Origin of the sequence: Ligilactobacillus sp. MP3, assembly GCF_024436335.1 — a bacterium.
Lineage (GTDB): Bacteria > Bacillota > Bacilli > Lactobacillales > Lactobacillaceae > Ligilactobacillus > Ligilactobacillus salivarius.
The window spans coordinates 1-57,671 of the sequence record NZ_JANFQI010000008.1 but is presented as its reverse complement, the minus strand read 5'-3'; the positions used below and the strand labels follow the sequence as shown (position 1 = coordinate 57,671).

55 protein-coding genes and 1 pseudogene (1 of these 56 running past the window's edge) are annotated in these 57,671 nt (G+C 32.7%); 13 read left to right on the top strand and 43 right to left on the bottom strand.

Features of this window, described 5'->3' with window-relative positions; all coding sequences use genetic code 11:
- Window positions 1-345, bottom strand: partial view of a sugar-phosphatase gene (gene yidA, locus NOU10_RS07115; RefSeq protein WP_305119816.1) — the start only. Its footprint begins 471 nt before the window's first position; 345 of the gene's 816 nt are visible here — the first part of the coding sequence; it begins with the start codon at window positions 343-345; its stop codon lies off the left edge, out of view.
- 131 nt (window positions 346-476) lie between these two features.
- Between yidA and NOU10_RS07110 the strand changes: the two genes are divergently transcribed.
- Entirely contained in the window at window positions 477-1,106 is a 630-nt protein-coding gene (locus NOU10_RS07110; RefSeq protein ID WP_255819949.1) for a zinc ribbon domain-containing protein, read from the top strand.
- Window positions 1,107-1,212: 106 nt separating this feature from the next.
- Here NOU10_RS07110 and NOU10_RS07105 read toward each other — a convergent pair whose 3' ends face one another.
- From NOU10_RS07105 to NOU10_RS07085, 5 genes are all read right to left on the bottom strand, one after another.
- Window positions 1,213-2,997, bottom strand: a complete 1,785-nt coding sequence (locus NOU10_RS07105; protein ID WP_255906428.1) for a helicase HerA domain-containing protein — start codon at window positions 2,995-2,997, stop codon at window positions 1,213-1,215.
- Window positions 2,998-3,013: 16 nt separating this feature from the next.
- Window positions 3,014-3,745 carry a hypothetical protein gene (locus NOU10_RS07100; RefSeq protein WP_255819947.1) on the bottom strand — a complete coding sequence of 244 codons (732 nt, stop codon included), beginning with the start codon at window positions 3,743-3,745 and terminating at the stop codon, window positions 3,014-3,016.
- Window positions 3,746-3,861: 116 nt separating this feature from the next.
- Entirely contained in the window at window positions 3,862-5,643 is a 1,782-nt protein-coding gene (locus NOU10_RS07095) for an ABC transporter ATP-binding protein (protein WP_255906427.1), read from the bottom strand.
- Window positions 5,636-7,369 (bottom strand): ABC transporter ATP-binding protein, encoded by a 1,734-nt coding sequence (locus tag NOU10_RS07090; protein WP_255906426.1) that lies wholly within the window; start codon window positions 7,367-7,369, stop codon window positions 5,636-5,638. The genes NOU10_RS07095 and NOU10_RS07090 overlap by 8 nt, the downstream gene beginning before the upstream one ends.
- 11 nt (window positions 7,370-7,380) lie before the next feature.
- Window positions 7,381-7,830, bottom strand: a complete 450-nt coding sequence (locus tag NOU10_RS07085; protein ID WP_003705682.1) for a MarR family winged helix-turn-helix transcriptional regulator — start codon at window positions 7,828-7,830, stop codon at window positions 7,381-7,383.
- A gap of 196 nt (window positions 7,831-8,026) precedes the next feature.
- Here NOU10_RS07085 and NOU10_RS09500 point away from each other — a divergent pair, with 196 nt between their 5' ends.
- A complete protein-coding gene (locus tag NOU10_RS09500; protein WP_255906425.1) occupies window positions 8,027-9,418 on the top strand; it encodes a L,D-transpeptidase family protein in 1,392 nt (463 codons plus the stop codon).
- A 68-nt stretch (window positions 9,419-9,486) separates the two neighbouring features.
- On the opposite strand, the gene msrB is transcribed toward NOU10_RS09500, so the two are convergent.
- From msrB to NOU10_RS07050, 6 genes are all read right to left on the bottom strand, one after another.
- Window positions 9,487-9,921, bottom strand: coding sequence for a peptide-methionine (R)-S-oxide reductase MsrB (gene msrB, locus NOU10_RS07075; protein WP_255906424.1), 435 nt, complete (start codon window positions 9,919-9,921; stop codon window positions 9,487-9,489).
- Between the two features lie 110 nt (window positions 9,922-10,031).
- Window positions 10,032-10,970, bottom strand: coding sequence for a hexose kinase (locus NOU10_RS07070; protein WP_255906423.1), 939 nt, complete (start codon window positions 10,968-10,970; stop codon window positions 10,032-10,034).
- A 61-nt stretch (window positions 10,971-11,031) separates the two neighbouring features.
- On the bottom strand, window positions 11,032-12,000 hold the full coding sequence (lacD, locus tag NOU10_RS07065; protein ID WP_255906422.1) for a tagatose-bisphosphate aldolase: 969 nt from the start codon (window positions 11,998-12,000) through the stop codon (window positions 11,032-11,034).
- Between the two features lie 15 nt (window positions 12,001-12,015).
- Entirely contained in the window at window positions 12,016-12,822 is an 807-nt protein-coding gene (locus tag NOU10_RS07060; protein ID WP_255906443.1) for an SDR family oxidoreductase, read from the bottom strand.
- Between the two features lie 15 nt (window positions 12,823-12,837).
- A complete protein-coding gene (locus NOU10_RS07055; RefSeq protein ID WP_255906421.1) occupies window positions 12,838-14,166 on the bottom strand; it encodes a PTS galactitol transporter subunit IIC in 1,329 nt (442 codons plus the stop codon).
- 2 nt (window positions 14,167-14,168) lie between these two features.
- Window positions 14,169-14,936 (bottom strand): DeoR/GlpR family DNA-binding transcription regulator, encoded by a 768-nt coding sequence (locus NOU10_RS07050; RefSeq protein WP_191980973.1) that lies wholly within the window; start codon window positions 14,934-14,936, stop codon window positions 14,169-14,171.
- A 190-nt stretch (window positions 14,937-15,126) separates the two neighbouring features.
- On the opposite strand from NOU10_RS07050, the gene NOU10_RS07045 reads away from it, so the two are divergent.
- Window positions 15,127-15,591 carry a PTS sugar transporter subunit IIA gene (locus NOU10_RS07045; protein WP_255906420.1) on the top strand — a complete coding sequence of 155 codons (465 nt, stop codon included), beginning with the start codon at window positions 15,127-15,129 and terminating at the stop codon, window positions 15,589-15,591.
- Window positions 15,592-15,620: 29 nt separating this feature from the next.
- Window positions 15,621-15,908: a PTS sugar transporter subunit IIB gene (locus tag NOU10_RS07040; RefSeq protein ID WP_081561177.1), complete on the top strand. Its 288-nt coding sequence runs from the start codon at window positions 15,621-15,623 to the stop codon at window positions 15,906-15,908.
- Between the two features lie 99 nt (window positions 15,909-16,007).
- Here the strand turns inward: NOU10_RS07040 and NOU10_RS07035 are convergent, their stop codons facing one another.
- Both NOU10_RS07035 and NOU10_RS07030 read right to left on the bottom strand, forming a co-directional pair.
- Complete coding sequence (locus NOU10_RS07035) at window positions 16,008-17,096, bottom strand: iron-containing alcohol dehydrogenase family protein (protein WP_255906419.1); 1,089 nt, start codon at window positions 17,094-17,096, stop codon at window positions 16,008-16,010.
- Between the two features lie 135 nt (window positions 17,097-17,231).
- Window positions 17,232-17,686: pseudogene (locus NOU10_RS07030) on the bottom strand (PLP-dependent transferase); the annotation flags it as partial.
- A gap of 420 nt (window positions 17,687-18,106) precedes the next feature.
- Here NOU10_RS07030 and pepF point away from each other — a divergent pair.
- Window positions 18,107-19,909 (top strand): oligoendopeptidase F, encoded by a 1,803-nt coding sequence (gene pepF, locus NOU10_RS07025; RefSeq protein WP_255906418.1) that lies wholly within the window; start codon window positions 18,107-18,109, stop codon window positions 19,907-19,909.
- A gap of 168 nt (window positions 19,910-20,077) precedes the next feature.
- Here pepF and NOU10_RS07020 read toward each other — a convergent pair whose 3' ends face one another.
- The 6 genes from NOU10_RS07020 to NOU10_RS06995 all read right to left on the bottom strand — a co-directional run bounded on the left by NOU10_RS07020 (window position 20,078) and on the right by NOU10_RS06995 (window position 24,839).
- On the bottom strand, window positions 20,078-20,992 hold the full coding sequence (locus NOU10_RS07020) for a DMT family transporter (RefSeq protein ID WP_003702035.1): 915 nt from the start codon (window positions 20,990-20,992) through the stop codon (window positions 20,078-20,080).
- A 198-nt stretch (window positions 20,993-21,190) separates the two neighbouring features.
- Window positions 21,191-21,751, bottom strand: a complete 561-nt coding sequence (locus NOU10_RS07015) for a GNAT family N-acetyltransferase (RefSeq protein ID WP_003707363.1) — start codon at window positions 21,749-21,751, stop codon at window positions 21,191-21,193.
- 14 nt (window positions 21,752-21,765) lie between these two features.
- Complete coding sequence (locus tag NOU10_RS07010) at window positions 21,766-23,112, bottom strand: threonine/serine exporter ThrE family protein (protein WP_253006131.1); 1,347 nt, start codon at window positions 23,110-23,112, stop codon at window positions 21,766-21,768.
- A gap of 176 nt (window positions 23,113-23,288) precedes the next feature.
- Window positions 23,289-24,155 (bottom strand): GRP family sugar transporter, encoded by an 867-nt coding sequence (locus NOU10_RS07005; protein ID WP_003707369.1) that lies wholly within the window; start codon window positions 24,153-24,155, stop codon window positions 23,289-23,291.
- A gap of 119 nt (window positions 24,156-24,274) precedes the next feature.
- Window positions 24,275-24,706, bottom strand: a complete 432-nt coding sequence (locus NOU10_RS07000) for a TetR/AcrR family transcriptional regulator (RefSeq protein ID WP_255906415.1) — start codon at window positions 24,704-24,706, stop codon at window positions 24,275-24,277.
- On the bottom strand, window positions 24,684-24,839 hold the full coding sequence (locus NOU10_RS06995; RefSeq protein ID WP_255906414.1) for a hypothetical protein: 156 nt from the start codon (window positions 24,837-24,839) through the stop codon (window positions 24,684-24,686). The genes NOU10_RS07000 and NOU10_RS06995 overlap by 23 nt, the downstream gene beginning before the upstream one ends.
- Window positions 24,840-24,973: 134 nt before the next feature.
- Here NOU10_RS06995 and NOU10_RS06990 point away from each other — a divergent pair, with 134 nt between their 5' ends.
- Window positions 24,974-26,197: an MFS transporter gene (locus NOU10_RS06990; RefSeq protein WP_255906413.1), complete on the top strand. Its 1,224-nt coding sequence runs from the start codon at window positions 24,974-24,976 to the stop codon at window positions 26,195-26,197.
- Between the two features lie 35 nt (window positions 26,198-26,232).
- Here the strand turns inward: NOU10_RS06990 and NOU10_RS06985 are convergent, their stop codons facing one another.
- The 4 genes from NOU10_RS06985 to NOU10_RS06970 all read right to left on the bottom strand — a co-directional run bounded on the left by NOU10_RS06985 (window position 26,233) and on the right by NOU10_RS06970 (window position 30,208).
- Complete coding sequence (locus NOU10_RS06985; RefSeq protein WP_003702044.1) at window positions 26,233-26,946, bottom strand: aspartate/glutamate racemase family protein; 714 nt, start codon at window positions 26,944-26,946, stop codon at window positions 26,233-26,235.
- A gap of 9 nt (window positions 26,947-26,955) precedes the next feature.
- Window positions 26,956-28,206 carry a carboxylate--amine ligase gene (locus NOU10_RS06980; protein ID WP_069468834.1) on the bottom strand — a complete coding sequence of 417 codons (1,251 nt, stop codon included), beginning with the start codon at window positions 28,204-28,206 and terminating at the stop codon, window positions 26,956-26,958.
- Window positions 28,206-29,738, bottom strand: a complete 1,533-nt coding sequence (locus NOU10_RS06975) for a UDP-N-acetylmuramoyl-L-alanyl-D-glutamate--2,6-diaminopimelate ligase (protein ID WP_255906412.1) — start codon at window positions 29,736-29,738, stop codon at window positions 28,206-28,208. Before NOU10_RS06975 ends, NOU10_RS06980 begins: the two co-directional genes overlap by 1 nt.
- Before the next feature lie 143 nt (window positions 29,739-29,881).
- Window positions 29,882-30,208: a hypothetical protein gene (locus NOU10_RS06970; protein WP_255906411.1), complete on the bottom strand. Its 327-nt coding sequence runs from the start codon at window positions 30,206-30,208 to the stop codon at window positions 29,882-29,884.
- Between the two features lie 524 nt (window positions 30,209-30,732).
- Between NOU10_RS06970 and spxB the strand changes: the two genes are divergently transcribed.
- A complete protein-coding gene (gene spxB / locus NOU10_RS06965) occupies window positions 30,733-32,619 on the top strand; it encodes a pyruvate oxidase (protein WP_255906410.1) in 1,887 nt (628 codons plus the stop codon).
- Between the two features lie 59 nt (window positions 32,620-32,678).
- On the opposite strand, the gene mscL is transcribed toward spxB, so the two are convergent.
- The 6 genes from mscL to NOU10_RS06935 all read right to left on the bottom strand — a co-directional run bounded on the left by mscL (window position 32,679) and on the right by NOU10_RS06935 (window position 38,092).
- The gene (mscL, locus tag NOU10_RS06960; protein WP_003701438.1) at window positions 32,679-33,056 is read right to left on the bottom strand and encodes a large-conductance mechanosensitive channel protein MscL; all 378 of its coding nucleotides are present in this window, start codon (window positions 33,054-33,056) and stop codon (window positions 32,679-32,681) included.
- 175 nt (window positions 33,057-33,231) lie between these two features.
- The gene (locus tag NOU10_RS06955; protein ID WP_255906409.1) at window positions 33,232-33,468 is read right to left on the bottom strand and encodes a hypothetical protein; all 237 of its coding nucleotides are present in this window, start codon (window positions 33,466-33,468) and stop codon (window positions 33,232-33,234) included.
- A 37-nt stretch (window positions 33,469-33,505) separates the two neighbouring features.
- Window positions 33,506-33,808, bottom strand: a complete 303-nt coding sequence (locus NOU10_RS06950) for a TMEM175 family protein (protein ID WP_253006136.1) — start codon at window positions 33,806-33,808, stop codon at window positions 33,506-33,508.
- Window positions 33,809-33,907: 99 nt separating this feature from the next.
- Complete coding sequence (gene asnB / locus NOU10_RS06945) at window positions 33,908-35,830, bottom strand: asparagine synthase (glutamine-hydrolyzing) (RefSeq protein ID WP_253006137.1); 1,923 nt, start codon at window positions 35,828-35,830, stop codon at window positions 33,908-33,910.
- A 238-nt stretch (window positions 35,831-36,068) separates the two neighbouring features.
- Window positions 36,069-36,851 (bottom strand): M23 family metallopeptidase, encoded by a 783-nt coding sequence (locus NOU10_RS06940; protein ID WP_087251059.1) that lies wholly within the window; start codon window positions 36,849-36,851, stop codon window positions 36,069-36,071.
- Window positions 36,852-37,078: 227 nt separating this feature from the next.
- The gene (locus tag NOU10_RS06935; RefSeq protein WP_160995179.1) at window positions 37,079-38,092 is read right to left on the bottom strand and encodes a glycosyltransferase; all 1,014 of its coding nucleotides are present in this window, start codon (window positions 38,090-38,092) and stop codon (window positions 37,079-37,081) included.
- 147 nt (window positions 38,093-38,239) lie between these two features.
- Between NOU10_RS06935 and NOU10_RS06930 the strand changes: the two genes are divergently transcribed.
- Window positions 38,240-39,103 (top strand): NAD(P)-dependent oxidoreductase, encoded by an 864-nt coding sequence (locus tag NOU10_RS06930; RefSeq protein WP_255906408.1) that lies wholly within the window; start codon window positions 38,240-38,242, stop codon window positions 39,101-39,103.
- A 50-nt stretch (window positions 39,104-39,153) separates the two neighbouring features.
- Here NOU10_RS06930 and rpsR read toward each other — a convergent pair whose 3' ends face one another.
- From rpsR to dnaA, 9 genes are all read right to left on the bottom strand, one after another.
- Window positions 39,154-39,390, bottom strand: a complete 237-nt coding sequence (rpsR, locus tag NOU10_RS06925; protein WP_003701427.1) for a 30S ribosomal protein S18 — start codon at window positions 39,388-39,390, stop codon at window positions 39,154-39,156.
- 21 nt (window positions 39,391-39,411) lie between these two features.
- Window positions 39,412-39,963 carry a single-stranded DNA-binding protein gene (gene ssb / locus NOU10_RS06920; protein WP_003703384.1) on the bottom strand — a complete coding sequence of 184 codons (552 nt, stop codon included), beginning with the start codon at window positions 39,961-39,963 and terminating at the stop codon, window positions 39,412-39,414.
- A 40-nt stretch (window positions 39,964-40,003) separates the two neighbouring features.
- A complete protein-coding gene (gene rpsF / locus NOU10_RS06915; protein ID WP_269148675.1) occupies window positions 40,004-40,300 on the bottom strand; it encodes a 30S ribosomal protein S6 in 297 nt (98 codons plus the stop codon).
- A gap of 219 nt (window positions 40,301-40,519) precedes the next feature.
- Window positions 40,520-43,072 (bottom strand): DNA gyrase subunit A, encoded by a 2,553-nt coding sequence (gene gyrA / locus NOU10_RS06910; protein WP_255906407.1) that lies wholly within the window; start codon window positions 43,070-43,072, stop codon window positions 40,520-40,522.
- Between the two features lie 36 nt (window positions 43,073-43,108).
- Window positions 43,109-45,067, bottom strand: a complete 1,959-nt coding sequence (gene gyrB, locus NOU10_RS06905) for a DNA topoisomerase (ATP-hydrolyzing) subunit B (RefSeq protein ID WP_255906406.1) — start codon at window positions 45,065-45,067, stop codon at window positions 43,109-43,111.
- A gap of 2 nt (window positions 45,068-45,069) precedes the next feature.
- On the bottom strand, window positions 45,070-46,209 hold the full coding sequence (gene recF, locus NOU10_RS06900; protein ID WP_255906405.1) for a DNA replication/repair protein RecF: 1,140 nt from the start codon (window positions 46,207-46,209) through the stop codon (window positions 45,070-45,072).
- A complete protein-coding gene (gene yaaA / locus NOU10_RS06895) occupies window positions 46,209-46,430 on the bottom strand; it encodes a S4 domain-containing protein YaaA (protein WP_003701414.1) in 222 nt (73 codons plus the stop codon). The genes recF and yaaA overlap by 1 nt, the downstream gene beginning before the upstream one ends.
- A gap of 413 nt (window positions 46,431-46,843) precedes the next feature.
- Window positions 46,844-47,983, bottom strand: coding sequence for a DNA polymerase III subunit beta (dnaN, locus tag NOU10_RS06890; RefSeq protein ID WP_003701413.1), 1,140 nt, complete (start codon window positions 47,981-47,983; stop codon window positions 46,844-46,846).
- Between the two features lie 166 nt (window positions 47,984-48,149).
- Window positions 48,150-49,514 carry a chromosomal replication initiator protein DnaA gene (gene dnaA, locus NOU10_RS06885; RefSeq protein ID WP_161022843.1) on the bottom strand — a complete coding sequence of 455 codons (1,365 nt, stop codon included), beginning with the start codon at window positions 49,512-49,514 and terminating at the stop codon, window positions 48,150-48,152.
- A 507-nt stretch (window positions 49,515-50,021) separates the two neighbouring features.
- Here dnaA and rpmH point away from each other — a divergent pair.
- From rpmH to NOU10_RS06865, 4 genes are all read left to right on the top strand, one after another.
- Window positions 50,022-50,156: a 50S ribosomal protein L34 gene (gene rpmH, locus NOU10_RS06880; protein WP_003701411.1), complete on the top strand. Its 135-nt coding sequence runs from the start codon at window positions 50,022-50,024 to the stop codon at window positions 50,154-50,156.
- 57 nt (window positions 50,157-50,213) lie between these two features.
- Window positions 50,214-50,555: a ribonuclease P protein component gene (gene rnpA / locus NOU10_RS06875; protein WP_003701410.1), complete on the top strand. Its 342-nt coding sequence runs from the start codon at window positions 50,214-50,216 to the stop codon at window positions 50,553-50,555.
- A gap of 21 nt (window positions 50,556-50,576) precedes the next feature.
- Window positions 50,577-51,416 carry a YidC/Oxa1 family membrane protein insertase gene (locus tag NOU10_RS06870; protein ID WP_003705633.1) on the top strand — a complete coding sequence of 280 codons (840 nt, stop codon included), beginning with the start codon at window positions 50,577-50,579 and terminating at the stop codon, window positions 51,414-51,416.
- 247 nt (window positions 51,417-51,663) lie between these two features.
- Window positions 51,664-52,911: a NupC/NupG family nucleoside CNT transporter gene (locus NOU10_RS06865; RefSeq protein ID WP_003701408.1), complete on the top strand. Its 1,248-nt coding sequence runs from the start codon at window positions 51,664-51,666 to the stop codon at window positions 52,909-52,911.
- A gap of 77 nt (window positions 52,912-52,988) precedes the next feature.
- Here the strand turns inward: NOU10_RS06865 and NOU10_RS06860 are convergent, their stop codons facing one another.
- Complete coding sequence (locus NOU10_RS06860; RefSeq protein WP_255906403.1) at window positions 52,989-54,011, bottom strand: YeiH family protein; 1,023 nt, start codon at window positions 54,009-54,011, stop codon at window positions 52,989-52,991.
- Between the two features lie 108 nt (window positions 54,012-54,119).
- Between NOU10_RS06860 and NOU10_RS06855 the strand changes: the two genes are divergently transcribed.
- Window positions 54,120-54,998, top strand: a complete 879-nt coding sequence (locus NOU10_RS06855; RefSeq protein ID WP_094371748.1) for a LysR family transcriptional regulator — start codon at window positions 54,120-54,122, stop codon at window positions 54,996-54,998.
- Window positions 54,999-55,088: 90 nt separating this feature from the next.
- Here NOU10_RS06855 and NOU10_RS06850 read toward each other — a convergent pair whose 3' ends face one another.
- From NOU10_RS06850 to NOU10_RS06840, 3 genes are all read right to left on the bottom strand, one after another.
- Window positions 55,089-55,613, bottom strand: coding sequence for a hypothetical protein (locus NOU10_RS06850; protein WP_255906402.1), 525 nt, complete (start codon window positions 55,611-55,613; stop codon window positions 55,089-55,091).
- A 26-nt stretch (window positions 55,614-55,639) separates the two neighbouring features.
- Entirely contained in the window at window positions 55,640-56,440 is an 801-nt protein-coding gene (locus NOU10_RS06845; RefSeq protein ID WP_255906401.1) for a polysaccharide deacetylase family protein, read from the bottom strand.
- Window positions 56,441-56,582: 142 nt separating this feature from the next.
- Window positions 56,583-56,939, bottom strand: coding sequence for an iron-sulfur cluster biosynthesis family protein (locus tag NOU10_RS06840; RefSeq protein ID WP_003701399.1), 357 nt, complete (start codon window positions 56,937-56,939; stop codon window positions 56,583-56,585).
- Window positions 56,940-57,671: the final 732 nt, after the last annotated feature.

The following is a 57,671-nucleotide window of genomic DNA, read 5'->3' as shown; positions in this document are numbered from 1 at the left end:
AATTCTATCAGGACTGATCACTTGGAAATGAAGATTCATTTTACGTGCAATGGCTTCTAAATCAACGAAATCTTCATATGTAAGTCCTTGATGATAAATTACTTTTCCACTCGTACTTTGGACTACTGCACCACCAAAACTAACTACATATTGATTATCATCATTATCCAAACCTAATTCTGCTAATAGTTTCAACGCTCCTGGTAGCGGTCTTCCTGTACAAATAACTACTTTAATTCCTTGTGCTTTCGCTTTTTTAATTGCTGCTTTTACGCCAGCAGTTAATTCTTTTTTTGAATTTACTAAAGTTCCATCAATATCAATCGCAATTAATTTAATATCCATATTAATTTCCATTCCTTTGTTACCGTTTTACATTTCTACTATATCATAGCTAAGATTAGAATCTAAAAAATTTATTGCTACTCCTTTACCTTATTCGTATAATTATACTATATCTAAGGGGGAGCATGATTATGATTACTTGTGATAAATGTGGTACTAAATTACCTAAAAATGCTGAATTCTGTGCTTATTGTGGTTCAGAAATCAAGAAAACAGTCAACACCAGCTCTAAGAGTAAAAAATATTTCTTATCTCCACATGTACTTTTCAATCCATTAAAAAAATTTTTACCTACATTCAGTATTAAAAGCAAGAAAGGCAAATTTATTTGGACTATTGTCATTTTGATTCTTATTTTTATATTTTTCTCTTTAAATAGTTCTCCATCCTTTAATCAATTTTTACAAGACGAACCTACTTTTAAAGTATCTGCTATTAATTCTGAAAGCAAAGTTAAAAACCTATACTTTAGCATAGATGATAAAACTAAAACAGTTTCATTAGTTGATGCTAAATCATCTGCTGAAAAAGGTGTATTTTATGAAGGATTAAATTCTAAATATACTGTAACTGATGACTATTTATATATTAGTGAAGTTATCGGTAACCATACCCTTACTATATTTCTAAAAGATTTACAGTACAATGATGGAACTTACACAGCAAAAGTTAAAATACTTGGTTATATTCCAGGAGTTGCTAATAGTTCCATATTTAATAAAAATACTTATCAAAAAATTATTTTAGAAAAAGTAAAATAATTTTCAAGATTAAAAAATCGTCAAAGATACGTTTTGAATAACGAAATCTTTGACGATTTTTGATTATACTTCTTCAATCTATTTCAAATAGAATATTACTTAATTCTTATCTATTTTCAAATGAATCAATACTTATCATCTTGTTAGTATTAATTAGATTTTTTGTGTCTAAGTCAGTGTCTAAAATTGGCCCACTCATTATACACTGACCTTTCTTTAATCTTGTTAATCTTGCTTCAAATATATTCTTTTCTTTAGCATTAGGTGCTATATAACCAGCTAAAGATGACACTTGATCTTCTGGTGGTAAAAAATGTATTTGTTCTGCTGCATTGTATAAAGCATCTACTTCACCTTTTATACTACTCATTGCTTGTGTAGCAAAAATTCCAGACCATCCAAACTTTCTACCTTCTCTTAAAATTTTTACTGTCGGGGATGATGATGAAAAATTAAGATTTTGTATCTCATCTAAAAATATAGGATAGATTGTTCCATCTTTTCTAGTTTGAGAATGATAAAATAAATCCCATAATAAAAATTCTATCATTGTATTTTGTATTTGTCTTTGGTATTGAACCATCTGTAATATTGTAACAGTACCTTCGTAATTAAATACCTTAGACCAATCAAATGAACTTTGATATGTAAAAGGATCTCTATCTAGTAAGACAGACATTCTACTGTAGACATTTTCACCAGAAGTTGTTTCTAATAACTGTTCTTTAAACTGGGTCAATGTATAATCAGTAGGATTATTTTTATATCCTTTCAACATAATCCTTCTAGCTAATGACTTTTGTTGAATTCCTAAATGAAAAATAAAATCAAGGACTTCAATAATTCTATCTACCATATCTTCAGGAGTTTCTGTCAATACTAATCCTGGCAAAAATCTCTTTTGTATTTTAAAAGGATTAATAGGTAGTTTTTCTTGATATACAATAACTTCCTTTAATTTTTTACCCATTTTCTTTTTAAAGTTATCATCTAACTCATTATTTAAATAACTATCCGTGTAATCTATTACTAAAGAACTAACTTTATTTTTACTTAATTCCCACATAATAGTCTGCAAAAAATATGTTTTTCCTTGTCCAGATTTTCCTGTAACAAGCATATGCTTATTAGATAGTTGTGGATTACCATACTCCCAATATATTTTCTTGTTTCCTGTGAGTCTTTTACCTAGATATATTCGAGTATTAGCAGATAATCTTCCTGTATCTGAACTTTTCTTTATGGAAGAGTTCACCATCAAATTATCTACTTTGTCTATATTTTTTGGCTTATCATTTTTTATATTACTAAAAGTAGAAATTTTATCATCTCTTGAAGTTTGTATACTTCCCTTTCTATTCGAAGTACTCTCTACTGTATTTTGACCTTTTTTTACTACATAATCTTTAACTTCATCTTTATTTTCTTTAATAGTTGTATTTTGTAGTTTTTCTACCTTTTCTTGCTTATCTGGCGATACAGATATATCATTGTTTTTTACTGAATTATCTTTTGCAATACTTTGTTTTTCTTCTACTATGTGATTTTTAGTTTCAAAATTATCTCTTTTTATCGCTATATTTTGCGGATTCTCTACTATTTCTCGTTTATCTGTTAATACAGACATCTCTTTATCTTCTATTGAGCTATCTCTTGTTATATTCTGTATTTCTTTTACTGTATGATTCTTAGTTTTATTTTTTAGAGTATTTTTTTCATTTACGAATTCTTTTTCTTCATTAAGTGAAGATTTCTTAATATCCTTTAGTTCGTCTTGAATTAATTTTTTTACAGGAACTTCAATATGAATATTATCTAGTCTTTTACCACATTTGGGGCAAAACACTTCATTCCCAATCAACTTATTTCCACAAAAAATACAAAAATTCATCTAAGCCTCATCTCTCTTAGTTAATATCTACAAAAGTTGGATTTGCTTCTTCAGTAACAGTATTATAATCTTTATCTTCTACTTCACCAAATGTTACGGATAATTTGTTTAGTGAACCAAGCATATCTTCTTTCAATAATCCTTGACATGTAACAGTTTTTGTAACTCCTGGATTTACTCTTACTGGTGCATCAGCATCATAGGTGTCTCCGTTATCTTGTAACATTATTACTTGACCTAATTCTTTCGAATCTAAATCCACTGCTGAAACTCCCGATAAATCTAATTTCTTATTACTATTATTTGTTACATCATAATTGAATTGAACAACATAGTATGGGTTCTTTACATTTTCAAAATTTGCCAAAGATAATTGATCTTTATTTTTAGGCTCATATTTTAATATTTTCACATTTTTTATAGTTATAGATAAATCTCCTTGCTTAATTTGTTTATTAGTTTCTTTCTCTTTTATTGTAGTAACTTTTCCATAGTCTGTATTTTCTACATCAGATGAACCATTATTCTCGTCCTCACTAGAACTACTTTCAATACTACTTGTGCTTTCTTCACTACTACTTACTACTTTTTCTTTTGATTTATCTTCTGAAGAAGTTGTAGTAGTTATCTTTTTGGTTCTTTTTACACTTGTATTTTGAGAATCAGCTTTACCGCATGCACTCAATAAACTCCCCGAGAATGTTACGATACTTAAAAGTAATAATGTTTTAAATAGTGTTTTCTTCATTTTTATACCCCTATCTTTTTATTCATAATATTTAGTCTATACTAAAATATCCTTTTTAACAATAAAATTTATAACTAAAAAATAGGCATGAAAATTTTCCATACCTATTCTTAATATTATTCAAATGCCATCTGATTTGTGTATAAATTGTAATAAAATCCTTTTTCTTTCAATAATTCTTCATGGCTACCTTCTTCTAGAACATTGCCATCTTTTAACACTACAATCTTATCTGAATTAATAATAGTTTTTAATCTATGTGCAATTACAAAACTTGTTCTACCAGCAATTACTGCGTCCATCGCCTTTTGAATCTTTTCCTCAGTTACAGTATCAACATTTGAGGTTGCCTCATCCAAAATTAAGAATGGTGGGTTGGTCAATATTGTTCTTGCAATTGAAATTAACTGTTTTTGTCCTGTTGAAAATACTGAATTTTCGTCATTAATTTCAGTCTTATAACCTTGTGGTAAAGTCAAAATAAAATCATGAATGTTTGCTTGTTTAGCAGCTTCCTCAACTTCCTTTTGAGTGGCATTAGGTTTCCCATACCTAATATTATCTGCCACAGTTCCACTAAATAATATTGAATCCTGCAAAACAATACCTACATTATTGCGAAGAGATTCTAGAGTTAAGTCCCTAACATCAACATCATCAAAAGTTACCTTTCCACCTGTAACATCATAGAAACGGTTCAACAAGTTCATTACGGTGGTTTTCCCAGAACCAGTTGGACCAACTAATGCCACTGACTCACCTTTATTTACAGAAATATTAATTCCATGCAAAATTTCCTTGTTTTCATTGTATCCAAAGTGAACATCTTCTAACTTAACTCCTTTTTCAAGTGACTTAAGTTCTTGTCCTGTTGAAACTTGATTTTCTTCATCTTGTTCTTCAATTGTTGCTAGACGTCTACCACCTGTCAGTGCTAATTGGATCATGGAATAAATAGAAGTTAACTGAGTTAAAGGTTGGAAATAAGTCTGTGAATACTGTACGAAAGTCACAATTAACCCTAAACCAACTGCTCTACTATAAGTTCCGTCAACCACCCATAATGAACCCATCGCAATCACAATAGATAAGTTTAATACAGATAATCCTTGCATCATTGGAAAAAGAATTCCTGAATAAAATTGCCCCTTAAACATCGCATCGCGGACTTTTTTATTATGAACTTTAAATCCCTCAACTGATTCCTTTTGCAATCCATTGGTGATAATTACTTTTTGCCCATTAATCTGTTCATTAATATATCCATTTAAATTACTAATTTCATCTTGTTGAGCATCTAAATACTTGCGTGCCTTTCTCATAATTATCCAACTCAAAACTACAACAAATGGAGTTGAGGCCACTGTTACTAAAGCTAATCTAACATCTATTCTGAACATCATCCATATCGTTCCAATAAACAGTGCTGTTTGCGAAATAACTTCAAATACCGCATTGTTCATCGCATTAAAGATATTATCCAAATCAGAGTTAAACAATGACAATATCTTTCCATCTTGATGCGTATCAAAATACTTAATCGTCATCTTCTGTAACTTACTAAATAAGTTTTCACGCATATTATTAGTTGAATGAGCATTAAACCTTGAAGTAATAACCCATGTAAATAGCATAATAATTGCATTTAAAATAAAGAAGATCAGCATCAATTTCAAAGCTTGATAAAAATCATCCATTGATGCTGTTGCCCTAGTAGCTGGATTGAAATACTGTTCTACATATTTTGTTAATGCTGTAAGTGCCAAACCTGAGTAATGTGGGGCTTCAACTTGCGCCCACGTAAAAATGATTGTAAATAGCACTACCAGCGTAATTCCTTTCCAGTAAGGTCTTAAATACTTAATAAAGTATCTTAACGATTTTCTAGTATCACTCAATGATATCACCTGCCTTTTCTCGTGCTTTTTGAGTTGCATAAATTTCTTGGTAAATTGGTGAATTTTTTAGCAATTCTTGATGAGTTCCTTGAGCTACTAACTTACCATTATCTAAAACAATAATCTTATCTGCATTCATTACTGATACAATTTTTTCAGCAATAATAAATGTCGTTGTATTTTTTAACTCTTTTTCTAATGCTTCTTGAACCAACTTTTCAGATTTAGCATCTAAAGCAGAGGTTGAATCATCTAGAATTAAAATCTTAGGCTTTCCCACAACGCCTCTAGCTATTGATAGACGTTGCTTTTGTCCTCCTGAATAGTTAGAAGATCGTTCTTCTACCTCGTGATCAAAAGTATCTTTATACCGACTAATGAATTCTTGTGCCTGTGCAATTTGCGATGCACGTTCCAATTCATAGTTAGTTGCATCTGCTTTTCCTTGACGTAAATTGCTAGCAATTGTACCTGAAAATAAAATTGCTCTTTGTAAAACATACGATACAGTATCACGTAATGATTTTTCACTTACATCACGTAGATCATGTCCACCTATTCTAACTGTTCCTTCAGTCGGATCATATAACCGTGGAAGTAATTGTGCTAAACTAGATTTCCCAGATCCTGTCGCACCAACAATTCCTACCATTTCACCAGCTTTAACCTTGAAAGATATATTTTTTAAAGTTGGTTTATCTGCATCTGGATAAGTAAAGGAAACATTATCAAATTCAACCTCTCCACTTAACTTTTCTTCCGGTGCATCATCTTTAAAAATAATATCTGGATCCGTTTCAAGAACTTCTTTAATACGTTTTAAAGAAACTCCTCCACGAGCAAAGATTGACATTACAAAACTACCAATCATAATTGAATATAACAATTGCATAATATAAGTTATATAGGAACTAATTACCGCAATATCACTTGGATGTTCCAGAATTGATCCACCAATCAAGTAAATCGCAGCTGCAATAATAACATATGCAATTAATTCAAAAGATGGAATAACTGTCGAAAAAAGATATCCTATTTTCAAGTTAACATTATTTAAATTGTCAGATGTTTGATTAAATTTATCAATCTCTTGTCCTTCTTGATTGAAAGATTTAACCACACGAACACCTTGTAAATTTTCCTTTGCTTGCGTATTTATCTTATCCATCAAACTTTGAACTTTATTGAATAAATTTCCCATTTTTTTGAAAATAATTCCCGTTATTCCCATAATTAAAACAACCATTAAAACTTCTAACCACCATAAACGTGGAACGGTTATTATTCCCAAAATAAAAGCTCCAATTAAAATCAATGGTACGCGGAAAACTTGCATAAATATGGTCATAATCATATTGGTAACTTGATTCATATCATTAATTAGACGTACCACTAAACTACCAGTTGAGAATTTCTCAATATTTCCAAAAGAAAAATTTTGAATCTTTGTGTATACTTCTTCACGCAAATCACTGGTTACACCTTGAGCTACTCTAGCAGCCGAGTAGACATTAACAATCCCAGCAATAATTCCCACAAGAGCTAAAATTATTAATTGAATTCCGTAGTTTCTAACTTCTGCTTGATTGTCTTGCACTATTGCAGTCAGCACATATTGTAGTAACCTCGGTTGCCAAACCGCGACAAATGCGACAATAAAAATTGAAATAATTGCACTAAGAACTTCTTTTTTATAGTTCTTAAAATGTGCCATCAAAATCTGCATCTTCTTACCTCTCATTCTTCATCTTTGTATTTTTTGAAATTTAAATTCCATTCTTCTAGTAATTCATTTAACTGTTCTATTTTCTTTTTTCCCATTTTCATAATAATTTTTTCTTCAATATCTAGTAATGGTTGAATTTTTAACTTCGCATACTTCTCACCCTCCTCTGTTAAAAAACAATATTTTACTCGGTTATCCTTTTCATCTTGTTCTAAAGTAAGATAACCTTCATCTCTTAGTTGTAAGATTCCTTTATTAATTGATTGTTTAGGAAGATTAGTTCTCTCTACAATTTGTTTTTGAGTTAATCTCGTATGTAAAAGTAATTCATATAAAATCACACTACGATAATCAGTTAACCCATGTTTTTGATTCCAATCCTTGTATTCTCTAGCTCCTTTAGCAATCAATAAATCTAATCTTGATGTTAGTGTTTGGACTTCATCTTTCGTAATACTCACCTCAAACTAAAATTAGTCCTTGTGTAGACTTTTTTAAAATAAAAGAATTATAGTCCCTATAGAGATTATTGTCAAAAAATCTGCTTTTCGCAGAATTTTAATACTTTGTACTAACAAATTGTTAATTTAATGTATATAATATTAATTAGAGAGATTAGATTGTGTACTTTATGTTTTACAGATAGTTTTTTATGGGGTGATTTTTATTAAGAAGGGAACTAAATGGCTAGCTGCAGGTTTAGGCGCTGTAGTCCTTATCTGTGGTGGCTCATTCTTCTATCAAAAGCAACATTTCAATCGTAATATTGAAATTAATGGTGTTAAAGTTGGAGGAATGTCAGTTGCTAAAGCTACGCAAAAACTCAAAACAACTAAATTAAATAACAATGTGTATCTAGGGGAAAAATTACTTGTTAAAGGTAGCGATCCTACCAATTCAACTAATGCTGTTTCTCAAGAAAAGGTTCAAGAGATTTTTGACAAGCAATTCAGCCTTTTCCCATCTAGTCGCAGTTACGACTATCAGGCTAAAGGCGATAGTGATTACTCTTATCGTAAAAACGAATTACGTGCAGCTGTCAAAAGCGAACTCGAACGTTTAAACGTTAGTCGAACAGCTCCTAAAGATGCCTATGCAGAGTTAAAGGATGGTTCTATCCATGTTATTAACGCTAAAAAAGGTAATCAATACGATGTTAATAAAATTATGCAAGAATATGATAAGCAATTTAGCGATAATCAAATAAAACTTACTACTGCCTACACTCAACCAATTAGTGCTGATAGCAAGCAAGTTCAAGCTGATAAAGCTAAATTAGAAAAATTAGCTGATCAAAAAGTTAATTACACTGTTCAAAATAAGACTTATACTTTAGCTGCTAAAGATGTTATTAATTCCGCTAAAATTGTAGATGGAAAATATGAATATAATGCTGCTAATTTAAAGAAGAAAATTGATGATATCAACGACAGTCAAAGTACACTCGATAAGAATCTCAAATTCAAAACAACTGGTGGTTCTGAAATTACCTTAGATAAGGGTACCTATGGATGGGCTCTTAGTCCTATTAAGGCTACAAGATCTATCACCACTGCTTTTGAAAAAGGTGATTCTAACCTTAATGCCAAAAGTGATATCTATGGTGAAGGTTATACCGAAAATGGTCTAGGATATAACACTACATCCAACAGTGGTATCGGAAATTCTTACGTTGAAGTTTCTATCTCCCAACAACACGTATGGGTATATAAAAATGGTACTCAAGTTGCTTCTCTTAATGTTGTTACTGGTACCAATGATGGAAACTATAATACTCCTACTGGCTTGTACTACATCATGTACAAACAGACTAATACTACACTTCGAGGCAAAAATGCCGACAACAGTGCTTATGCAAGTCCCGTTAGTCGTTGGGCTCCATTTACTTTAGATGGATGTGGTTTCCACGATGCTGACTGGCGTAAAAATTGGAGTAGTACTGCTTATCTAAATGATGGATCACATGGTTGTGTTAATGTTCGACCTTCGCAAATCAATCAAATTTACGATAATATTGAACAATATGAACCTGTTGTTATTTATAGCTAAAAAAAGATTTGAAAGCTAATACAGCTTTCAAATCTTTTTTCATTACAGACTATTTTTACACCTCGAAACTATTCAAATAATTTTTTATACTCTCCGTATCCCTTTTCATCTAATTCAGCAACTGGAATAAATTGTAAAGCGGCTGAATTTATGCAGTATCGTAAGCCACCTCGATCTTGTGGTCCATCATTAAAAACATGTCCAAGATGTGATTGTGCCTGACGACTTCTAACTTCTACGCGATGCATACCATATGAATTATCTTCATGATTTGTCACCATTCGATTACTAATCGGTTGAGTAAATGCAGGCCAGCCACAGCCTGAATTATACTTATCTTTAGAAGAAAATAGCGGTTCTCCACTAACAACATCTACATAAATTCCATCTTCAAAAAATTCATCATACTTACCTGTAAAAGCACGTTCAGTTGCTGCATTTTGTGTAACTTGGTAAGCTTCTTCACCAATTCTTTGTCTCAATTCTTCTTTTGTTTCTTTCATTTTGAACACCTCACATTTTAAATTCATCATAATTCAAAATGTGTTGGACACAAAATAATTTGCTTGTGTTTTCATAGACTATTTTTACACTTTGAAAAAATATTAGGTGTTTACAAAGATATAACATCTATTTTATTGTAGAATTCCTCAAATTTATTCATATCAATATACCCAGTCTTCTTTTCCATAGTATTCAACATTCCCATTGTCATACCATACTTTATTACTTCCGATACATCTCTTTTTTCATCAATTGCTATTGCTAATCCTGCTAATGTAGAGTCTCCTGAGCCAACAGGATTAGCAACTGTTATTTGCGGTATATTAGCTTTATAAAAATTTTTATTATGTTTTACAATAGCACCATTAGCTCCTAAAGATACACAAATCCATTCTACATCTTCAAAAATTACATCATTCAACACTTGTTTTATTTCTTCTATGTTTTCTAAATTAATATCTTTACCCGTTAATTGTTTTATTTCTGTTTCATTTGGTTTTATTAAATCTGGTTTTATTTGCATATTTAGCGAAGTCTTTAAAGCCTCTCCTGACGTATCCAATAAAATCTTAGCTTTATTATTCTTAGCAATTTCTACAAGTTTAGAATAATAATCTGCTTCTAAACCACAAGGTAAACTTCCCGACATCGTAACCAAATTATAATTTCTAGATATGTCATCAAAATATGACAGAAAATTTTCAGCATCACCACTACTAATAGTTGGTCCATTTTCTAAAATTTCAGTTTGCTTTCCATTATCATGTAAAATGGCAATGGAATTTCTCGACTCTTGATCTATTTTATAAAAATTATGAACTATATTTTCATCATAAAGATGTTTTTCAATATATCCACCTAGAAATCCTCCAATAATCCCTGTGGCAGTCACTTCTCTATTGGCTAATCGTATTACTCTTGATACATTTAATCCTTTTCCACCTGCTGTCTTATATACATTTTTTACCCTATTTACTTCATCTATTTTAAGTTTCTTCAATGGATACGATATATCTATTGAAGGATTCATTGTCACTGTTAAAATCATTGATTAGCACCTCTCAAAAAAACTGTGATTCTACTAAATTGCAAAATCACAGTCTTCAAATTTAAATAAGGACTGATTCCTTCACTTTACTTTCCCACGGTGTAGCAGTTTCAAATAATACTTTATTGAGATCATTTATATTCTTTTTACCAACTGTCTGCATCCATTTAATTGCTGCTGCCTTACCTTCCTTAGAATATACTTCTACTCCATCTTTCCACGTTGCACGACCGCAAAGAACCCCATTAAACGTTGAGCCACTTTCTTTAGCAAATTTTAAAGTTTCTTGGAACATATTTGCTGAAACTCCAGCACTTAAGAAAATAAACGGTACCTTATTTGTTGCTACATCTTGTTCTTTAAAGAAATTCATAGCTTCTTCTCTTGAATACACATAATCATCTGTATATCCTTCAACAAATGCCATATTTACAGGTACTTCTACTTTTAACACATCCACTTTATATCTATCCCTAGAAAATTCTTCAATCATCTTGTTTACTTTTCTAGGTTTTAATTTAGCATATTCTCTACCTTTTGTATCAGTTATATTAGCATCATATGACATCAATTCTAAAAAGAAGGGAATATTTTCATCACTACATTCGTTACCTATTCTTTCAACAAATGCTTGCTTTTTATCATTAATCTCGTTTCCTTCATCAACATCGTAATATAGCATAAATTTAACAGCATCTGCACCAAATTCTTTTATTCTTTTTGCAGACCAATTTGGTAATAAATCTGGCATTCTTCCCGGTTCACTAACATCATATCCCGTTTTTTCATACGCTAATAATAGTCCTGTATTATCTGCTCTTAAATTTGCTGCAGGTAACCCATATTCTGGATCTAACAAGATGGAAGAAGCATATGGTGTTAATTCTGTTGAAATAATCTTTTTAAAATCTATTATTTTATCATCTGTATCTGAATCTAACATCTTTTTTAAAGATCCACGCTGATCTATCGCTACAGCACTAATAACACCATGTTTTGATAAATTTTTTAAATGTTCATATTTATCCATAACTCTACCTCACTACTATCCTCTTGATTTACCACCAGAAATATTAACTGTTTGACCTGTCATATAACCCGACTTATCAGATAAGAAGAATGCTACTAAATTTGCTACCTCTGTTAATTTTCCACTGCGTCCTAAAGGTATTGTAGAAGTATTACTATATCCAGCTCTCAATTCTTCTACTGTCTTGTGACGTGAATATGCCAATCCCTCTTCATAGGCTAATGTTCGTAATCCTGTTGATTCTAGTACTCCAGGAGCCACACCTATACATCTAACGTTATACTGTCCTAACTCTTTTGCCCAAGCTCTAGTAAAGCCATTAACTGCTCCCTTAGTCCCTGAGTATATACCAGCACCTTGAGAACCTTCCAATCCTGATTCAGAAGACATATTTACAATAACACCATGCTTTTGCTTTACTAATTCTTTTCCAACAGCTGATGATAATAAAAATACACTTTTTACATTTACTGCAAACATCTTATCGTAATTTTCTTCATCGATAACATATTTTCCATTAGGATCTACTGGATCTACAAGTATTCTAGGAATATTAATTCCAGCATTATTTACTAATCCATCAATCTTTCCAAACTTTTCTAATGTTTTTTCAACTAGTTTTTTTACATCTTCACTACTTGTTACATCTGTTTTTGCAAATAAGTAATCGCTTTCTTTTTTACCATCATCTTTAAGATCTGCATTAACTACCTTTGCACCATCATTTAACAATTCATCAACAATAGCTGCTCCAATTCCAGAAGACCCACCTGTAACAATAAATACTTTTCCTTCTAATTCTAACCAATTTTTATTTTCCATCATTAATTACTTCCCTTAATATAGTTTGTTCTTTTTATATGAAACATATGTATATACAAATGCTGCAATATATAATACTAAAATTACAATAAAGCCTATTGTAATATGTTTTGTGATTCCTTCAGTTAATAGATAGGTAATTGGATTTCCACCTTGATCTAAAGAACCTACTTTCTTTCCTTCTGCTAATAGTCCCACCGAACGTCCTAATTTATCTTGTAATTGCCATGTTTGATTAGAAATCCATAGTGTAATTGTCATAATTACAGAACCTGAAATTAAAGTTCTAAAAATATTTCCTTTATGAACACCTGTAGCAATTGCAATAAAGAATCCAATTGTAGCTAAATCACCAAATGGTAAAATTCTATTTCCCGGCATTAACATTGCTATTAGTAAAGTAATAGGTACAAACAATAGTCCAGCTGCAATAACATCTGCATCACCTAATAGTAATGCTGGATCCATACCAATTGTAAATTCACTATTTTTAAAGTGCTTATCCATAATTTTTTTAGCTGATTCTGATATTGGAATTAGTCCTTCCATAATATATTTAACAACAACCGGCATTAATACCATAACAGCAGCCATTTGAATTGCTAATTGTAGTGATTTTCCTACAGAAAATCCAGCTAATAATCCGATAATTAAACCTAATACTGCACCTATAATAGATGGTTGTCCAAATACACCAAACTTCTTCTCTATTGTTTTAGATGAAATATTTATATCTCGTAACCCTGGAATAGCTTCAATTAAATCATCTATTGGTTTAGCAAAAATCCCCATCGTTGCAGATGAACCATGAGGAATAGATATACCTTCTAGTTCAAAGAAATTATCAGTTACAGGTTTGAAAATATCACCTAACTTAAATGCTATAATGGCATGAATAACAATTGCTACTATTCCCCAAGTAAAACTACCAGTTGCAATTTGTACAATTGCTCCTGTAAAAGCCATGTGCCAAATATTCCAAATATCAACGTTTACTACCTTTGTCATCTTAGTCAAAAGCATAATAGCGTTTACAATTATTGATACAACAATAGCCACTAGGCCTAAATTAGATGCCCATGCTAAAGGTGACGTCCCCGGCCAACCTACATCAACAACATTTAAACCTAAATGAAAATTTTTAGCCATTGCTTCTGCTGCTTTACCTAAATTATCCGTAAGTAATGAAATAACAAGACTAATACCTGTAAATCCTATACCTACTGAAATTCCTGATTTTAAAGATTTTCCGATACCATTTCCAAAAATTAAACCAACAATAAAAATTACTATTGGTATCATTACTGTTGCCCCTAAATCAACAATATATTGTAAAACTTGCATGCTTACACCTCATTTTCGTCAGTCAAAATTACTTTTGTCTTTTCACTATATTTCTCTAACAACTCTTCATCCATATCTGTAGTTATAATAGTATCAATATCTTTTAGATTAATTATATTTTGTGGAAAAACAGAACCAAATTTAGAACTATCTATTCCCACAACAATCTTTTGACATCTATTGATAACATTTCTAGTAACATTAGATTCGTCGAAATTATAATTTGAAAGTCCAAATTTATAATCAATACCACTACCACTGAAAAAGCCTATATTTATATTAATATTCTGTAATACTTTATTTATTTGCTCACCTACAAATGAACCTTCATTTTTTCTTACCATTCCACCTAAAACGTATAAATTAATAGCATCAACTTTATATAACTCATTAATTATAGGCAATGAATTCGTAATAACAGTCAGATTTTTGAACCTTTTTATTTTTCTAGCAACTTCTAAACAAGTTGTTCCATAATCTAAATAGATAGTCATATTATCCTTTAACATACTACAAAAGTTTTCAGCAATTTTTTCTTTCTCTTCATGCATAATATTTAATCTTCGTTCGTATGGAGTCTCACTATCAGAAACATTTAATACTGCTCCTCCTCTGATTAATTTAACTTTCCCTTCAGATTCTAATTCAGCAAAATCTCTTCTAATAGTCTCACGTGAAACATCGAATTTGTCTGATAAATTTGTTATTTTAAGAGTATTTTGTTCTTGAAACAGCTCTAAGATGGCCATCTTTCTTGCTGTAGCATCCACCAGTATCATCCCCTTTAACTTTTTACAACTTTACTATAGCATATTAATTCCTTTTTGCAACATAAATATCACATTTTTTTGTCAAATAGTATTTTTTTGCCACATTTTTGCTTAATTATGTTGCAAAAGTTTTTTGAAAGCGTTATTATTTATGTGTAAATAATTTATTTTTTATTTGGGAAGTGAAAAAATGGCACTTATTCATAAAGATTTAGTCTTCACAAACCTTAAGTTTGATAATAAGACTGAGACTCTTAATTTCTTATCTAAAAAATTATATGAAGCTGGCTATGCAAAAGAAAGTTTTCCATTAGCTGTTATAGATAGAGAAAAAATATTTCCAACAGGATTACCTACAGGAATTATTAATGTTGCTATTCCTCATGCCGACTCTGAATACGTAGATAAATCAGCTTTAGCTGTAGCAACATTGAAAAATCCCATTACTTTTAATAATATGGGAAATCCAGATGAGGAACTTGCAGTATCTTTTATTATTATGATGGCTATTGCAGAACCTCATGGACAAGTAACAATGCTTCAAAAAATAATGCAAATAATTCAAAATCAAGATTATTTACAGAAATTAATGAGTTTGAAAGAAGACGATCTATTTACTTTATTAGCAGATGAATTTGACACTATTACTTTATAAATATGACCAATAAATGGGAGGGTTCTGTTATGAAAAAAATATTAGTAGCATGTGGTTCTGGAATTGCAACTTCAACAGTTGCTCGTACTTCTATCGAAAACAAACTGAAAGAACGTGGAATAAATATGTCTGAATTATCTTTTGATCAGACTTCAATTCCACAAATTCCTTCTATGGCTGCAAATTATGATTTAATTGTTACAACCGCTAAATATAAAGAAGACGTTGGTGTTCCTGTAATAAATGGTTTAGCATTTTTGACAAACATTGGCGAAGATAAAGCCATTGATAAAATTGTTGAAGCTTTAAATCTCTAACATCATATAATACTCTTTATACTACTTTTAAAGAGAGGATTATTCTAAGACCTTTAAACCTTTAAGTTCTTAGAATAATCCTCTCTTTTAACTTTTATCTTAAGCTTCACTACCCATCTTATCTGCCAATTTAATTGCTTCTATGTATTTTTCCTTATCAAATGGGGTCTGCTTATATTCATTAGTTTGCATCGCAAGTTCTGTTATTTTTTCCGCATCGCTAGCCTTTAACCCAATTTCTGCTAATGATACTGGCAAGCCTAATTTCTTATTAAAAGTAATTACTTTCTTCAATTCTTCTAATTCATTGAAATAAGCATGTAGCACCATTACTCCAAAAGCAACAACTTGCCCATGTAATGGTTCTTTTTCTTTTTTAATCGCTGTCGTTGCATTGTAGAAAGCATGAGCATGGCAGGAATTGTAATAAAAATCGTCTTGATTTACTAAGTTTGAAGCATATCCTGTTGAAACCAAAATATCCAAAGCAATTTCTTCAATAGCCCTACTTACAGTTCTATTTTCTACATCTTTAATTCCTTGTTCCCCATACTTATAGAAAGCATCTTTAGAAGAAGCCGCAATTGCTGCACCTAATACTGCTGTATGAGGCAATTCCACACCACGTTCAACTGCTGCAGCTATCGCATGTTCTACTTCAGGAGCCTTACTAATACCATCACCTACTCCTGCCCAGAAATATTCTTTCGGTGCTTTAGCAATCACGCTTGTATTGATGAAAACATGTGCTGGTACATCTGGATATCCATATCTATCAAATGATCCATCTTCCTTATATAAAACAGAAATACCAGTTCCAGCTGAACAATTTGAACAGATTGTTGGGAATGTAAAAATAGTCTTATCTAAAGCCTTTGCCACCATCTTTACAGTGTCTAATGCTCTACCTCCACCAAAGCCAAAAACTATATCTGCATCTTGAACTTCGGGAGTCGCTACTAGTCTATCTATATTGGCTTGAGTTGCATCTTTCCCGTAAACAAAACTACCAGTTACAGCAAATCCATTATTTTCCAAAACACTTTTCACATCTGCTTGCGAACTTTTTAATGCTTTTTCTCCACCAATGAAAACAACTTTATGTACTTTATATTTATCTAAAACTTCTGGAATCTCTTTAAAACAATCTGAACCATAGCTATAGTTACTCATATAATTTGTTGTCATAGTAAAACCTCTTTTCTTTGTAAGCGTTATCTATGATTAAATTACCATTTTTCAATATCTCAGGTCAATAAAAAAGACACCTAAGTGCCGTTTTTACACTTAGATGTCTTCTGTCATTACTATTTCAATTGATAATTATCCAATTTTATCTAAAGCTTGTTTCAAATCATTAATCAAATCTTCTTCATCTTCAATCCCTACTAACAAACGAATCAATTCATCTTTAATTCCATTTTCTAAACGAATTTCTCTAGGAATTGAACCATGTGTCATTACTGATGGAACTTCAATTAAACTTTCAATCCCACCCAAGCTTTCAGCAAGAGAAATTACTTTCAAACTTTCAACAAACTTTTTAGTATCTAATCCTTCTTGTAATTCAAAAGAGATCATCGCTCCAAAATGATCTATTTGTTTCTTAGCTACTTCATATCCAGGAAAATCAGGTAAACCAGGATAAAGGATTCTTTCAACTCGAGCATCATTTTCTAAGAATCAATTATAGCCTTAGTATTAGCATGATGAACTCTCATTCTAGCCCCTAATGTCTTAATCCCTCTTTGAATTAACCAACTATCATCTTTCCTTAGCTACTGGTAAATCTAGTTCTATTAAGGGAGTCTGACCTATCAACTCATAAACACTTTTTACAATCATTGTCATCACTTCCAAATTAATTTTAGCTAATAAAAAAAGACACCAACCCAAATTATTGGATTAGTGTCAATTACGATTCTACGTATAAGTTATGGTTATAATCTAATTACTTGTTAAAACAGATTATCGGCACACCAAAACGTAAAGTGCAATTGACACGCTTCACAACAACATATATTTAATTCAACTGAATTAAATTTACGCATTTTGGTGTTACTCCTATCATTTATATAAGTCTATCAACTAATTGTAAGCAATTCTAGCACTTAATTTTTATTTCGTCAATGGTTTTAAATTGCTTACTTAAAAAATCTCGGCTATACTGTCATTAATTAATTATTAGAGGTGATATTATGGCTTTGCCAAAAAGAAGTGAAGTTCCAGTTAATGAAACATGGGATTTAACCGCTATTTATCCAGATAAAAAAGCTTGGAAAGCAGATATGGTAGCAGTTAGAGAATTAGTTACACAATTTCAAAATAACTATCGTTCTAAATTAACTGAGGCTAAAATTATTATTGCTGCTTTACATGATTTAGAAACTATCTATCAAAAGCTTAGTTGGATTGAACACTATGCTTTTCTACCTCAAACTACAGATATGACAAATCCTGAATACAATCAGATGCTAGTTGAAAACGATAATCTACAAGCTGCAATTACAGCTGATTTGTCATTTTTCAAAACTGAAGTTCTAACCAATCCAGTGTCTTTACTTGATCAAGTTGCAGAAATTGAACCTCAATTTGCTCCTGTTGTTCGTCATTGGAAAGTTGAAAAACCACATCAATTATCACCAGAAGTAGAGAAAACTTTAGCGACATTAAGTCCTACACTTAACTCGTCTGAGCGTATCTATACTACAGCTCGTGCTGCTGATTGGGATATGGAAGATTTTGAAGTTGATGGCAAGACTTATCCTATGTCATTTGTACTTTATGAAAATACTTATCAATATCATCCAAATCCTGAAGTACGTCATAAGGCACACCAAATTTTCTCTGATACTTTGCGCAAACACAAAAATACGGTTGCCGCTAACTATTACACTCAAGTAAGCAAAGAAAAGAAACTTGCTGATTTACGTGGCTATGATTCTGTTTTTGATTACTTATTATCAGATCAAGAAGTTTCACGTGAAACATTCGACCGTCAAATTGATGTTATTATCGATGAACTTGGTCCTGTTATGCAAAAATACGTTAAACTTCTACAAAAAGAACGTGGCTTAGACAAGATGCTTTACTCAGATTTACAAATCGACTTAGATCCTGAATTCGCACCTAAAGCTGATTTAGAATCTGCTACTGGCTATATTAGCGAGGCTGTTTCCGTACTTGGTGAAGATTATAAAAATACAATTTTGAAAGCTTTCCCTGAACGCTGGGTAGATTTCCCTGCCAATGCCGGTAAAGAATCTGGTGGCTTTGAAACAACTCCATACGGTCTTCATCCTTACATCTTGATGTCTTGGACTGGCGTTTTACCTGATGTCTACACTTTAATTCATGAATTAGGACACGCTGGTAACTTTATTAAGATTAACGAAAATAATTCAATCTTAACAGGTGAACCATCATTATACTTAATCGAGTCTCCTTCTACGTTTAATGAATTATTATTAACTCATTCATTGGAACAAAAGAGTGATGATCCTCGAATGAAACGTTTTGCATATACTACAATGTTAACTAATACTTACTTCCATAATTTTATCACTCATCTATTAGAAGCAGCCTTTCAACGTGAAGTTTATACTTTAATTGAAAATGGACAAACTTTTGATGGGGATAAACTTACTCAAATTAAAATGGATGTTCAAAAACGTTTCTGGGAAGATGCAGTAGATATTGATGAAAATGCTGGTCTAACTTGGATGCGTCAATCCCACTACTACATGGGATTATATTCTTACACTTATTCTGCTGGCTTAACAATTGCTACTCAAGCTTATCTAAAAGTTTTAGAAGAAGGTCAGCCTGCCGTTGATCGTTGGTTAGAATATATCTCTCTAGGTGATCAAAAGGCCCCAATGGATGCAGCTAAAGTTGCAGGAGTTGATGTTACTACTGCAGAACCTTTGCATAATACTATCAAGTTCTTAAACGACACAGTCGATAAAGTTATTGCACTAACCGAAGAATTAAATCAATAAAAATAAGTCTTGAATTTATCAACGAGGATAATTTCAAGACTTTATTTTTGTTTTTGACGATTTTAAGATAGGACCAATTTTCTAATTTCTGCAAATTTTAGCTTATTTTTGCAGAAATTAGAAAATTGGTCCTATGTTCAAATTCAACATTTTTACTTTTCAGTTATTTTATTTAACTCTTCTAAATCTTCGCCATATTACATTAAATGGTACGGCTTGAATAACTGTTGTTAAAACAATCAATAATGATCCAATAATTGCGGCTGTTGATAATTTAGTTCCTAATAAAGTAACAGCTAAAATTGTCGCAATCAATGGTTCAAAAGCACTTAAAATTCCGGTAACGGATGGTGCTATATAACGAATACTTTGTAAAAATAAGGTATAGGCAAACATCGTTCCAAATACCACAATATAGATCACTAACACTATATTGAATAATGATAAATGTGGTTGTTCCATTGTTAAGAACCATGGCAACATAATAATTCCACTAACAAACATCGCTAGCCCACATACTACCATCGCATCGTATTTTTTCAACAATCCACTTGGAAGTAATGTATATAATGTAGCAGCAACTGCACTCCATAATCCCCAAGCTAACGCAATTGGGGTTAGAGTTAGTGTATCTAAACGACCGCCAGTTACTAGCAAAAATGTTCCCATTAATGCTACAGCAATTGAAATTCCATCTACTCTTCTTGGTCTAATTTTCTGACCAAAAGCCATCCATAAAACGATCAATACTGGCTGTAAATATTGTAAGACTGTCGCTGTCGGTGCATTGCTATATTTAATAGCAAAAAAATAAGATAATTGCGAATTCATAACTCCGAAAATTGCGAATGCCAAAACCATTGCCATATTTTTTCGATCATGAATAATTTCATTGATTTGTTTTGAAGACTTAATTAATCCCCAAATTAATAATAGTAGTCCTGCACCTAATAATCTAACAGCTACTAACCACTCTGTTGTCACTGCATGTGTCATGAATAATTGCTGGGCTGCTGCTCCTGAACCTCCCCATAATGATGCTCCACCAGCAGCTAATAATATGCCCTTCGTTTTCATTGACATAACTTAAATCACCTCTTTTATTTTTACAATTTAGAGACCAGAATAACACTCTCACGTTGTCTTGTAAACAACTAATTGTCATTTATTTTATAAGTTTTTAACGGATAATTAAATGTTGTCATAAAGTGACATTTGATGTTATCTTTTATGTATTTTGGGGAATAAAAAACTGGCAGAAATTTTCTCCCAGCTTTTTAATTATTCATCATCTTTTTCAACTCTTAATGGCAAATAATAAGCCTGTCTTTGCTTGAAAAATTCAGCCATTAAATCAACATATAAGTTAGGCTTAACCTTGCCTTGTGGACTAAGAAAGTCGTATCTTACTCCACCTTTTTCTACACTATAAAATCCAGCCTTTGTAAAACCATTACGTTCGTAAAAGTTTTGTCGGCGAATTCTTTGCTCATTGTTTGGAGCTTCTGGACTAGGTCTCTCAGAACTTAATCCCATTGTATAATCTTGATAACGTTCTTTGATTACTTCAAGAGCTTGGCTACCATAACCATCGCCTTGTCTATCAGGATCTACTGCTAGAAAGAAGATATATGCTAATTTCTTTGTCAAAATTGTATAGAAGAAACCAACCCATTCATTTTCATCATAAAGACTACAAAATTCTGCTTTTCCTTCATTCGCTCTCATTTTCAATAACCACAAAGGAATTCGTTCAACTTTTGGAAAAACTTCCTCATAAACTCTCTTTATCTGCTTAAAATCTTGTGACTTAGTTGAAATCTTTTCTACTTTTAATACCAAATTATCTTTCCTTTCTAATCTTTATAACGCCACTTCTTATCAGTCAATATACGTGCGGTAATTAATCCTAGTGGTAAAAACATTACGATTAAAGCTGCCTCAGTTAACCAAGTTGCTCCCACATTAATCGAAACTACCCCTATATTATATACAGCACGATACATGTATAATCCAGGAACCATAATCACAATTGAAGGAACCGTTAATGAAATACGTGGGTATCCTTTAATCAGTGATGCTAGTAGTCCAGCAACTAATGCAGCAGTAAATGCCGCCGCTCCTGCCGGAATATTAGTTAAGTCTACCAATTCTAGTCTAAGTGTATTAGCAATAGCTCCTATTATTCCAGCCCAAGTTGCCATCTCAATTGTACTATTAAACATAATTGAGAATCCAAATACTCCGACAAAACTAGCAGGAATCCGTAAAAGCATCATTGGTATTACTCCTAGATCTAATGGAATGAAGTTTACTGGTTTTAAATGAACTGCCATCGCTACCACCCAGCCTACTAAAGTAGCAACTGTGATAATCATAATCGCATACATCATTCTTTCTAAACCTGATCTCATATCAAGTTTAGCAATATCAAGTCCACTAGTAATAAATGGAAAACCAGGAATTACGAATAGCATCGCTCCAATATATCCAGCTTCATGTTGCAATGAAACATGCATTATTGCTACTAAAGATTTGAAGGCTATCAAATAGAATATACAAGCAACTGCCACACTAACAGACACACACGCCAATAAAGTAATGCGTCGCTCAATCATTTTTCTACGAATATAATTTCCAAAACCAGCTCCTACAAAAGAACACAACATTTCTACTAGACCTCCACCTAGTAAAAATACGAAGGCGCAACATGCAGAAGCTGCCGCTAAACCAGCCATAATAGCAGTATAGTGTCCTGGTTTACGCTCAATTTCATCTAGTATTTCATGGATCTGTTCAGCACTTAAATCAGAACCGCCTTTATTAAAATCCATAACAAATTGTTCCATTTCTGACAATTTATCGGTATTTACACCTGTACTTGCTAAAGACAAAGCTTGTGTGTAGCCATGCCCTTCTTCATCAACACAAGTATATTCAATTGATACCAAACCTACATCAGCCGAACATGAAATATTTAACTCTCTGGCAATAGTATTCATAGAATCTCGCACTCGCCAAGCACCAGTTCCGTACGACAGAAGCATAATCCCTACTCTTCCTACCAAGGTAGCTTTTTCTTTTAAAGTTGCCCTCTTAGCAGGAGTATTACTATTATCTGGCGTAAAATTATGCCATGGCATTTGCATGTGGTGATGTTTCATCACTGATTGCAACATAGTATTGGCTTCCTCATCGCTCATTTTAATCAACTCCAAACACCAATTATTGTAACAAACTCAATTATATATCTTACAGAAAATTATGTCAGTCAAAGAATTTATTTTAACACAAACTACCAAAAAAATATCCCATAGTCATCAACTAATTAGCCAATGACTATGGGACATCTCTTATTTTTAATTATTAATTTTATATTTTAGATAAAGCCTGTGATTACACTACCAACAACTAGTAGTACTAAACCAGCTAATGTGAAACCTAGTTCACGAGAAGTTTTACGTTCATGTAAGAACAACATTCCACCTAAAGTGGAAATAACTACACTCAATTGTGTGTAAATAAATGCACTTGAAGTTCCATTTTCTTGAGCAGAGAAGATATATGCAAATGCTGCAATACCCCAAATTGCTCCACCGATCATACCAGCCCAACTTTCACGTGCTGTTAATGCAGATGTTTCTCTAGTAGCGAAAACAAAGATTAAAGCACCACACAAAATACCTAACATTTCAGGTAAATATAATGCAGTTGGAGAAACATGTCTTACAGCTGGTAAGTTAGGGAATGAACTATAGATCCAGTAACCAACTGTTGTAACTAATAAGAATAATACATCCTTTACAGAAGCTGCTTCACTCTTGTTATCATCAGTTACCGCTGTTAAAACAACACCAACAACAACGATTGCCAAAGCAACAAGACCAATAATCTTAGCTGTTGTTCCACTCCAGTTACCTAGGAATAACATTCCAATTAAAGAGTTACCAACTAATTGGAAACCAGCTGAGATAGGCATAGTTGTTGTTACACCCATACGTTCAGGTTTCATAGAAATAAATTGTCCAATTTGACCGATTGTCCAGCAAGCACCTGCCATGAAAGCCCAAATGAAAGCGGAAGCTGTAATTGTTGGGTGCATGATAGCAAATACGATTAAACCAACCAAAGTAGCACCTAAACCGGTTCCAAGAATTTGATTAGCAGGACCACCGCCAGTTTTGCTAGCGATTAATGGAAAAATACCCCAACAAACAGCAGGTATCAATGCAATAATGATATTCAATTTTGTTCACCTCAAAAAACTTTTTCTCTCTCTATCTGAAAAAACAGACTATTTTAATATTATCCTATAAAGTTAGTTGAAAATCAATGGTAAGGCTTACTTTTAATTGAATTTTAATTCTACGCAGTAATTGTCGCTATTGCTTCTTCTAAAGTAAATTCAAAGCTCGTTTGTGCTGGAACTAGTGCTAATTTGAATAAGCCCCACAGTTCATTTTGAGCATACCCAAATATCACAGCTCGATATAATCGTGCTCTGTTTATAACATCATTTTTAGTAAATGGTTCAATCAAACTTTCTAACAACTCTACTAAATCTTTAAAATGATTTCTTGCTTCTTCTTTTTGACTATAATCAATTCCACCAAAAGCCAAACGTGTTAGTTGTGGCTGAACTAATAATAATTCATGCAGTTTACGGCCATATATACGTAGAGCTTCTTTTCCAGAAATTCCTTGCAATTCTTCTTTAATTTGTTCAGTTAAACTATCTAAAAAATCATTAATTACTGTAATTTTTAGTTCTTCTTTATCGGCAAAATATGGATACATCGCCTGAGAATGTACCCCCCCCCAATACACCAGCAACCTTACTGAAACTTAATTTCTCAGCTCGTTCTTTATTTATAATCTCCTTAGCTGCTTCTATTATTTTTTCGGTTGATAAATTTCTTTTTTGTGTCATTTTTTATTCTCTCACTTGTATTTGTTTATTATTAGGTCTATCATTACACTTTGTAAATTAATATAGTAATTATTTTACTTTCTTTACTACTATTAAGCTATATTTCGATATTATACAAAGGAAAGGACTATTTTATGGACGAAGCACAACGAGAAAAAAGCCCATGGAAACGTAATTTATACATTCTATGGGTTTGTACTTTTATCGCTGGCATTGCTTTTAGTGAGCTTATGCCATTTATGTCTTTATATGTCAGTCAACTAGGACATTTTTCTAAGGCACAAGTTTCCTTTTATAGCGGTTTGGTCTATGCTGCTACTTTTCTAGTCACTGCCATCGTTTCTCCATTATGGGGAATGCTAGCTGATATTAAAGGACGCAAAATCATGTTAATTCGCGCTTCCTTTGGTATGGCCTTTGCTATGTTTTTAATGGGACTTATCACTAACGTCTGGGAATTAATTGCCTTACGTGCCCTTCAAGGTTTATTTTCAGGTTTCATTTCAAATGCTCAAGCTTTAATAGCATCGCAAACACCTAGAAAGCATAGTGGGAAAGCTCTAGGAACTCTAGTCACTGGCTCAACTTCTGGAATGTTAATGGGACCTATCATCGGTGGTGTATTAGCCCAATTCTTCTCTATTAGAGACACTTTTTTTATCACCGCTTCCTTACTAGCCCTAGCAGGAATTTTATCTGCCACTTTAGTTAAAGAATACTTTGTACCTATTAGACGAGAAAAAAATTCTAAAGAACATCGTGGTTTATTATCACAATTTCAAAACCCTCGCCTAATCATCGTTTTGCTTATTTCTACTATGATGGTTCAATTAGGAAATATTTCAATCGCCCCTATTATCAGTTTATACATCAAAGAACTTATGCACAATCAAGGCCCTATTGCCTTAGTAGCTGGTATTATTGCTGCTTTACCGGGTATTTCCAATATCATTTCAGCCCCACGTTTAGGAGCTTATGGTGATGCTCATGGATCAAATAAAGTTCTAATGGCAGGTTATCTTTTTGCTGTTATCATGTACTTCCCACAAGGATTTGTTTCAAGCATTTGGTTACTAGGAATTCTACGTTTCTTTATTGGTATTTCTGATGGTGCACTATTTCCTACCATCCAAACTTTACTAACAAAGAATTCTCCTGCATCAGCTACATCTGCCGTCTTTTCTTGGAATCAATCTTTCCAAGCTTTAGGCAATATGTTCGGCTCACTTTTAGGTGGTTCTTTAGCTGGTCTTTTTGATTACAATGTTGTTTTCATTTCTACCGCTACTCTACTACTACTTAATTTCCTAATTTTATGGTTTACTGAGCCAAGCTTACGTTTGAAATTTAATAGATAACAAAAAACCAGTGGGCAATAACCACTGGTTTTTTACTATTTATTCTTTTGTGTTTTTAGTGCTAATTCCAACGTCTTATCAACCAATACTGATTGACTATCGATAATTGGTAAATCAGTAATAGGTTCTCTCTCTTGAGCTAATGATAACTCTGTACAACCTAAAATAACCGCATCACACTTTTCATCTTTCACCATATCTTCAACTAATTCATAGAATAATTTACCATCAACATAATCTTTTTCTTTGATGTCATCATAAATTAATTCCATTGTCTTAGCTTGAATTTCAGCTGTTGGTTTTACTAATTCATAGCCAGCATCTAAGATTTCTTTATCGTATACACCATCATGTAAGGTACCATTGGTTGCGACAATCCCTACTCTCTTAGCATTAGGATAATCTTGCTTAATTTGTTCAACCGCTAAACGTGGCATATGCAACACAGGTACATCAACTGCAGCTTGTAACTCATCATAAAAATAATGTGCTGTGTTACATGGCAATGTAAAGAAGTCTGGTTTTAAACTTGCTTGTTGTTTAAAATCTTCCAATAATGGAATCTTAGGATTTGGTTTACTATTATCTAAGATATAGGCTGTTCTATCTGGAACTGTTGCATGATTAACCAAAATATAATTCAAATATTCTTGATCATTATTAGCTGGTGTACGTAAATTCAACTGATGAATATAGCTTTCAGTTGCCATCGTGCCCATACCACCAATAATTGTAAAGAAATTTTTCATAAGTTTAGATCACCCTTTATTTTCTTTGAAATAACGATTGAAGTTCTTCACATAGTTATGATTCATCCACTTAATTAATAGCCAACGTCTAATATTCATATCTTTAGAATATTCGAAAGTTGTTCCGTAACGACCAGCTTTAATTAATTCCAAAGCTTTTTGCTTATCTTCATTATCCTTGGCATATTTCTTAAATACTTTCGCAGGCACACCTAACCATAGAGCGTGTTGTTCTTCATCTTTATTTCCATAGACCGTTTCTTGACCCTTTAAGCTATCTTTAACGTAGTCTTTAACAACCCAATCAGCTAAATTGTAACCATCTAAAGTTACAAAGAAACTACTTCTTCCTTGACGAAGATTAATTTCAAATAACTTATATGTGTTATCTCTTGTGTCGTACTTCATATCAAAGTTAGCATAACCAGTATAGTTAATAGCCTCTAAGAAATTCTTGATACGATCATAGATATCTTGATTAAAGTCTGGCAATATTGCAACATAGTTTCCGATTGCTGATGGTGCTGGATCTTCTAGTAAAGGATGTCCCATACACATCATCTTAACTTTATGATCTTTATCTACATAGGCATTCAATACACGCATATGACTATCATCACCAGGAATAAAGTCTTGTAAAATGAAGTCAGACTTATAGCCATTTGCATATGCTTGTTTCAAGACATAATCAAATTCTTCTCGATCCTTAATTCTAAAGGCTTTTTTACGACCTTCAAAATGAACGTCAAGCCATTCAACACTATTAGCTGGTTTCAATGCTACCGGATATTGGAATGGTTGTTCAATCTTGTCTCCACTGTCATGATCAGCTTTAGTGATGATTTTTGTTTTTGGATATGGTAAGTCATACTTGTCACACATTTCATAGAAACGTTCCTTATTATTCAAATGCTTCAATAAATCATAGTCAACGTAAGGACAAATAAATACATCTGACAATTCATCCTTATGCTTAGCAATCAATTCTGCATAGCCATCACCACAACCAATTAAGATTACTGGTTCTTCATGATCAGCGTAACGTTTCTTTATCTTACGCATTTCATTAATCCAAACTGGATCTTCAGAAAAACCATCTATTAATTCTAAGTCAACAATTTTTGTAAATCTTGTTGGTGCTAATTCTATTTCTGCAAATGCTTTAACTGGTTTATGGTATAGTTCATAAAAAGAACGTGCCATTCCGTAAACATTAAAATCACTACCTAATAAAATTGGTGTAAATGCTGGTGCACTCATTATAATTCCTCCACAATTTTCTTTGCTACATTAACATCTGATGGATAAGGTACATCGACACCCTTTATCTTTTGATAAGGATCTTCTCCTTTACCCGCTAATACTACTATATCGTTATTAGTACTCATTTTAATGGCTTTCTCAATTGCCATTTCTCTGTCTAGTTCAAACTCTACTTTTACATTATCATGGTTGATATAACTATCAATTTCTTGAGCAATCTTCATTGGATCTTCAAAGCCTGGATCATCCGTTGTCAAAATCACATGATCCACTTCTTCACTAACTGCTTTTCCGAAACCTGGACGACGAGAAATACCCTTATCTCCAGGAGAACCCAAAACAGCAATTACTCGACCGGCATGAGTTTGTTGTTTTAAAAAGGTAAATAAAGCTTTTAAACTAGCATAATTATGAGCATAATCAACATAGATTGTACCATTATTTTTTGTTTTAATAATTTCCATTCTACCAGGAATATGTACTCTATCAAGTGTCTTGCGTGCATCTTCACCTTTAGCACCTGCAAGTAAAGTAGCGATAATCGCACTAGTAGCATTTCCTTCGTTATAATCGCCTGGCACACTTAATTCATACTTTCCATCAACATGTAAGGTTTGAGCCTTATCACTAAGTCCCTTAACCTCAATTACACTTTTATGCAAATCTTCAAAATCATTTTGATATTCAATATCTACTGGAATATTGTCAGAAATTTGAGCACCCTTGCGTGCAAAAACATATATATCTTCTGGTTCTGTTGTTGCTTTTGCAGTATAGTAAACATCTCTCAAATAAGCTGTTTCTCCATTAATCACACAACGCTTAGAATTTACTAAGAGTTGTTCCTTACAATGAAGATAATCATCAAATGTTGGATGTTCATTTCTACCAATATGATCTGGTGAGATATTTAAGAATATCCCCACATCAAATGTAAGTCCATACACACGATTCTTCTTGTATGCCTGTGATGAAACTTCCATTACCAAATGAGTCATGCCATTATTAACTGCAGCTCTCATATCATGGAATAAATCAAGTGATTCTGGAGTTGTTAAATCTGATTTAAATCTTTGATCAGGTTCATTTCCCAACACTCTATCAATAGTTGAAAAAAGAGCTACTTTTTTATCTGTTGCTTTTGCTAGAATATGCTCCGCAAAATAAGCTGAAGTAGTCTTTCCTTTTGTTCCTGTATAAGCAATAATAAATAACTCATTTTGAGGAAAACCATAGAATGCTGCACCTAATAGTGCCATCGCTTTTTGTACGTTAGTTACAATAATACCTGTCGCATCCATTCCTTTAGCATACTTTTGTTCAGAAACATAGGCTGTTGCACCTTTTTCCAAAGCTGAAGTTAAGTAACTAGGTTTAAAATTACCTTTACAGAAAAACAAAGTATTATCTGACACTTTTCTTGAATCATAAGTTACATTTTCAAAAGTCAATTTTTGTTCGTTAACCACTTCTTTTAAGAGGTGGTGTTCATCCAATAAAGATAAAGCTGGGGTTATTTCTAATGCCATCAGCTCCTACACCTTCTAACTTTTTAAACTTGTCTCAAATATCTATTATTTCACGTTTTTGCTAAAAAAGAAATATTTGGTTGAGATTTTTATACAATATATAATATTAAAAAAGATTAGCTTGATCTCTCAAACTAATCCTTTTATTTTTTAGAAGCTCCACTAACAGCATCAACTTCACCTGGTTTAGTGAATTTATATTCTACTTCGCCATCAACTAGAACTACATGTAAATCATAATCATCGATTAACCACATATCTGTTGGCATTAAATAGAAAGATACACCATCTATCACTTCTTCAACTCCTGCAGTTTCATCATTATCTAACATAATCCCTAGATAATAACTTGGAAAAACTGTTGGAATTCCACCATATATTTTAGTAATTATCTTTATTCTATCGCCCTTTTCAAGACGCATTTCTTCGATTAATTTACGTCCTGCTTCTTCACTAACTTTAAATTCCATAATTAATAACACCCCAAATCAAAATTAATTTAACCTTATCAATATAATTATATCAAATAAGTAACCGATTTCAATTTAGTGAATAAATTAACTAAATTGCATACAAAAAAGCCCCAGAAATTGAGTGGATTTCTGGAGCATAGGATGAATGTTCTTGCTTTTTGTCTAAGTGATAGTTTGAATATAAGTAAAAGCGTTCATTCATGAAAGACATAGGGGAGTTATTAACATCGGTTGATAGTAGTTTGAGTGTTTGAGTGAAAGTTTTACCAAGGATAGCTAATAACTATGACTTCCATAGTATAATTTACCAGAGAAAAAGTAGAAAATAAAGATTTCTAACATAAAAAATTACACTTATAGTAAAATTTTGTCTATTTTCCCGTAAAAAGGACCTTAATTTAGATATTTTTATCCGTTTTTTTATATTATTCTGTTACTAAAATTAATATGCTTTTTATTAGACTTTACCTTATTTTTTCCCTAAACTTTAAGTAAAATCATTTTTAGAGAGGTAAATTTTTATGCCTAATAAAATCAGTGGCACTGATGCCATGTTAAAAGTTTTGCATGAATGGGGAGTTACTCATATTTATGGTCATCCTGGTGGCTCACTTGACTCTACTATGAATGCTTTACACAATCAACAAGATAAAATTAAATTTATTCAGGTTCGCCACGAAGAAGCTGGAGCCTTGGCTGCTTCTGCCAGTGCTAAGCTCTCAGGTAAAGTTGGAGTAGTATTAGGCTCTGCTGGTCCAGGTGCCATTCATCTTCTTAACGGACTGCACGATGCCAAAGCCGATCATGTTCCAATATTCGCAATCATCGCTCAAGTACCTACTACTAAGATGAATATTGATTTCTTCCAAGCTTACAATGAAGGTCCTTGGTTTGATAATGTTGCTTGTTGGAATAGAACAGCTATGACTGCTGAAAGTATTCCTAAACTTGTTGATGAAGGTATCCGTCAAGCTTATAAGCATCGTGGAGTCGCCACCCTAATTTTACCTAAAGACCTAGGATGGAAAATGATTCCTGATACTTTTGTTTCCAATACTGCTAACCACGTTGAACCAATTTACCCTGAACCCAATCCTCAATCCATTACCGACGCTTTAGAACTGATAAAAGCAGCTAAAGCACCTATGGTTTACTTCGGTATTGGGGCTAAACATGCTGCTAAGGAATTGAAAGAAATTTCTGCTAAATTTAAACTTCCTCTAGTATCTTCTGTTCTTGCTAAGGGAATTATTGAAGATACCTATCCTACTTATATGGGATCAACTGGCCGTGTTGCTCCAAAAACCGGAGTAGAATTAGGATTTAATACTGATTTAATTCTCTGGATTGGTAACGATGTGCCTTTCAGTATCTTCCTTTTTAATCCTAAGGCTAAAGTCATTCAAATTGATATTGATAGTGAAAAATTAGGTAAACGACATCAAGTTACTGTTCCAATTCTTGCTGATTCTAAAAAAACATTGCAAGCCTTACTTAAACAAGGTGAAGAATTACCTGAAACACCATTCTACAAAGCTGCTTTAGCTAACAAAGAAAATTGGCTAGCATGGTTAAATAGATTTAAACACAGTGAAGATATCCCACTTAGACCTGAACCAGTTTTCGAAGTTTTGAATCAAGAAGCTAGTGATCAAGCAATCTTCACTCTTGATGTTGGTAATGTAAATATTAACTTTGCTAGACTTATGAACTTACATGATCAACAAAAATGGACTACCTCAGGCCAATTCGCAACTATGGGGTATGGTGTTCCTGCGGCCATCGCAGCTAAAATACTTTATCCAGATCGTGACGTATATAGTCTTAATGGCGATGGTGGTTTTGCTATGCTAATGGAGGAAATCATTACACAAGTAAAGTACAATTTGAATATTATCAACATTATTTTTAACAATAAGACCCTTGGCTATATCGAGGCTGAGCAAATTGATGACACTCAACAACCTGTTTTTGGAGTCGATCTTCCTGATACTGATTGGGCAACAATCGCCAAAGGAATGGGTGCAATTGGGTATACAGTCTACACTTTAGACGACTTTAAAGAAGCAATTGCTGCTGGTAAAGAAAGTTCCAAGCCAATTGTAATTGACGTTAAATTTACTCGAGAGATGCCATTTACTACTGAGCATATGTATTTGGATCCTAGTTACCAAGATCCACAGAAAGTAGCTAGTTTTATCGAAAAATATCAAGCAACTACTTTACGTCCATTTAGTTATTTCCTAAAGCGTGAACTAGGGGAATCTCGCGATGATTTTAACTCCGCGATGCAAAATGTTTTTGATGTAATTACAACACCATCAACCTTACCGGAAAATTATGACCAAAAGAAAAAAGAACAAGATCAAATCATCCCAGATGCAGTTTCTGGAGCTTCCGAGTACTAAAAAAATCCTATGAAATTGGGTTAATTCCAATTCCATAGGATTTCTTTTATTTAAACTTATTATTTATCAAGTTTCTTTAAAGAATCTCTAATTTCTTCTAATACTTCCAATTGAGGATCTTTAGGTGCTGGAGCTTCTTCCTTCTTGTCTTGACGTAACACTTTGTTGATACCTTTTACCATTAAGAATACAACGAAAGCAATAATCAAGAAGTTAATTACTGCATTTAAGAAACTACCAACTCTAAATGTCGCATTGCCAATTTTAAATACTAAATCAGAAAAATCAATTGCTCCGACAAATAAACCTAAGAAAGGATTAATAATATACTTAACTAAAGAATTAACAATAGCTGTAAAAGCACCACCGATGATTACCCCAACTGCTAAGTCCATTACATTACCACGAGATATGAATTCTTTAAATTCTTTTAACATAAAATAATCCTCCTAATAATAATATGTGGTTATAAGCTAGTATTATAACATATTGTTCACAATTATTAAATCTTTAATTATTATTTATATTAAAAAAATAGCATTAATTTCCCTTTTTTATCAATCTATTCATTCATATCATTACATTCTTATTTATACAAAAATAAATTATTTTTTATGGATTATAAAATTTCTCAATTCTTCTATCTGGAATAATCCAAAATAAAGTTGTTATAAACAATAGAACATAACTTAAGATTGGTAAAAATAAGACACAAATTGTAATAGTTAAATATAACGCTACTGAAACTTTACCTTTAAAGTCCCTACCAAATAACTGTTTCAACTTTGAATTTTTCTTATGTTGTCTCAAAACTTCAATTTGTAATAGATAGTAAGAGATCGAACACATGAATAATATAAATCCATAAACAAAGGTTGGTGCTGTTTTAAACAGGATATGTCCCTAACCATTTTGTCGCTACAGGTAGTAATGACATCCAGAATAACCAATGTAAATTGAACCATAGTATTTTTCCTGATACTCTTGATAACGTAGATACTAAATGATGGTGGTTATTCCAGTAAATTCCCACGTAAATATAACTAAGTACATATGTAATAAAAGTTGGGATAACTGCCCTAATAGCATCAAAGGTCGCACCGTCAGGCACATGCAACTCTAATACCATAATTGTAATTATAATTGCTAAAACTCCATCACTAAATGCCTCCATACGATTTTTAGGCAAAATACTCACTTTCTTTCTCTGCTATCTTAACAAGGGCTTTTTTAATCAGTCAACAAAAATAGCCGTGAGAACTCTCTCACGACTACAATATCTTATATTTTAAGCTTCTGCAAAATTTTGTTCATTCGCATGTGCTTTAACATTGTTAAAACGAATTTGATCCCTAATGTCATGTTCACAGTCTTCAGGGAAGTATACTTGATACCACAAAATAAATGTATAGATTGTAAAAATCTTTTGCATACTTGATTTACCATTCAAATGTTCTTTGAAGATTTCAAGTAATGCATCAGTATCAAAGAATTTCTTGGCAACATCAGATGTGAAAGCATCTTCGATCATTTTCTTATATTTAGGTTCTTTCATCCATTGAGCAACTGGAGATGGGAAACCTAATTTTTCCTTATTAGCAACCTTTTCAGGTAATTCTGCTTGTGCTGCTTTACGTAAGGAAATCTTAGTTGTATCTCCTTGAATACGAGTCTTAATTGGCATTGTAGCTGCAAATTTTGCAACTTCACGGTCAACCAATGGTGTACGAACTTCAAGTGAGTTTGCCATACTCATGCGATCAGCTTTTTGTAAGATATCAAATGGTAACCATGTGTTGATATCAAAGTATTGCATTTGTGTCATTTCATCTTTATCTTTTACTTCATCAAAGATGTGCTTTGTATATGCACCTGTATCAACATTTAAACTCTTATCTTTTAAGATTTTTTCACGTTCATGGTAGTTATAAACATAATTTACACGATAATAGCGTTCACTCAATGGTTGTGCACCACGAACTAAGAAACGTTGACCATGGAAACGAGGTAAATTTTCAACTGCTTTAGCTAAACCTTTACGCACAAAACCTGGAACCAATTTCTGATAACGTTCAAATGGACCAGCTTCAAGGTATGTGTTATATCCACCAAAGAATTCATCTGCACCTTCACCAGATAAAGCAACTTTAACGTGTTCTCGTGTACCCTTTGATAAGAAATACAATTGCATAGCAGATGGATTAGATAATGGTTCATCCATGTAATACATGATTGTTGGTAAAATACCAAAATAATCATCTGCATCAATCTTGATTGGTGTATTCTTTTGACCAATTCCTTCAGCAAAATCATGCGCCCAGTCAATTTCACTATATTTAGAACGATCATATCCTAATGTAAATGATTGAATGTGTTGCTTCTTAATTTTTGTTGCTTCATTAAATACATAACTTGAGTCAACACCACTAGATAAGAAACTACCTACTTCAACGTCCGCAACCATATGTGCATCAACAGATTCACGTACTAATTTACGAATTTGACTAGCATCGCTTTCTACTGTTTGTGAGTTATCAATCTTATCATAATTAAATTTATAATATTGATGTACCTCAGTCTTGCCATTCTTATGAATTACATATTGACCTGGCATAACTTTATAAACATGTTTAAACATTGTTTCCTTGGAAGGAATAAATTCGAAACTCAAATGAATAGGTAATAGTTCCTTGTTGAATTCCTTCTTGAAGTTTGGATGATCTAAGAAGGCTTTGATTTCAGAAGCCCATAAGAATGTTTCACCATCATCATAGTAGTATAATGGTTTAATTCCAAAATGATCACGAGCTAAAAATACTTCATTTTCTTTTTGGTTATAGATTGCGAAAGCATACATACCTCGAGTCTTTTGAAGCAACTCTGGACCCCAAGCATCATAGCCATGGATTAAAACTTCTGAGTCAACTTCTGTTCTAAAGTTATATCCTAATTCTTTAAGTTCTTTTCTAATTTCTTTATAGTTATAAATTTCACCATTAAAGGTTAATACTTTGGTTTGGTCTTGGTTATACATAGGTTGTTTACCATGAGCTAAGTCAATAATTGATAAACGACGAAATCCCATAGAAACATTGTTATCTCTAAAGAAAGCTTCATCATCAGGTCCACGGTGACGAATTCGATTAGCCATCTTTTCAATTACTTCATCTTGGACATCTGTTTGGTTAACATAACCGACAAATCCACACATATTTGTTCCCCTTACCTTCTATAATTTGTCCTAGAATAATTCTAGTAACTTATTTCATATTAATATTACATACGCATACATGTACGTACACAGTAATAATTGAATTATAGCACTTATCCCAGTAATTATACAAGAAAGGAACTCACTAGGAAAATATCTTATTTTTTTCTTTAGAATATTAAAAATATCCCTTGGTTATTAGTAATTTATCTAATAACTAAGAGATATTTGAATCTTCTTACTGTATTTGTTGTAACGCTTGTCCAACTGTTACAAAGTTGTTGCCATCTGAAATCGATGCAGGTTGTTCACTATTAGAACCATACATATTAGTTTGTTCATCAATCCAATTATTTTGATTAGCATCAACACCAAACATCTCAGCTGGTGAAATAAAATCAGTTGTTGCTGCAGTTTCAGAATTAGTTGGTAATGATGGCATTGGATATGCATTATTAATGTAGTTTGAAGCATTCTTAAAAGCTCCAATATGTAAATGAGGAGCATAACTATTATAATCTGGAGAAGCACCGGTTCCTCCAACAGTACCTACTTGTTGTCCGCTTGTTACTTGTTGCCCTTTAGATACTGTAATAGATGCTAGATGTTGGAAATATACAGCTGTATTAGATTCTTGGAAATATACGATAACTACATTACCTTGATCTGGAAGAAAGCCTGTATAACTAACAACACCGCTATTAGTAGCTAAAACTGGAGTACCTTGTACTGCCGGCAAATCCCAACCTTGGTGATATTGAACACCACCTATACTACGCCAGCCCATTCCTGAAGAAATTTGTAAATCATTTACACTAACATTTGGAAATGGTGAACTACTATTGCTTATTCCTTTAATTGCCGTTTGATTAATTGTATCTGCACTTACTTTTGAAAAAAATGTAGAGTGTTTCACAGTAGCTTTCTGAACATTCTTATGTTCTGTCATCGCAGTCTTAGAAATGTGCTTATTTTGCATCATTCCAGTAACACTAATTGAAGCTAACACTGCACTTGCCATAACTAGTCTTTGTGTTATTCTCAAAATTATTTGTCCCCTCTGTTTATTTCTATATATGTTCTTACTTTAAAAACTATCCAGTATTCATTGTACTAAATATGCCAATAATATGTAGCTTTTTCAATTAATCGTTAATCAACTGAAATATTTCACTTAGTTATTTTACACTTGGTTTACAAAGTATTAAAAAATGATTGAACTTATAATCTGTTCAATCATTTATATAATCAATTAAAGCCATATAGTCTTTGAGCTACTTTATAAACATCTGTAGCTAATTTCCTACCAAATTTTCCCGGAAGATTAACACCTATCCCAAATAGTCTTCTTCGTAAAATCCTGTATACATCGTCATATTCTTTTAAATAATTCCATAAATCATCTTTTAAATCCAAGTATTCTTTTGTATTTCCACGAATCAAAAGTATCGACGAAATAGTCGTAATAATTTCTAAATATCTCTTCATGTATTTTCCTACGTCAGAATTAACATCTATATTCTCAGCATAGAATTTTATCATTCTTTTATTAACATACAATTGTTGGTCTATTCGTTTGAGCATCACTTTTTCATTAACTGATTGATCTTCTCTTCCAATAAAATAGTGATACAAATCAACATCTAAATAGTACATCTTTTTAACATAAGGCAATGGCTCAAATACATAAAGGTTATCTACATAGAATTTATGCTTTGGTAATTTTAATTTAGCTTCTTTGGTTACTAGACTAGTTCTATATATAACCGCATGCATCAAAAAATATTCTCCATACAGTAAATGTACTTTGTTCCACGTGAAACTTTTATTTTTTGGTAACCATCGATACTTAATTACCTTTTTATGTCCTAACTCCACTTTATCGTAAATATAATTACAAATTAACATATCAATTTCTTCATTTGATTCTTCCAAACTCTCTAGAAAATTCAGAACTTTTTGATATGAATTTAAATCTAGCCAATCATCACTATCAACAACTTTTACATACTTTCCCTTTGCTAAATACATTCCAGTGTTTACTGCTTGCCCATGTCCTCCATTTTCTTGATGAACAGCCTTTATTTGCTTGGGATATGTACGTTCATATTTATCTATAATCTCAGCTGTCCTATCTGTCGAACCATCGTCTATTAATAAAATTTCAACTCTATCATTTCCGGGAAGTAACGACTCCACACACCGATCTATATAATCTTGCGAATTGTAACACGGAACTACAATACTCAATAATTTTTCCAAATAATTCACCTATTCTATTCACTATTAAAAATTAGATCATGTTAAATTCTAACATTACTCTCTTATTTCTTCCATAAGCATTATTTCTTTTTGTAAAATTTATTAGTGTTAAAATTAAGGTAGCGTTATAGAAAGAAGGTACCTTATATGAAAATAGGTTTTATTGGCACTGGTGTTATGGGAAATGCTATTTCCGTTAATTTGTTAAAAGCCGGCTATGAAATGGTTGTATATAATCGAACTAAATCTAAAACTGATAATTTAGTTTCTTTAGGTGCTGGTTGGGCTGACTCACCCAAAGAAGTAGCTCAACAAAGTGATATTATCTTTACAATGGTTGGATTCCCACCAGATGTTGAAGATGTATATTTTAATTCTGAAACTGGAATTTTCGCAGGAGCTAAACCACAATCTATCCTAGTTGATATGACTACTAGTCGCCCTTCTCTTGCTCAAAAGATTTATCAAGAGGGTCAAAAAAGAAATCTCTTTGTTTTAGATGCTCCTGTATCTGGCGGTGATGTTGGAGCAAAAAATGGTACTTTAACTGTTATGGTTGGAGGAGATAAAGAATCATTCGATAAGCTTACAGATATTTTTGAAGTTATTTCTCAGAGTTATCACTTATTTGGCCCAGCTGGTTCTGGACAACATGCTAAAATGGCAAATCAAATTATGATTGCTGGGACAATGACTGGATTAACCGAAATGCTCGTCTACGCTAAAAAAGCTGGACTAGACTTAGATTCTATTCTTACTACAGTAGGAGCTGGATCAGCAGCCAACTGGAGTCTAAGTAATTACGGCCCTAGAATTTTAGCATCTGACTATACTCCTGGATTTTTTGCTAAGCATTTTCTCAAAGATTTACGTATTGCTTTAGATTCTGCTAAAGACATGGGTATCCATCTTCCTGCGACAGAAAAAGCTGAAGAACTTTATCAAACAATGGTTGATGAATTTAAATTAGGTAATGATGGTACTCAGGGATTAATCAAGATATACGATTAAAAAAGACACTTAACAATGTATAAACATTGTTAAGTGTCTTACTTTAACTATTAATCTTCAGCAACAAATGGCAATAAGCCCATGATACGAGCACGCTTAATAGCAACTGTTAACTTACGTTGGTTCTTAGCACTTGTACCTGTTACTCGACGAGGTAAGATCTTTCCACGTTCAGAAATGAAACGACGTAATAAATCTGTATCCTTGTAGTCGATGTATTCAATGTGATTTGCTGCGATGTAGTCTACCTTACGGCGACGACGTCCGCCTCTACGTTGTTGAGCCATGTTATTCCCTCCTCACGCTTACTAGAATGGCAAGTCATCATCAGAAATATCAATAGATTGTCCATTATCAGCAAATGGATCAGCACTATTATCTGCTCCATTATTTGCTGGTGTATTTCCACCAAAACTATTATTTGATTGAGAATCACCGAATGGATTGCTATCAAACTGTGATGCTTGATTTTGTGAAGGAGCATTATTTCCGTAATTATTTTGTGTCATTCCATGTTGTTCACGATAACGATCTGCTTCGGCACGTGATTCTAACAATGAGAAATTCTCGGCTACAACTTCTGTAACATATACTCTTGTCCCTTGCTGGTTTTCATAAGAACGAGTTTGAATTCGTCCGTCAATCCCAACCAATGAACCCTTATGAGTAAAGTTGGCAAAATTTTCTGCTGGTTTACGCCACATTACACAGTTAATGAAATCAGCTTCACGTTCACCTTGTTGGTTAGTAAATTGACGATTTACAGCAACAGTAAATGTAGCAACCGCAGCTCCAGAAGCCGTGTAACGTAAATCAGGATCTCTTGTTAAACGGCCTACTAGAATAGCTCTATTAATCACAGTAACTCCTCCTTAATTTTTTATATCTCTTTTAAATTTATTAGTCTTCACGTTTAACGATCATATGACGTAAAATACCATCATTAATCTTTGCAAGACGGTCAAATTCGTTGATTGCATCTGCATTTTCAGCCTTGATGTTTACAATGTGGTAAATACCTTCACTGAAACCACCAATTTCGTATGCAAAACGACGCTTAGACCAGTCTTTTGAGTCTACGATTTCAGCACCATCGTTCTTCAAAATGTTATCAAAACGTTCTACTAAAGCAGTCTTTGCTGCTTCATCGATAGCTGGGCTGATGATGTAAGTAATTTCGTAATTTGTCATGTCTATTTGCACCTCCTTATGGACTTATGGTTCTCTGTTCTCCTTTGAACAGAGAACAAGGATTAATTTGAATGATATACATATATACATTCACGAATTAAAATTATATCATGATTTTAATCGTTTAGCAAGAGTTTTCCTGATTTACCCTACTAACAATTAACATACGCAAAATAAAAATCTTTTCAAAAAAAGATTGGGATATTTTCCCAATCTTAAAAAATTCTATTCACCATCTTTTTGAGCAGCATCTAATAATCTAGCAACATCGCTATCTTTTGTATCATCACTAATTTCAGTGCTTACTTCTTGAGTTGTTTCTTCACTATTTTCGCTTTCATCTTCTGGCTCAACTTTTGTCATTGTCGATACGATTGAATCAGCACCTAAATTAATTAATCTTACACCTAATGTTGCTCGTCCTGTTTCAGATACATCGCTAATCTTAAAGCGTATCATGACACCTTTATCGGTAATAACCATGATATCTTCATCACCATTTACAGTTGTTAGTCCTGCTAATGGTCCATTCTTTTCAGTAATATTCGTTGTCTTTATACCTTTTCCGCCACGACCTTTAATTGGATATTCACTAGCAGCAGTTTGCTTACCGTAGCCATTTTCAGAAATAACAAAGACTTTACTTTCAGGTTCAAGAATTGCAGAACCTATTACATAGTCGTTATCACGAAGACGGATACCCCTGACACCAGCGGCAGAACGACCCATTGATCTAATATCTTTTTCATCAAAAGATACAGCATAACCTTGATGAGTACCGATAATTATGTTCTTAGAATCATCTGTAGCTAAGACGTTTATTAATTCATCACCTTCACGCAAAGTTATAGCTTTCAAACCATTTTTACGGATATTTCCAAATTCATTAACTGAAGTTCTTTTTACCGTTCCTTGACGTGTGATAAAGAACAGATACATTTCCTTGTCAGTTTGAACTTTATCTGCAGGAATATTTATCACTGTTTGAATTTTTTCATTTGCAGAGATGTCCAATAAATTAATTACCGGAATTCCTTTAGCTGTTCTACCATATTCTGGAATTTCATATGCCTTCATTCGGTATACTTTCCCAACATTCGTAAAGAATAGCAATTCATCATGAGTTGAAGTTGTCAATAAATGTTCAATGAAGTCATCATCATGGACTCCCATACCTTGAACACCTCTACCACCACGATTTTGTGCCTTAAAATCACTAGTTGGTAGACGTTTAATATAGCCATTATGTGTTAATGTAACTACTACATTTTCTTCTTCGATTAGATCTTCATCTTCAATACTTAAAACTTCACCAACCATCAATTCAGTACGTCTTTCATCACCAAATTTTTCTTGAATTTCTAGTAGTTCTTCATAAATGATCTTATCAATTCTTTCAGGTTTAGCTAGAATATCCTCATAATCTGCAATTGCTGCCATTGTCTTCGAATATTCATTTTCAACTTTGTCTCTTTCAAGTCCTGTCAAACGTACTAAACGCATATCTAGGATAGCTTGAGCCTGTTTATCACTTAATTGATATTCATTCATCAATTTATCTTTGGCTACATCTGGACTTTGAGAACCACGAATGATATTAATGATAGCATCAATATGATCTAAAGCTATACGTAATCCTTCTAAAATATGGGCTCTTGCTTTAGCTTTCTTTAATTCAAACTCAGTTCTACGACGAATTACTTCTTCTTGATGTTTCAAATAGTATTGTAGAATTTGCTTCAAACTAAGGATCTTTGGTGTTCCATTAACAATGGCCAACATGTTAAAACCAAAAGTAGTTTGCATTAATGTTAATTTATACAAATTATTTAATACAACTGAAGCACTAACATCTCTACGAACATCAATCGTTACACGCATACCTTCACGATCTGATTCATCTTTAACATCAGTAATGCCTTCGATTTTCTTTTCACGTGCTAATTCTGCAATACGTTCAATTAATCGAGCTTTATTTACCATGTATGGCAACTCGTGTACAACAATTTGTTGTTTTCCATTAGCTTGCTCATCAATTTCAACTTTGGCACGTAAAGTAACAGTACCCTTACCTGTTTCGTATGCTTTTCTGATACCAGATTTTCCCATTACAATTGCACCAGTAGGGAAATCTGGTCCAGGGATTGCCTCCATCAAATCAGCTGTAGTTGCATCAGGATTTTTCATTAACATATGAATTCCGGAAATAACTTCTCCCAAATTGTGAGGCGGGATATTTGTCGTCATACCTACAGCAATACCTGTAGCCCCATTAACTAGCAAATTAGGAAAACGTGCTGGTAAAACAACAGGTTCTCTTTCAGTTCCATCGTAGTTTGGTTGGAAATCAATTGTATCTTTATTGATATCACGGAGCATTTCTAGAGTAATCTTTGACATTCTAGCTTCTGTATAACGCATCGCAGCAGCACCATCACCATCGACAGAACCAAAGTTACCATGACCATCTACTAACATATAACGATAACTGAAATCTTGTGCCATACGTACCATCGATTCATAAATCGCAGAGTCACCATGTGGATGAAACTTACCCATTACATCACCAACAATACGTGCGGATTTCTTATATGGCTTATCAGGAGTAACCCCTAATTCATTCATTCCATACAAGATACGACGATGAACTGGTTTTAAACCATCGCGTACGTCAGGTAAAGCACGAGCTACAATAACACTCATCGCATAGTCTAAAAACGATGTACGCATAACTTTAGATAAATCAACGTCTTTAATTCTATTTGGTAAATCTACCAATTTTCTTACCTCCTAACACTTTTGCTCACGATGTAATTAAACATCCAAGTTATTAACAAATGTTGCATTATCCTCTATAAATTGACGACGAGGTCCAACGTGATCTCCCATCAACATTTCAAATACTTCATTTGCTTCTTCTGCATCTGATAATTCTACTCTCAATAATCGACGATTTTCAGGATTCATTGTAGTTTCCCATAACTGTTCAGCATCCATTTCACCCAAACCTTTATAACGTTGAATAACAGGCTTTGGACTAGGTGGTAAACTTCCTAAAACATCATTCAATTCTTCGTCAGAATCAATATATTTTATCATCTTACCTTGACGCACTTGATACAAAGGTGGTTGTGCAATATATACGTAACCTGCGTCAAGCATAGGTTTCATGAAACGATATATCAAAGTTAATAGCAAAGTTCTGATGTGAGCACCATCGACATCAGCATCAGTCATGATGATTAACTTATGATAGTTTGCCTTAGAAACATCAAATTCTTCTCCAAATCCTGTTCCTAAAGCTGTAAATAGCGAACGAATTTCTTCATTAGCCAAAATTCTATCTATTGTTGCTTTTTCAACGTTTAAAATCTTACCTCTAATTGGCAAGATAGCTTGTGTTAAACGTGAACGTCCCTGCTTGGCAGAACCACCAGCAGAGTCCCCTTCGACAATAAATAACTCTGAAATTTCAGGATCTTTTGAAGTATTATCAGCTAATTTCCCTGGCAAATTAGAAATTTCTAAACCATTCTTCTTACGTGTTACCTCACGTGCTCTCTTAGCAGCAATACGAGCTTTAGCGGCTAAAAGTCCTTTTTCTACAATTTGCTTTGCAACTGTAGGATTTTCCAGCATAAATTTATTGAAAGTTTCACTAAATAATTTATCAGTAACCTTTCGAGCATCTGAATTTCCTAACTTAGTCTTTGTTTGTCCTTCAAATTGTGGATTAGGATGTTTAATTGATACTACAGCTGTTAAGCCTTCACGTACATCTTCCCCGGAAAGATTTGCATCATTTTCTTTAATCAAGCCACTCTTACGACCATAATCATTAATTACTCTTGTTAAAGCAGTCTTAAATCCAGATTCATGAGTTCCACCTTCATAGGTATGAATGTTGTTGGTGAAAGATAACAAGTTAGAATGGAAATCATTAGTGTATTGTAAAGCTACTTCCACCGCAATTCCTTTTTGTTCACCTTCAACATAAATAGGTTCTGGGAAAATAACTTCCTTACCCTTATTCAAGAATTCAATATAGTGTTTAATACCACCAGCATAGTGAAATTCTTCATGTGTTGGTTCTTCTTGACGCTTATCATCAATTGTTATCTTTAATCCCTTATTCAAAAAGGCTAATTCACGAATTCTCTTAGTTAACACATTGATGTCATAGGTCGTAGTTTCTGTAAAAATATCTGGATCCGGCTTGAAATGGACAATCGTTCCATGTTCATGGCGAGGACACTTTCCTACAACCGTCATGGCAGTAGCTACTTTACCTAATTTAAAGTCCATACCATAGACGTTTTCATCATCTTCTCGCATGACTTTTACATCTAGATTTGTTGATAATGCATTTACAACTGAGGCACCCACACCATGAAGACCACCAGAAACTTTATAGCCTCCACCGCCAAATTTACCACCAGCATGTAAGACCGTAAAAACTGTTTCTAATGCAGGACGACCTGTTTTCTTTTGAATATCAACAGGAATACCACGACCATTATCTTTTACAGTAATGCTATTGTCTTCTTCAACTGTTACATTAATTTCATCAGCAAATCCTGCTAAAGCTTCATCGATACCATTATCAATAATTTCCCATACTAAATGATGTAGCCCTTGAGAACTTGTTGAACCAATGTACATACCTGGGCGTTTACGAACAGCTTCTAAACCTTCAAGAACTTGTATTTGGCTAGCATCATATTCTTTTGCCTTTTCTTCTTGAAGTTTTTCTTTTCTTTCTTCTTCAGTCACAGCTATTCCTCCTCAATTGTAAATGAATTTTCTTCTGTAATTTTTCCGTTATCTATTTTAAAGATTTTGGGTTTATTAATTAATTGTTGCGCAACATCTGATAATCCTGGTGTAGTCAGGAATGTTTGTACTTTATTTTGAATAGTTTTCAATAAATGAGTTTGTCGAGCACCATCTAACTCACTCAACACATCATCTAACAACAGGATTGGATATTCATGTGTTTTTTCTTTCATCAAATCTATTTCAGCTAATTTCACAGACAACGCTGCTGTTCTTTGCTGGCCTTGCGATCCATACACTTGGACATTTTTGTCATTCAACATAAAACGAACATCATCTCTATGCGGGCCGAGCAATGTTGTCCCTTGAAAAATTTCTTTATCCATCATAGTTTTATACTGTTCAATCAAGGATTGCTTTAATTCCAACACACTCTTTCCTTGGTATTCTTTCAATGTACTTTCATACTGAAATTGTAAATGTTCCTTACCCTGTGTGATTTGGTTATGTAACTTATCAGCATATTTTTCTAATTCTTGTAAAAACTCTAATCTTTTAAAAATTATTTGCGAACCACTTTCTGAAAGTTGCTCTGATAATATTTCTAAATATACTTTATCCGTTGCCTTTTTGGTTTGTAGTTCTTTAAGATACTTATTTCGTTGGCGCAAAACCGCCCGATATTCAGTCAAGGCATGTAAGTAAAGAGCATCTATTTGTCCAAACTCCATATCTATGAACCTTCGACGAACTGATGGAGCCCCCTTAACTAGCGCTAGGTCTTCCGGCGCAAACAGAATAACATTTAATTGCCCGATATACTGTGACAATCTTGCTTTTTCCAAATAATTAACTTTGGCTTTCTTACCTTTACGACTTATCAAAAGTTCTAACTTCGTGTTACCTAAACGTTGATGAACTTCTCCTCTAATTAATGCGGCATCTTTTTTAAAGGTTACCATTTCCCTATCATTGCTCGTTCTATGACTACGTGCCATTGCTAAAACATATATAGATTCCAACAAATTAGTTTTTCCCTGAGCGTTTTTCCCAATCAAAACGTTAACTTGAGGAGAAAAAGCAACATTAACATCTTCATAATTTCGAAAATGTTTAAGTTCCAATTTTTCAAGATACATTATTTGTCAGCTTCCATCATAAACTTTCCATATTCAGGAATTTCAACTAAATCGTTAGGATATAACTTTCTACCTCTACGGTTATCCAATTCACCATTGATCAAAACATCATTTTCTTGTAAGAACCATTTCGCTTGCCCACCAGAACTAATGATGTCAACAATCTTTAATAATTGACCTAAAGTTATATAGTCTGTCTTCAACTTCACTTTTTGTGCCAAAATATCCCCTACTTTCTTTTAAATACCTTCTAATTATACCTTTTTTTTGATAAAAAGACAATTTTTAAAGGCTTTTTTAACCGTTTATAGCACTTTTACACCAATTTAGACTTATCCTACCTACCCTATATTAAAACGGCTCAAAATAACTCTTATTTGCTTTTTTAGCATATCCTAACTACAAGGAGCATTAATTGAAAGAACGGCAACACTACACCAAAGCTACTTATTCACCCTTAGTTTCATTTGTGAAATCTACACAAGTTTACAGCCTCAACGGTTATATCATTTTCCGATGATATTGATCAATCAATCACAATGGTATAGTATATTAATTTTTTACATAAAAATAAGACTCTTTATACATAAAAAGCATAAGAGTCTTATTTAATAAATTAATCTAATTTATCTTTTTAGAATGTTCTCACAGGTGTAATCAACTGAACAAAATTATCTTTATCTTCTGTTGGTACAATTGTGAATGGACGTAATGGTTGTGTAAACGCAATTGTAATTTCTGATTGACCAAATGAACGTAGGGCGTCTTTCATATAATCTGGATTAAATGAAATTTCTAACTCTGAACCTTCTAAATTTTTGAAATGTAATTCTTCTTCAACATTTCCAACTTCAGGAGTATTACCTGAAAGAACAACACTTTGTGCACTTGGATTAATTGCTAATTTAACTACATTATTGCGACCTTCATGAGATAGAAGGGAAGCACGTTCAATTGATTGAAGTAATTCTACTGCATTAAAATCAACTGTAATTTCTGAAACTTTCGGAATTAATCTTTCAGTATCAGGATATTTTCCTTCTAGTAAACGAGTGTAGAAAGAAGTATTACCTAGAATGAATAATGCTTGATTTTCTGAGATCTGAATTTCAATGTTTTCGTCACTATCAGAAATCATTTTAGATAATTCACTTAAAGATTTTCCTGGAATAATAACATCATAAACCGCATCGTCAGCACCTGACAATTTGATGATACGTTGACTTAAACGATGGGAGTCAGTTGCTACTGCAAGTAATTCTCCATTCTTTATTACCAAATGAATACCAGTTAAAATAGGGCGACTTTCTTGATTAGAAACAGCAATAACTGTTTGACTAATAACTTGTTTTAGTATGTCGCCGGGAACAGTTAATTGATCTTTTGAATCAATTTCTGGAAGATGAGGGTATTCTTCAGCATTTAACCCATTAATTGTAAATTCTGCTGATCCAGAAGTAATTGTTGCTTGAAATCTTTCGTTAATTTCAATTGTCATTGTTTGTTCTGGTAATTTCTTTACAATTTCACTAAAGAAACGAGCAGGTAAAACAACTGCACCTTCTTGTTCAATTTGTAATGCGGCATTATCATCTGCAATTGAAATGATTGTTTCAATGGATATATCTGAATTGCTACCAGTTAAAGTTAATGCATCCTTTGACAAATCCATTTTTAATCCTGTCAAAATATCAATTGTCGTTTTAGATGATATTGCTCGTTGAACATCGTTTAAATATTTGATAAATGATGCTCGTTGAATTGAAAATTTCATGTATATGAATCCTCCTAATATATATTTATATATTATTTATATAAGTAGTAGTAATAGTAGGGCTTGTTCATACTGTGGATAAGTATATAAAACCCTGAAATATAAGAAAATCACTTGTGGAATTGTTGTGGATAAAATTAGTAGGTTATTAACATTAATCCACAAACTAATCTTGCAGCTCGGCTCGCAGTTCATTTACTTCCTTTTGGAGAGTAGTGTCTGCATGAAGAGCTTCAGCAATCTTCTCATGAGCATGAATAACAGTTGTATGATCCTTACCACCAAATTCATTTCCAATTTTTGGAAGTGAGGCATCTGTTAGTTCACGTGATAAGTACATAGCAATTTGGCGAGGAATAACGATAGATTTAACACGTTTCTTTCCCTTTAAATCAGCAATTGTTACATGATAATACTTAGCTACTTTATCTTGAATGATAGGAATAGTTAGTTTGCTGGATTTGCCACTGACTTTTAAGTTTTTAAGAGCCTCAGCTGCTAGACTAGTAGAAATTGGAGTGCGAGTCATTGAAGAAAAAGCTTCTACTCGCATTAAAGCACCTTCAAGTTCTCTAATATTTGAATCTATTTGACCAGCTATATAACTAAGTGTGTCATCTGGAATAGAAACGTGTTCAGCCTCAGCTTTATTTCTTAAAATTGCGATTCTCGTTTCAAAATCTGGAGGAGTTATATCAACGGATAGCCCCCATTTAAAGCGAGAAACTAGTCTTTGTTGAAGTTTTGGAATTTCATTAGGCAGTCTATCTGATGAAAGAACGATTTGTTTTTTATCATCGTATAGCGCGTTGAAAGTATGGAAAAATTCTTCTTGTGTACCTACTTTATCTGCAAAAAATTGAATGTCATCTACAAGTAGTAAATCGACACTTCGATATTCACGTCTGAATTCTTCTTGACGCTTTGTTTGTATAGAACTAATGAAATCATTGGCAAAGGATTCACTAGTAACGTATTTTACTTTTGCATCAGGACGATTTTCTAACATTTGATGTCCAATAGCGTGCATTAAATGAGTTTTTCCCAAACCAACACCGCCGTAGAAGAAGAGCGGGTTGTAAAAAACGCCAGGTTCTTCAGCAACGGCTAGTGCTGCTGCATGTGCTAATTGATTACCTTTACCAACAACAAAAGTATCAAAAGTATAACGATCGTTAAGTTGAGTTTCTTTTAGAAAAGAAGAACTATTATTATTTTCTGCAACAGAAACTTTTTTTGGTGTAGTTACACTTTCTGAATTTGCTAGAGGATTAGGATCACTAGGTAGCTTAGCTAAAACAGTTATTTTTTCACCAGATACTTCTTGGATTAGATCTGAAATTTGTCCATTAAGCTTTTGAGTCCAATAATCCCTATGTAAAGGTGTTGGAACATTTACAATTAGTGTTTGATCGATATATTGAACTGGTTCTGCTGGACCAAACCATGCCTTGTAGCTAGCAGGATTTAAAGATTTACTGAAAGATTCAATAATATATTGCCAAAGTGAATCTAAATCTAAATTAAGCACAGGTAAGCCTCCTTTTTTAAATATTGTGAATATATTTTAGCATTTTTAAAAGAAGTTTTCCACAGGTGAAAATAATAAACTTTTTTATTAACAACAGGTGAATATAGATATCCACAAGTGCAAATAGAAAGACCAAAATTGTACATTATTTACACGTTATCCACAGAAAGCAGCAAAGGAAATACCTTGGAAAATAAAGAACTACACTGGTTATAAACAACGAAGATTATGTTTGTGGATAAAGTTATTAACAGGGTGTTGAATTAAAATTTTTCTATGAAAAACTCTGTGAATTGTTAGAAAGAAATTTTTTGAAGAATCACAATAAATTAACGTGTAATTATAGATTTTGTGGATAATTAGATGTTTCATTATTTAAATGCTACTTTTTTTTTAGTAGAAAGTATGATAACATTAATAAGTAAGTCTGAGCTTGACATTTTAACTACTTTTTAGTAAAGTAATCAGTATCATTGTTAAGTAAGGGTATTGAGGAGGTGTATATCAATGAAGAGAACTTACCAACCAAAGAAACGCCATCGTCAACGTGTACATGGTTTTCGTAAACGTATGAGTACAAGTAACGGTCGTAATGTGTTAGCACGTAGACGCCGTAAAGGTAGAAAAGTATTGTCTGCATAGGCCACTGGACCGTCAGTGGTCTTTTTTCTTATGTAGACTTTTCATGGAGATTTAATTATGAGAAAGTCATATCGCGTCAAAAAAGAAGCGGAATTTCAAACAGTCTTTACTCAAGGACAGTCTTGTGCTAACCGCCAATTTGTGGTTTACATGCTAGAAAAGCCTGATCAAAAGCATTTTCGAGTAGGAATTTCAGTTGGTAAAAAAATTGGAAATGCGGTAGCTCGCAATTGGGTAAAGCGTCGTATTCGCCAAAGTTTAACTGAATTGAAGCCTCAGTTGAAGCAAGATTGCGATTTTCTTGTGATTGCACGACCAACTGTTGCTTATATGTCAATGGCTGAAGTAAAGGAACATCTAAAGCATGTTTTGAAATTAGCCAAAGTATTAGGAGAATGACGTAAGAGAGGTACATATACAGTGAAAAAGTTAAAACGCAGTTTAGTTCTGCTGAGTTCACTAGTTCTGATGGTAGTTGTATTGTCAGGGTGTACTCCAACCACTAAGGTAGATGCTAGTAGCACGGGATTTTGGGATCATTATATTGTATGGAATTTCATTCGTGCTATTCAAGGATTAAGTCATATTTTTGGAAATAGCTATGGCTGGGGAATTGTAATTTTTACAATTATTGTTCGTATCATCATCTTGCCGCTAATGATTTATCAAATGAAGAGTATGCGTCAAACGATGGAATTGCAACCCAAATTAAAAGCATTGCAAGAAAAATATCCTGGAAAAGATATGGAATCAAGACAAATGTTGGCTAAGGAACAGCAAAAATTATATTCTGAAGCTGGAATTAATCCTTTTGCAAGTATGCTTCCTTTAATTGTACAGATGCCAATTTTGTTTGCTTTGTACCAAGCTATTTTTAGATCAGATGTTTTGAAGTCAGGTACATTCTTTTGGATGCAGTTGGGAGATAAAGACCCATATTATATCTTACCAATTTTAGCTGCAATTTTTACTTGGCTAACTTCTAAATTGAACTCAATGGCGCAACCTGAACAAAATACAATAACAACGGTAATGACATGGTCTATGCCGATTATGATTTTTGTATTTGCATTGAATGTTCCTGCTGCACTTTCTTTATATTGGGTAATTACTAATTTGTTTTCAGCAGGACAAACGTTACTTATCAATAATCCTTTCAAAATTAGAAAGGAACGTGAAGAAAAAGAACGTAAAGAGAAGGCTCGTCAACGTAAATTGGCTAAAGCTAAGCGTAAGGCCTATAAGAGTAAACGTAAATAGCATTATAAAAGTATCCATCGCGAGTACGATGGATACTTTTTTGTGAATAAAAATAAAATATCAAATATACTTATGTGGATAAGTTTATTTTTTAATTATTAACATGTTAAAAAATTAAGTTTCAATAAAAGATTGCAAAGAACAAATGAAATCATGTATACTTGAAATGTTTAATTTTATGTAAAGATTGTTAGCATAAATGAAAACACTGAAAATTTAATACGTACTTATTCAAGGAGGAAAAATCGTGTATCTAGCGATAAATATTGTTGGTGTACTTGTCTTTTTAGCGATTGGTTGGCTTTTATCTAAGGATCGTAAGCAAATTAATTGGCGTGCCATCGCTGTAATGGTATTATTTAACTTATTTTTGGCATGGTTCTTAACAAGCTTTTCAATCGGACGTGCAATTGTTGATGGAGCTGCAGCTGGATTTAATGAATTAATGAAAGTTGCCTATGTAGGTATCGAATTTGCGGTTCCTAGTATGGTTAAAGTTAAGCAAATGGACTGGTTTGTTTCTGTACTTCTACCAATTTTGATGATCGTTCCTTTATTCGATATCTTGACATATATTGGTATTTTACCTTGGGTTATTAAGTGGATAGGAAGAGGACTTTCTTGGTTGACAGGTCAACCAAAATTTGAATCTTTCTTTGCTATTGAAATGATGTTTTTAGGTAACACAGAAGCTTTGGCTATTTCAAGTTTGCAATTAAAGCAAATGAAGGCTGAACGTAACTTAACTTTAGCTATGATGTCTATGAGTTGTGTTACTGCTTCAATTATTGGTGCATATACTCAAATGATGCCAGGTAGTTATATTTTAACTGCTGTTCCAGTTAACGTTATTAATGCTTTGATTGTGACATCTATGTTGAATCCAGTAACAGTAACTAAAGAAGAAGATACAGTTGCTACAATGAAGGGATCAGCAGCTGCTGAAACTGAAGTAGGCGATGTTGATGCTGAAGGTAATGCAGTAAAAGAACCATTCTTCTCATTCTTAGGTGATTCTATCTTAGGTGCTGGTCGTTTGGTATTAATCATTGCTGCTAACGTTATTGCTTTTGTTGCTTTAGCTGCATTAATTGATAAGCTTTTAGGATATATTAATCCATGGTTATCTTTAGAACACATTTTAGGAATTGTAATGTTCCCATTTGCATGGTTAACAGGTTTGAATGTTCAAGACTCTTTCCAATTTGCTCAATACATGGGTATGAAGTTGGTAACAAATGAATTTGTTGTAATGGGTAAGGTTACAGGCACAATTAGTACACACGCATTTAATCCTCATTATCGAGCAATGTTAACAGTATTTTTAACATCCTTTGCTAACTTCTCAACTATTGGTATGATTATTGGATGCTTTAAGGGTATTGTAAATAAAGAAAAGAATGATTTAATTTCTAAGAATGTTGGTTATATGTTAGTTTCCGGTATTCTAGTATCACTCCTTTCTGCTGCTATGGTTGGTTTGTTCGTTTGGTAGGATGCAACAATCTTTAGTATGAAAAAAGCATTATGAGATTTCTCATAATGCTTTTTTATTATGTGTTCGTAATCAACTTAAAATAAGGCTTTAGCGGCAATTATCATAAAAATTAATAAAACAGTAGAGCTAATTGCAGCAGCTGAAAATACACTTTTACCACGCTTGAAGATAACTTTAAAGTTTACAGACATGCCTAATGCAGCCATAGCCATACCTAAAAAGAGATAAGCGATTTGAACAAGGCTATCGAGATAAGGTGCGATGAATGGAACAAATGTACCGATAATGCTAGTTAAGATGAAACCACCTAAAAACCAAGGGATAGGTAATTTAGAATTAGTAGTTTTAGTATTAAGGATATTTGCAGCCATTTTTTTACGATACCAAAGACCTACTAGAAGTGCTACAGGAGCAAGAAGTAGGACACGGGATAATTTCATAATAATTGCATTTTGAAGACTGATTGCACCATCAGCACCACCAGTAGCTACAGCATGAGCAATTTCATGAAGTGATCCACCCGCCATAATACCAAATTGGCTGGCATCTAATCCGATAAATGGTTTTAGAAAAATTTCAATTAAAGTAAATACAGTACCCATTACGCAGACAACTGCAACAGCTAAAACTTCATTTTCACGTTTTCTTTCTTCATTAGTAGTTTCTATTTGAGGGGAAACACCCATTACAGCAGCTGCACCACAAATTCCACAACCACACGCAGTTAGGATAGCCAATTCAGATTCAGCACCAAATTTTTTACAGAGGTAATAAGTGAGAGTAATCGTACCACTTACGACAATAATTGAAAGAATAATGGTTTTTATTCCTGCATTAGCTAAAGTTATGAGATTAAGTTTGAATCCTAATAGGATAATCCCTAAGCGGAGAAATTTATTAGAAATAAAACCTATTCCAGAGGAAGCTTTATTAATAGTTTGAGGAAATGATTGGAATGCAATTCCTAATAATAATGAAAGAACTAAAGCTCCAATTAAACTAAGGTAAGGAAGTTTGGCTAAAAAACTACCTAGGACAGAACAAATAAAAGTAAGAAGAGCAGCGAGCCAAAATGCACGTTTTTTAAGTATAGTCATATAAACACCTCTTTGTAAATATTTTCTATAATAAATGTACCAAAAACCTTTGATAAAATTAAATAATGAATTACTATGTTATCATAAGTATAAATTATGGAGAGTAAAATGTTAGATAATAAAATTGAAACGTTTATGATGGTAGCCCATCTAAAGTCATATACCAAAGCGGCAGAAAGTTTGTTTATAAGTCAACCAGCAGTGTCTCAACAAATTAGACAATTGGAAGAAGAATTTGGAGTAAAGCTATTTAACTATGAAAAGAGGAAATTATTTTTAACAACTGAGGGAAAAGAATTATTGAAATTTGCAGAATCAGTGAAAGTACAAACAAAAAATATAAAAATAAAAATGAAATTATCTGATAAGCAAAGTAGCCCATTGAATTTTGCAACAACATTTTCACTTAGTAATAATGATGCATGGAAAATTGTTGATTACTATAGAAGTCAAAGAAGTAAGAAAATTGTGTGTCAAACTTTTAATACTCAACAATGTTTAGAAGCTCTTAATAATGGAAAAATAGATTTTGCATTGATTGAGGGTAATTTTAAGCAAGATGACTATGATAAAGTAATCATTAGAAATGAACCATTTATTGCAGTAGGAAAAAGGAAATTAGGTATAGAAGCAAATAAAGAATATGATTTACGCGAACTAATAAATTATCCATTAATTTATCGAGAACAAGGGTCAGGTTCGTTAGAAATAACAAGACAAATATTGGGTATGAGGAATTTAAGTCCAATAGATTTTAAACAAGAATACCAAATTGGGAGTCTAAGTTTATTTAGAAGAATGCTATTAGATGGAGTAGGGATAGGATTCTGTTATCAATGTTTATTAACAGATGAGTTGGATGATGGAATTATTCAGAAGATAAAAATAAAAAATATGGAAGTGGCTCATCCTATCTCATTAGTGTGGTTAAAAGGAAATGATCAATTAAAAGAAGAAATACAAGTAGTGAAGGAAATCTTAAAGTAATAATAAAAGTAATTATGGAAATAAATTAGCGACAAATCCAAGTTTTTCAGTAGCTTGAATTTGTCGCTAATTGTCATATTAAAAAGAAAATTAGTTAAAGACACCTGTTGTAGGATCCATTTTTTGAATAGAACCAGTAGTAGGATTATAATGATAAATTCCTTTTAGATTAGTAACCGCAGTGCTACCAGGAGATTGAGTACGAATTTCAATTTCATACATACCATTATTTTCCCCAGTTATAAAAGCAATATCACTATTTCCAAGTTGAACACCTGAAGCGTTTAAAAATGAAGTTAAAACGGAATTGTTATCTGTAGTAACATCTTGTGATTGACTTGAAGCAGAAACAGAACTTGAAGCAGAAACAGAACTTGAAGGGATTGCGTTTGAAGAATTACTTGCTACTTCGCTGCTAGAGCTAGAAGATTGTGAACTGCTACTAAACTTATTTGAACTAGATTTTTTTTGACTAGAACTTTTTACTAATTTAGAAGTCTTGACAGAACTAGAACTACTGCTAGACTCAGAGTTTTGAGAAGTAGAATTGTTGCTACAAGCCCCTAATAAAAATAAAGATATAAAAAGTGGTATAAGAAATAATTTTTTTCTCATGGTAAAACCTCCTTTAATATAGTGAGTTAATTTCCTGATAACAATTGGTTAAAACTTTCATCAGACATATTGGGAATGACACGTTGACGATGAAGTTCGTATAAACCTTGACTGACATTTGCTAATCCAGGTTTAGTAGTAAGTGCAAATTTATATCCAGCACGTTGAGCGATGAAAGGTGAGGCTGGAGTATATCTACCAACAGGATATATAAGTAAAATGGTATTTTGTTTTAGAGAACGATTGAGTAGCCCACGAGAGTTAGCCATTTCTACTAATTGTTGCTCAGTATTTAAAGTATTGAGTTCAGTATGTGAAACGGTGTGACTAGCAATACTGACCAATTTTTCTTTACGTAATTTCTTTAATTCATTAGTTGAAAGCATATCAGGTGTATTAATCTTGTCGGTAATCATACCAATTGTTGCATGTAAAGAAAGCTTCTTTAGAATAGGATAAGCCGAAGAATAATTATTTTCATAACCATCATCAAAAGTAATAAAAACAATTTTATTTTCTTTACCAACTGGTACCTCTTGCCTTGTTAGAACACGATATGCTTCATTAGGAGTAAGGGTGTAATATCCTTCCTTATGTAATAATTCCATCTGATGTTCAAATTGTTCGGGAGGTAGGCATAAACTATTTCCCGGGATATTTGCGATGCTATGATACATCAAGATTGGAAAACTAACAGGAGCTGTTACTTTTTTCCAATGAGTATGTTCTTTGCGATGATGAGAAGAACTAGCAGATACTACTGGAATATTTAAAAATGAAAGCACGACAAAAAAAGTTGTAAATACTATTAAAAATAATTTTTTCATTAACCGATACCTATATTTCTATTTTTTACTTTAAGTTTAGTTTAATCAGAGGACATTTGCAACATAGATTAATATGTATAGTAATTTTTCCAAAAAAAAAACTGCTGAATCTTAAAAGATAAAGCAGTTAGAAAGTATATTATTATCTGAAATCTTGAATACTTAATGCGGGCATAAGTTCGCCAGAATTATCTCCAGTCAAACGAAGAAGAGAATTGTTAGTATTCAAAGAAATTTTCATATTATCGTCCATATACATTTTGGAGTAACCTTTATAGTAGAATTTTCCAATATTGGAATCAATTACTTCATTATAATCTTTTTTATAGTCCATATCTTTAGACACAACTAAAATTCTAAAGTCACTATTTAAAGAGCAAACTCCAACTTTTGATAGGGCACCAACACCATCATCAAAATCAAGCAATAAAACTGCGTTAGAATCATCTGTATAACGTTGTAATTTTTTTGCTGCATCATCAGTAACTGTTATTTTCATAAATGTAACCCCCTAGATAAAATGATTTACTATCTATATCTTTAATGATACTCAAAAGTTGGGATTAATCAATTATATTGCTTGCAATATAATTAGTTCTATAATTTATAGAAGAAAGAAAACAATTTTTAAACGGAATTTTCATATATTATTCAAAAATAAACAGTAGTATAAGAGCATAACCTAATAGCAATATAGATTTTCTATATTAACCTTTCATTTACTCTTCTCCCCCGAAAGTAAACGAAATTAACATGCATCCCCCCTGAATGATGTATGTAACTAACTCCTTTTACCTCCATATTGTAATGTGGAGGTTTTTTATTTGGATAAAGAGAGGAAAGTGAAGAACGATTTGTAAGAAATATTGAATTTTTTCTTCACAATTTCTTCATAAATGAAATATATGATATGAGTATCAACTAGTTAATAGTTAGTTGATATCTCCCCCTGAAATATTTTTGAGATTTAAAAGTATTGATTATTTCCCCTAATAATTGATACTAAACATATTAAACTCCTTTTTTCCTCATAGTTGATGACTATGAGGTTTTTTTATTAAATAATCGCAAAATTATTGCTTGACGGAGATTTAAAAAAAGTGTATAGTAATACGTGTCATGTATTGCTACATTAAATGATGTGGCAATATGAGAGATAAGAAAAAATAAAAAAGTTATTGACAAATATATGATGACTTGATATGATGTAAAAGTTGTCAGTTGTTGATAG

What these genes read in the sequence shown, in the direction of transcription:
- NOU10_RS07110 (WP_255819949.1), top strand. Translation starts at nt 477, where the DNA reads ATGATTACTTGTGATAAATGTGGTACTAAATTACCTAAAAATGCTGAA.
- NOU10_RS07105 (WP_255906428.1), bottom strand. Translation starts at nt 2,997, where the DNA reads ATGAATTTTTGTATTTTTTGTGGAAATAAGTTGATTGGGAATGAAGTG.
- NOU10_RS07100 (WP_255819947.1), bottom strand. Translation starts at nt 3,745, where the DNA reads ATGAAGAAAACACTATTTAAAACATTATTACTTTTAAGTATCGTAACA.
- NOU10_RS07090 (WP_255906426.1), bottom strand. Translation starts at nt 7,369, where the DNA reads ATGCAGATTTTGATGGCACATTTTAAGAACTATAAAAAAGAAGTTCTT.
- msrB (WP_255906424.1), bottom strand. Translation starts at nt 9,921, where the DNA reads ATGAAAGAAACAAAAGAAGAATTGAGACAAAGAATTGGTGAAGAAGCT.
- NOU10_RS07070 (WP_255906423.1), bottom strand. Translation starts at nt 10,970, where the DNA reads ATGATTTTAACAGTGACAATGAATCCTTCAATAGATATATCGTATCCA.
- lacD (WP_255906422.1), bottom strand. Translation starts at nt 12,000, where the DNA reads ATGGATAAATATGAACATTTAAAAAATTTATCAAAACATGGTGTTATT.
- NOU10_RS07060 (WP_255906443.1), bottom strand. Translation starts at nt 12,822, where the DNA reads ATGGAAAATAAAAATTGGTTAGAATTAGAAGGAAAAGTATTTATTGTT.
- NOU10_RS07055 (WP_255906421.1), bottom strand. Translation starts at nt 14,166, where the DNA reads ATGCAAGTTTTACAATATATTGTTGATTTAGGGGCAACAGTAATGATA.
- NOU10_RS07045 (WP_255906420.1), top strand. Translation starts at nt 15,127, where the DNA reads ATGGCACTTATTCATAAAGATTTAGTCTTCACAAACCTTAAGTTTGAT.
- NOU10_RS07040 (WP_081561177.1), top strand. Translation starts at nt 15,621, where the DNA reads ATGAAAAAAATATTAGTAGCATGTGGTTCTGGAATTGCAACTTCAACA.
- NOU10_RS07035 (WP_255906419.1), bottom strand. Translation starts at nt 17,096, where the DNA reads ATGACAACAAATTATATGAGTAACTATAGCTATGGTTCAGATTGTTTT.
- pepF (WP_255906418.1), top strand. Translation starts at nt 18,107, where the DNA reads ATGGCTTTGCCAAAAAGAAGTGAAGTTCCAGTTAATGAAACATGGGAT.
- NOU10_RS07020 (WP_003702035.1), bottom strand. Translation starts at nt 20,992, where the DNA reads ATGTCAATGAAAACGAAGGGCATATTATTAGCTGCTGGTGGAGCATCA.
- NOU10_RS07010 (WP_253006131.1), bottom strand. Translation starts at nt 23,112, where the DNA reads ATGAGCGATGAGGAAGCCAATACTATGTTGCAATCAGTGATGAAACAT.
- NOU10_RS07000 (WP_255906415.1), bottom strand. Translation starts at nt 24,706, where the DNA reads ATGTATCCATATTTTGCCGATAAAGAAGAACTAAAAATTACAGTAATT.
- NOU10_RS06995 (WP_255906414.1), bottom strand. Translation starts at nt 24,839, where the DNA reads ATGACACAAAAAAGAAATTTATCAACCGAAAAAATAATAGAAGCAGCT.
- NOU10_RS06990 (WP_255906413.1), top strand. Translation starts at nt 24,974, where the DNA reads ATGGACGAAGCACAACGAGAAAAAAGCCCATGGAAACGTAATTTATAC.
- NOU10_RS06985 (WP_003702044.1), bottom strand. Translation starts at nt 26,946, where the DNA reads ATGAAAAATTTCTTTACAATTATTGGTGGTATGGGCACGATGGCAACT.
- NOU10_RS06980 (WP_069468834.1), bottom strand. Translation starts at nt 28,206, where the DNA reads ATGAGTGCACCAGCATTTACACCAATTTTATTAGGTAGTGATTTTAAT.
- NOU10_RS06975 (WP_255906412.1), bottom strand. Translation starts at nt 29,738, where the DNA reads ATGGCATTAGAAATAACCCCAGCTTTATCTTTATTGGATGAACACCAC.
- NOU10_RS06970 (WP_255906411.1), bottom strand. Translation starts at nt 30,208, where the DNA reads ATGGAATTTAAAGTTAGTGAAGAAGCAGGACGTAAATTAATCGAAGAA.
- spxB (WP_255906410.1), top strand. Translation starts at nt 30,733, where the DNA reads ATGCCTAATAAAATCAGTGGCACTGATGCCATGTTAAAAGTTTTGCAT.
- mscL (WP_003701438.1), bottom strand. Translation starts at nt 33,056, where the DNA reads ATGTTAAAAGAATTTAAAGAATTCATATCTCGTGGTAATGTAATGGAC.
- NOU10_RS06955 (WP_255906409.1), bottom strand. Translation starts at nt 33,468, where the DNA reads ATGTGTTCGATCTCTTACTATCTATTACAAATTGAAGTTTTGAGACAA.
- asnB (WP_253006137.1), bottom strand. Translation starts at nt 35,830, where the DNA reads ATGTGTGGATTTGTCGGTTATGTTAACCAAACAGATGTCCAAGATGAA.
- NOU10_RS06940 (WP_087251059.1), bottom strand. Translation starts at nt 36,851, where the DNA reads ATGGCAAGTGCAGTGTTAGCTTCAATTAGTGTTACTGGAATGATGCAA.
- NOU10_RS06930 (WP_255906408.1), top strand. Translation starts at nt 38,240, where the DNA reads ATGAAAATAGGTTTTATTGGCACTGGTGTTATGGGAAATGCTATTTCC.
- rpsR (WP_003701427.1), bottom strand. Translation starts at nt 39,390, where the DNA reads ATGGCTCAACAACGTAGAGGCGGACGTCGTCGCCGTAAGGTAGACTAC.
- recF (WP_255906405.1), bottom strand. Translation starts at nt 46,209, where the DNA reads ATGTATCTTGAAAAATTGGAACTTAAACATTTTCGAAATTATGAAGAT.
- dnaN (WP_003701413.1), bottom strand. Translation starts at nt 47,983, where the DNA reads ATGAAATTTTCAATTCAACGAGCATCATTTATCAAATATTTAAACGAT.
- rpmH (WP_003701411.1), top strand. Translation starts at nt 50,022, where the DNA reads ATGAAGAGAACTTACCAACCAAAGAAACGCCATCGTCAACGTGTACAT.
- rnpA (WP_003701410.1), top strand. Translation starts at nt 50,214, where the DNA reads ATGAGAAAGTCATATCGCGTCAAAAAAGAAGCGGAATTTCAAACAGTC.
- NOU10_RS06860 (WP_255906403.1), bottom strand. Translation starts at nt 54,011, where the DNA reads ATGACTATACTTAAAAAACGTGCATTTTGGCTCGCTGCTCTTCTTACT.
- NOU10_RS06855 (WP_094371748.1), top strand. Translation starts at nt 54,120, where the DNA reads ATGTTAGATAATAAAATTGAAACGTTTATGATGGTAGCCCATCTAAAG.
- NOU10_RS06850 (WP_255906402.1), bottom strand. Translation starts at nt 55,613, where the DNA reads ATGAGAAAAAAATTATTTCTTATACCACTTTTTATATCTTTATTTTTA.
- NOU10_RS06845 (WP_255906401.1), bottom strand. Translation starts at nt 56,440, where the DNA reads ATGAAAAAATTATTTTTAATAGTATTTACAACTTTTTTTGTCGTGCTT.
- NOU10_RS06840 (WP_003701399.1), bottom strand. Translation starts at nt 56,939, where the DNA reads ATGAAAATAACAGTTACTGATGATGCAGCAAAAAAATTACAACGTTAT.